Origin of the sequence: Parabacteroides distasonis, from assembly GCF_004793765.1 — a bacterium.
GTDB lineage: Bacteria > Bacteroidota > Bacteroidia > Bacteroidales > Tannerellaceae > Parabacteroides > Parabacteroides distasonis_A.
In genome coordinates, this window is record NZ_SRYM01000021.1 from 1 (window position 1) to 57671 (window position 57671).

40 protein-coding genes and 1 pseudogene (1 of these 41 running past the window's edge) are annotated in these 57671 nt (G+C 43.3%); 15 read left to right on the forward strand and 26 right to left on the reverse strand.

Features of this window, described 5'->3' with window-relative positions; translation table 11 throughout:
* The first annotated feature begins 177 nt into the window (after positions 1–177).
* The 9 genes from E5342_RS09165 (at position 178) to E5342_RS09205 (ending at position 17140) form a co-directional block, all read left to right on the forward strand.
* The gene (locus E5342_RS09165) at positions 178–3327 is read left to right on the forward strand and encodes a hybrid sensor histidine kinase/response regulator transcription factor (RefSeq protein ID WP_246867084.1); all 3150 of its coding nucleotides are present in this window, start codon (positions 178–180) and stop codon (positions 3325–3327) included.
* 200 nt (positions 3328–3527) lie between these two features.
* Entirely contained in the window at positions 3528–6563 is a 3036-nt protein-coding gene (locus E5342_RS09170; protein WP_121735178.1) for a SusC/RagA family TonB-linked outer membrane protein, read from the forward strand.
* 31 nt (positions 6564–6594) lie between these two features.
* Positions 6595–8190, forward strand: coding sequence for a RagB/SusD family nutrient uptake outer membrane protein (locus tag E5342_RS09175; RefSeq protein ID WP_121735120.1), 1596 nt, complete (start codon positions 6595–6597; stop codon positions 8188–8190).
* Between the two features lie 181 nt (positions 8191–8371).
* Entirely contained in the window at positions 8372–10708 is a 2337-nt protein-coding gene (locus E5342_RS09180; protein WP_121735119.1) for a GH92 family glycosyl hydrolase, read from the forward strand.
* Positions 10709–10739: 31 nt separating this feature from the next.
* Positions 10740–11537, forward strand: a complete 798-nt coding sequence (locus E5342_RS09185) for a basic secretory protein-like protein (protein WP_135959251.1) — start codon at positions 10740–10742, stop codon at positions 11535–11537.
* Positions 11538–11982: 445 nt separating this feature from the next.
* Positions 11983–12969 (forward strand): GSCFA domain-containing protein, encoded by a 987-nt coding sequence (locus tag E5342_RS09190; protein WP_135959252.1) that lies wholly within the window; start codon positions 11983–11985, stop codon positions 12967–12969.
* Positions 12970–12973: 4 nt separating this feature from the next.
* Positions 12974–15439, forward strand: coding sequence for a bifunctional UDP-N-acetylmuramoyl-tripeptide:D-alanyl-D-alanine ligase/alanine racemase (locus tag E5342_RS09195; RefSeq protein WP_135959253.1), 2466 nt, complete (start codon positions 12974–12976; stop codon positions 15437–15439).
* 239 nt (positions 15440–15678) lie between these two features.
* Complete coding sequence (locus E5342_RS09200; protein WP_005859732.1) at positions 15679–16536, forward strand: enoyl-ACP reductase FabI; 858 nt, start codon at positions 15679–15681, stop codon at positions 16534–16536.
* A gap of 1 nt (position 16537) precedes the next feature.
* Positions 16538–17140: an L-threonylcarbamoyladenylate synthase gene (locus E5342_RS09205; RefSeq protein WP_121735115.1), complete on the forward strand. Its 603-nt coding sequence runs from the start codon at positions 16538–16540 to the stop codon at positions 17138–17140.
* Here E5342_RS09205 and E5342_RS20325 read toward each other — a convergent pair.
* The 4 genes from E5342_RS20325 to E5342_RS09220 all read right to left on the reverse strand — a co-directional run bounded on the left by E5342_RS20325 (position 17082) and on the right by E5342_RS09220 (position 22386).
* Positions 17082–17348 carry a hypothetical protein gene (locus E5342_RS20325; RefSeq protein WP_409072529.1) on the reverse strand — a complete coding sequence of 89 codons (267 nt, stop codon included), beginning with the start codon at positions 17346–17348 and terminating at the stop codon, positions 17082–17084. The genes E5342_RS09205 and E5342_RS20325 overlap by 59 nt on opposite strands.
* Positions 17349–17368: 20 nt before the next feature.
* Positions 17369–17566: a hypothetical protein gene (locus E5342_RS19645; RefSeq protein WP_236651501.1), complete on the reverse strand. Its 198-nt coding sequence runs from the start codon at positions 17564–17566 to the stop codon at positions 17369–17371.
* A gap of 113 nt (positions 17567–17679) precedes the next feature.
* Entirely contained in the window at positions 17680–19332 is a 1653-nt protein-coding gene (locus E5342_RS09215) for a SusD/RagB family nutrient-binding outer membrane lipoprotein (protein WP_121735114.1), read from the reverse strand.
* An 18-nt stretch (positions 19333–19350) separates the two neighbouring features.
* The gene (locus tag E5342_RS09220; protein WP_135959254.1) at positions 19351–22386 is read right to left on the reverse strand and encodes a SusC/RagA family TonB-linked outer membrane protein; all 3036 of its coding nucleotides are present in this window, start codon (positions 22384–22386) and stop codon (positions 19351–19353) included.
* 623 nt (positions 22387–23009) lie between these two features.
* Here E5342_RS09220 and dgt point away from each other — a divergent pair.
* Positions 23010–24335, forward strand: a complete 1326-nt coding sequence (dgt, locus tag E5342_RS09225) for a dGTP triphosphohydrolase (RefSeq protein WP_121735112.1) — start codon at positions 23010–23012, stop codon at positions 24333–24335.
* Between the two features lie 15 nt (positions 24336–24350).
* Here dgt and rsgA read toward each other — a convergent pair whose 3' ends face one another.
* The 13 genes from rsgA to folP form a co-directional block, all read right to left on the reverse strand.
* Positions 24351–25283 (reverse strand): ribosome small subunit-dependent GTPase A, encoded by a 933-nt coding sequence (gene rsgA, locus E5342_RS09230; RefSeq protein ID WP_121735177.1) that lies wholly within the window; start codon positions 25281–25283, stop codon positions 24351–24353.
* An 81-nt stretch (positions 25284–25364) separates the two neighbouring features.
* On the reverse strand, positions 25365–25928 hold the full coding sequence (frr, locus tag E5342_RS09235) for a ribosome recycling factor (RefSeq protein ID WP_121735111.1): 564 nt from the start codon (positions 25926–25928) through the stop codon (positions 25365–25367).
* Between the two features lie 265 nt (positions 25929–26193).
* Positions 26194–27360, reverse strand: coding sequence for an MFS transporter (locus tag E5342_RS09240; protein WP_135959255.1), 1167 nt, complete (start codon positions 27358–27360; stop codon positions 26194–26196).
* Positions 27361–27363: 3 nt separating this feature from the next.
* Positions 27364–28236, reverse strand: a complete 873-nt coding sequence (locus E5342_RS09245) for a carbohydrate kinase family protein (RefSeq protein ID WP_121735109.1) — start codon at positions 28234–28236, stop codon at positions 27364–27366.
* An 18-nt stretch (positions 28237–28254) separates the two neighbouring features.
* Complete coding sequence (locus tag E5342_RS09250; protein WP_121735108.1) at positions 28255–30063, reverse strand: DUF4980 domain-containing protein; 1809 nt, start codon at positions 30061–30063, stop codon at positions 28255–28257.
* Positions 30064–30191: 128 nt separating this feature from the next.
* A complete protein-coding gene (locus tag E5342_RS09255) occupies positions 30192–32855 on the reverse strand; it encodes a hybrid sensor histidine kinase/response regulator transcription factor (protein WP_121735107.1) in 2664 nt (887 codons plus the stop codon).
* A gap of 136 nt (positions 32856–32991) precedes the next feature.
* Positions 32992–33702 (reverse strand): UMP kinase, encoded by a 711-nt coding sequence (gene pyrH, locus E5342_RS09260; RefSeq protein WP_005867363.1) that lies wholly within the window; start codon positions 33700–33702, stop codon positions 32992–32994.
* Positions 33703–33744: 42 nt separating this feature from the next.
* Positions 33745–34116, reverse strand: a complete 372-nt coding sequence (locus E5342_RS09265) for a HepT-like ribonuclease domain-containing protein (RefSeq protein WP_005867361.1) — start codon at positions 34114–34116, stop codon at positions 33745–33747.
* Positions 34109–34402 (reverse strand): nucleotidyltransferase family protein, encoded by a 294-nt coding sequence (locus E5342_RS09270; RefSeq protein ID WP_005867359.1) that lies wholly within the window; start codon positions 34400–34402, stop codon positions 34109–34111. The genes E5342_RS09265 and E5342_RS09270 overlap by 8 nt, the downstream gene beginning before the upstream one ends.
* Before the next feature lie 152 nt (positions 34403–34554).
* A complete protein-coding gene (locus E5342_RS09275) occupies positions 34555–35757 on the reverse strand; it encodes an acetate/propionate family kinase (protein WP_121735105.1) in 1203 nt (400 codons plus the stop codon).
* A gap of 25 nt (positions 35758–35782) precedes the next feature.
* Positions 35783–36796 carry a phosphate acetyltransferase gene (pta, locus tag E5342_RS09280; protein ID WP_121735104.1) on the reverse strand — a complete coding sequence of 338 codons (1014 nt, stop codon included), beginning with the start codon at positions 36794–36796 and terminating at the stop codon, positions 35783–35785.
* Between the two features lie 127 nt (positions 36797–36923).
* The gene (gene cdaA / locus E5342_RS09285) at positions 36924–37709 is read right to left on the reverse strand and encodes a diadenylate cyclase CdaA (RefSeq protein ID WP_121735103.1); all 786 of its coding nucleotides are present in this window, start codon (positions 37707–37709) and stop codon (positions 36924–36926) included.
* A gap of 34 nt (positions 37710–37743) precedes the next feature.
* Positions 37744–38583 (reverse strand): dihydropteroate synthase, encoded by an 840-nt coding sequence (folP, locus tag E5342_RS09290; RefSeq protein ID WP_121735102.1) that lies wholly within the window; start codon positions 38581–38583, stop codon positions 37744–37746.
* Positions 38584–38712: 129 nt separating this feature from the next.
* On the opposite strand from folP, the gene E5342_RS09295 reads away from it, so the two are divergent.
* A complete protein-coding gene (locus E5342_RS09295) occupies positions 38713–39996 on the forward strand; it encodes a UDP-N-acetylmuramoyl-tripeptide--D-alanyl-D-alanine ligase (RefSeq protein ID WP_121735101.1) in 1284 nt (427 codons plus the stop codon).
* Here the strand turns inward: E5342_RS09295 and E5342_RS09300 are convergent.
* Positions 39991–40362, reverse strand: a complete 372-nt coding sequence (locus E5342_RS09300; RefSeq protein ID WP_432707217.1) for a DUF2339 domain-containing protein — start codon at positions 40360–40362, stop codon at positions 39991–39993. The two genes, E5342_RS09295 and E5342_RS09300, sit on opposite strands and share 6 nt — an antisense overlap.
* Here E5342_RS09300 and E5342_RS09305 point away from each other — a divergent pair.
* Positions 40353–41249 carry a PfkB family carbohydrate kinase gene (locus E5342_RS09305; RefSeq protein WP_135959256.1) on the forward strand — a complete coding sequence of 299 codons (897 nt, stop codon included), beginning with the start codon at positions 40353–40355 and terminating at the stop codon, positions 41247–41249. The genes E5342_RS09300 and E5342_RS09305 overlap by 10 nt on opposite strands.
* Positions 41250–41317: 68 nt before the next feature.
* Here E5342_RS09305 and E5342_RS09310 read toward each other — a convergent pair whose 3' ends face one another.
* Entirely contained in the window at positions 41318–42556 is a 1239-nt protein-coding gene (locus E5342_RS09310; RefSeq protein WP_121735176.1) for an MFS transporter, read from the reverse strand.
* 179 nt (positions 42557–42735) lie between these two features.
* Between E5342_RS09310 and E5342_RS09315 the strand changes: the two genes are divergently transcribed.
* The 3 genes and pseudogenes from E5342_RS09315 (at position 42736) to istB (ending at position 46849) form a co-directional block, all read left to right on the forward strand.
* A complete protein-coding gene (locus tag E5342_RS09315; RefSeq protein ID WP_135959257.1) occupies positions 42736–45024 on the forward strand; it encodes an outer membrane beta-barrel protein in 2289 nt (762 codons plus the stop codon).
* Positions 45025–45448: 424 nt separating this feature from the next.
* Positions 45449–46015, forward strand: coding sequence for a hypothetical protein (locus E5342_RS09320; RefSeq protein ID WP_135959258.1), 567 nt, complete (start codon positions 45449–45451; stop codon positions 46013–46015).
* Between the two features lie 37 nt (positions 46016–46052).
* A pseudogene (istB, locus tag E5342_RS09325) lies at positions 46053–46849 on the forward strand (IS21-like element helper ATPase IstB).
* A gap of 318 nt (positions 46850–47167) precedes the next feature.
* Here the strand turns inward: istB and E5342_RS09330 are convergent.
* The 7 genes in view from E5342_RS09330 to E5342_RS09360 are tightly spaced (at most 12 nt apart) and all read right to left on the reverse strand, a layout consistent with a single transcriptional unit that may run on beyond the window.
* Complete coding sequence (locus E5342_RS09330; protein WP_135959259.1) at positions 47168–48166, reverse strand: virulence RhuM family protein; 999 nt, start codon at positions 48164–48166, stop codon at positions 47168–47170.
* A gap of 5 nt (positions 48167–48171) precedes the next feature.
* On the reverse strand, positions 48172–50220 hold the full coding sequence (locus E5342_RS09335) for a DUF3732 domain-containing protein (protein WP_135959260.1): 2049 nt from the start codon (positions 50218–50220) through the stop codon (positions 48172–48174).
* Positions 50217–50678: a three component ABC system middle component gene (locus tag E5342_RS09340; RefSeq protein ID WP_135959261.1), complete on the reverse strand. Its 462-nt coding sequence runs from the start codon at positions 50676–50678 to the stop codon at positions 50217–50219. The genes E5342_RS09335 and E5342_RS09340 overlap by 4 nt, the downstream gene beginning before the upstream one ends.
* Entirely contained in the window at positions 50671–51801 is a 1131-nt protein-coding gene (locus E5342_RS09345; RefSeq protein ID WP_135959262.1) for a hypothetical protein, read from the reverse strand. Before E5342_RS09345 ends, E5342_RS09340 begins: the two co-directional genes overlap by 8 nt.
* A gap of 12 nt (positions 51802–51813) precedes the next feature.
* Positions 51814–53688: an AAA family ATPase gene (locus E5342_RS09350; RefSeq protein WP_135959263.1), complete on the reverse strand. Its 1875-nt coding sequence runs from the start codon at positions 53686–53688 to the stop codon at positions 51814–51816.
* A complete protein-coding gene (locus tag E5342_RS09355; RefSeq protein WP_135959264.1) occupies positions 53685–57251 on the reverse strand; it encodes an Eco57I restriction-modification methylase domain-containing protein in 3567 nt (1188 codons plus the stop codon). Before E5342_RS09355 ends, E5342_RS09350 begins: the two co-directional genes overlap by 4 nt.
* A 12-nt stretch (positions 57252–57263) precedes the next feature.
* Positions 57264–57671: the final stretch of a helicase-related protein gene (locus tag E5342_RS09360; RefSeq protein WP_135959265.1), read on the reverse strand. It continues 2853 nt past the right edge of the window; 408 of the gene's 3261 nt are visible here — the last part of the coding sequence; its start codon lies beyond the right edge, outside the window — the gene reads right to left on this strand; the stop codon is at positions 57264–57266.

Sequence of the window (57671 nt, forward strand, 5' to 3'; positions counted from 1 at the left end):
ACACTCTGATGTTGAAACTTTATGCAAAAATATAACGATTAAATAATATACAATGGAAACATCATCAAGATCTGTACCTTCCAATCCAATGTATATATCGTTTTCCGTAACGGAAGTATTTTAGACCTAAGCCGACCGAAAAGCGTGATAGATACAGGCATCGGTATCTTTTGTCTGATGAACGATAAAAGACAGGAGATTCTTTGGGTAGGGACCGATGGACAAGGCATACGGATGTTTTACGATAAACCCGATCTTTTCGGCTCTATCTTACTCAAGGATTTACCGATTAATATACAGAATCCCATACGTTCTTTATATACAGACAATGATCAATCCCTTTGGTTCGGAACAAAAGGAGACGGAATTGTCCGGATACAAGCTTATGACACTTACCTTAACAAAAAGGCAATTCCACAAAGTGCTATCACGCATTTCACCACCGCCGACGGATTATCCAGCAACCGGGTATATAGCTTCCAAAAAAGTGAATTCCATCCTTGTATCTGGATCGGCACGGAAGGCCCGGGGCTCTGTTATTATTCTTATAAAGAAAATCGAATGAAGACGATTCCGCAGCAAGAGGACACTCCCCCTATCCGTTATATCCATTCTATCTGTGAGGTAAACGACTCGACATTATGGTTGGCGACAACCGGCAACGGATTACTGAAAGTTACTTTACGTATAGATAAAGTCACGCCTACAATCAGTAAGATACAGAGCTTCCCGCTAAAAAACAGGGAGAATACCTGCAAAGAGATCCAATCCATGATATATGACAACGACTCGACCTTATTTCTCGGGAGTCGTGGCGGTTACGGGGTTATTAGTTTTAACATATTCAACCAGAAATATGAGTTCCTGCAAACCAACAATTTAAGGAATCCGGCCATTGGAGACGTGTTATCTGTATGCCAGACCGAGGATTCTACTTTCTATGCAGGCGCCAGTTCTGGACTTACCCGGATTAAATTTAAAAGAGGAAAGATACATTTACGCCAATTCGATAAAAGCAACGGGATCGCAAACGACATGATCCATGGCATCCATGAGGGGAATGATAGCTGTATCTGGTTAAGCACCAACAAAGGCCTCACCAAATATAATCCCCGGAATAATTTTTTCCATAATTATCATCAACCTTATTTTAGTGTCACGGAATTCTCTGATGACGCTTATTGGAAATGCCCATACTCCGAACGTTTATTCTTTGGAGGTATCAACGGATTGGTCTGGGTAAATAAACAAGCGGAGCCGGAGTATACCTATCAACCCGAATTAAGTTTCTTCGAGTTGCAAATGGATAAACGAATCTTTCCATTATACAAGGACATCAGCCGGAACGGTGTAACGGTTCCGGCTGATGTGCAATCGTTAACGATTGCGTTCGTCGCTCCTGATTACATCAACGGGGAGAATTACGAGTATTCGTATCAGTTACTCAACTATAATTCTTCTTGGGAAAAATTGCAAAAGACAAACAAGGTTACTTTCATGAACCTCCCGTACGGGGAATACTTGCTGAAAGTCCGTTATCGCAACGATGTCATTGATTCGTCGGCAAAAGAATACACCCTACCTATCAAGGTATTACCTCCTATTTATCTAAGTTCATTAGCTATTTTCACGTATCTTTTTATCGGTACGGTTTTAATCATCATCGCCATCTATCGCATCCATCAGCAAATACTAAAGAAACAGAAGCAAATAGCAGACAAGATCAAGGAGGAGCAAAAAGAGAAGCTATACGAGTCTAAGCTGAATTTCTTTACCCATATCACGCATGAGTTATGTACCCCGCTTACCTTGATTAATGGCGTGGAGAATTATATCCAAGCCTATGCCGCCACTTCAAAAGACAAGACATTAGACAAATACACTTCAGTCCTCCGGGAAAATGTAGAGGAACTGAACGGGCTTATCCAAGAAATCCTTGATTTCCGGAAAGCGGAAGACGCAGGATTCAGTCATACGCATATCCGGAGAGTATCCGTATCTTCTCTTTTGCGAACCCAATTCGAATGGTTTTACCCACTATCCGAGCAACACCAAATCCAATTCAAGATCAATGCTCCCAAAGAGCTTTATTGGAATACGGATCCCGTCTATTTCAAGAAGATCCTAGCGAATCTAATTTCCAACGCCTTTAAATATACGGAAGACGGGGGTACGGTTCGTATCTCCTTACATGAGGAGGAAGACTTCCTCATCCTTAAAGTTTACAATACCGGCAAAGGGATCAAGGAAGCAGACAAGCAAAATATTTTCGACCGATATCGTATCCTTGGCACGATGGATAACGATGATAACAGGCAAAATACGGCACAAAACGGCCTCGGCCTATTCATCTGTCACAGCCTTGTACAATCCTTAGATGGTAAAATAGACCTAGAGAGCAAGGTCGGCCAATATGCTGAATTTACAGTTACCTTGCCTTTTGGAATCGTAGAAGAGAGCTCAGACGACACGATAGACGAAGAGATTCCCGTATCGCTTCCTTCCCCAAACACGGATATACAAGAGCCGCAAATCCCACAGACGGTACAAGAACAGACAGAAAATAAACCGATGATCCTCGTTATCGACGACCATAAAGATATCGTCTGGCTAATCACGGAAACCCTCTCTTCCGAATATCAGGTTCAGGAAGCTTATAATGCGGAGGAGGCTTTGGAATTCCTCAAGCAATACACTCCCTCCCTTATCATCACCGATATCATGATGCCTAATATCGATGGATTGGAATTGATCTCTCTTATCAAGGAAAATAGATATACCCGTCATATCCCGCTTATTATCGTATCTGCCAAAATATCAGACCAAGAGCAAGCGGCAGGACTTAATATAGGAGCGGATGCCTATCTAACCAAGCCTTTCTCGCCAACAGTTCTCCTATCCGTCGTGAACCGATTGATGACAAATCAAAGAGAATTAAAAGAGTATTTCTATTCTCCGGAAAGCGCCTATCAATATACGGAAGGGCAATTATTACATCAAGAAGACAAGGAATTCCTTGACACCGTAACCGCTATCATCAAAGAAAATGTAAGCAAGGAAGGACTCGGTCCCGAGCTGGTAGCGGACGCATTGAATATAAACACCCGCATCTTATATCGCCGTTTCAAGAAAATATCTACCATGACGCCGAGTGATTTTATAAAGGATTATAGGTTAAACTATGCGGCGCAATTACTCGTAAATACTAACATGAGCGTTCAGGAAATTATTTATAATGTAGGAATTTCTAACAAATCATACTTCTATAGGGAGTTTGCCCGTAAATATAACATGACTCCTAAAGAATACCGCACAAAAGAGGCATAAATCATTGATTCCTAAATAGTGTCATAATCTACCAAAATAGTGTCATAATCTGCCATACGTATTTCATGACACTTCTTTGGCATTTCTAAGCACTCTTCAATTCGTTAAGACCTATTAATATTGCTGTCGAATAACAAAGCAAACCGCTTGTGTGTATTCTTCCTTCGGGAAGCACATTATTAACTTTTAATTTAATGTTTATGGAAAAAAAGAGTGAAGGTAAGACGAGGAAATGCCTGACTTTATTAGGTGGACGAACCTCTTTGTTACTTTGTTTATCTTTAATGTTTCAGTCTTCTTATGCGGCCGGAGATTATTCTACTGTTCCTGAAATGGGAAACATGGAGATTCATCAGATCGCACAGCAAAGTTCAACCATTAAAGGTGTAGTAAAAGACCAAAAGGGTGAACCTCTGATTGGTGTTAGTATTGTTGTGAAAGGAACCACGAACGGAACAGCTTCGGACTTCGACGGAAATTTCACCTTGGATGTGCCGGATAACAGCACATTGGTATTTTCTTTCATCGGATTCAAATCCCAAGAAGTTCGTTATACCGGGCAAAAAACATTGAACATAGTCTTAGCTGAAGACTCTGAGACACTAGACGAGGTAGTAATCGTAGGTTACGGTTCCCAAAAGAAAGGTGAGATCACCTCATCCGTTACCAGCGTGAAAGCATCCGACTTTAACAAGGCACCGGTAGTAAACCCGATGCAATTGGTGGAAGGACGTGTGGCAGGTCTGACCGTATCACGTAGTAGCACCGACCCGAATGGCGAGGTAAAAGTACAGATGCGTGGTGCCTCATCTCTGAAAGGCAGCAATGAGCCTCTCGTTATTATTGACGGCATGCCGGGTAACATGACTTCTTTGAACGCTATCGCACCCGAGGATATCGAGGCGATCGACGTATTGAAAGACGGTTCCGCAGCCGCTATCTACGGTACTCGAGGTAATAATGGTGTGATTATCGTAACAACCAAACGTCCACTCGTTGGTACAACCCAAGTGGATTATTCTGGCTATATCATGCACGAAGCCGTGTATAAACGTCCGGATATCTTAAATGGAGACGAGTTCGTCGCTTATGGTAAAGAGACGAACAATAGCAACCTGAAAGACTTCGGCGGAAGAGACGACCACTACGACATGTTGCTAAACAAAAACAATTTCACACATGTGCACAATTTGACAGCAACGGGTGGAAACGACAAAATGAACTACCGTGCCTCTTTGAACTACAAGAAAAACCAAGGCATCGCCCAAATGACAGACAGAGAAACGATCAATGGTTCTTTGGCTGTCAACCATAAGGCATTCGACAACAAGTTGCAATTATCATTCAATCTAGCCAACTCTTATATAGACGCAGATTTCATGCCAGATCACGGTGCTTTCTACCAAGCAACCCGTATCAACCCAACCATGCCTGTATATAAGGAAGATGGTTCTTTTTGGGAAACCTATAGCGGCTATGAGGATTACAACCCGGTAGCTCGTACCTACCAGCGAACCAAACACAAAGAATACAAGAACTTATTGAGTAGCTTCAAGGCACAATACGAGATCATTCCGGGATTGAATGTAGCAGGCTTCTTCGCCATGGAAAAAAATGACGAACAAACCAACGAGTACAGTCAACGTATCGAATACAGCCAAATAAAAGACGGAACGAACGGAAACGCCTACAAGCAATACAAAAAGGACACAAACAAAACCATGGAGTGGACGGCCAACTACGTGACTTCCATCAATGGCGTACATAATATTACCGGTTTATTAGGTTATAGCTATCAAGATTTCAACTATGAGATGATGGAGATGCGTAACAAAGACTTCTTGACAGACGTGTTCGAAACTAACAACATTGGATCCGGAGGTTATCTCCAAGACGGTAAGGCCGAGATGAAGAGCGAAAAAGAGACCAGTAAGCTAATCGCTTTCTTCGCCCGTGCCAACTATAATTACGATGGCAAATATATGGCCAGCGCTTCTATTCGCCGTGAAGGTTCCACGAAATTCGGAGCGAACAACAAATGGGCTTGGTTCCCCTCTGTCAGCGCAGGCTGGATGATCTCTCGCGAGGAATTCATGGAGAGCCAAGAGGTATTTGATATATTGAAGCTACGTGCCGGTTTCGGTATCACGGGCAGCTTACCTACCGATCCATATATGTCGCTTGCCACTTACGGAACAGGAGCCGGCGCATGGAACGCTTACACAGGGTCATGGTTGGCTGCCACTTACGGTCCCAACATCAACCCGAACCCGGATTTGAAGTGGGAGAAGAATGAGTCCTTGAACATTGGTTTCGACTTTGGCTTACTAGGCGGGCGCTTAAACGGAACGATTGATTGGTATCGCCGTACAACTCGCGACCTAATCAGCAGCTACAATGCCCAGCAGCCTTCCTTGATCTATAACACGATCACCACCAATGTAGGTACAATGCGTAACCAAGGTGTGGAATTAGCGTTGAACGCAGAGGTAGTAAAGACGAAAGACTTCTCTTATACTGCCAACTTCACATTCTCATACGAGAATAACAAATTGACTTCCTTGTCCAACGATGTATATAAATCTTCTTATGAGGATCAATACGACCTGCCCTCACCGGGTAACCCAGGTAAAGCCTACCGATTGCAGGAAGGACAACCGGTAGCCTCTTTCTTCGGTTACATTTGTGATGGTATCAACCCGGACGGTACTTGGAACTTACGTGATATCGATGGTAAAGAAGGTTTGTCCGATGCCGACCGTACCTTTATCGGTAATGGTTTGCCTAAGTTCAAGGCTGGTCTGCAAAATACCTTTACATACAAGAACTTTGACTTCGGTTTCTTCTTACGCGGCATGTTCGACTACGACGTATTGAACGAGGGAGCGATCTATTTTGGCACGACCGTGAATATCGACCAATCCGGTACGAACGTGTACAAGGATGCCTTGAAGAACAAAGTGACGGAGCAACCGTTGTTCTCGTCTTACTATCTGGAGAAAGGAAATTTCTTGAAGATCGATAACGTAACGTTAGGATACACTTTCAACTTCAAAAACAATAAGTATGTACGCAACTTACGTATCTATGGAAACGTAACGAATCTAGCCACAATCACCGGATACTCCGGCTTGACTCCCGATGTAAACGTTACAGGCTTGGAGGCTGGTATAGAGAAACGCGGATCTTACCCCGTTACCCGCACCTTCACTTTCGGTGTTAATTTTGGATTCTAAATTTAAATAACGATAGATTTAAGACAATACAATGAAAGCTTTAAAAAACATATGCGCAATTTCATTATTGCTAGGAGCTACCGCATTTACATCCTGTACGGATCTGACAGAGGAAATACATAGCTCGGTAATCGCTGAGAATTATTACAATAACTCAGGTGAAGTAATGGCGGCTATGATGCGTCCATGGGGGCACTTTTGTGGAACTATGACAGTAGCCAAATCTCCATGGTCTTGTAACGAATTATCCGCCGACGCCGCCGCTTGGCCTCAAAAAGGTCGCCATGGCTATGACAACGGCGACTGGATTCGCCTACACCGCCACCAATGGATCCCTACAGATGGTCAAGTGGTGGAAGCCTGGAGATTACTTTTTATGGGTATCGGGCTAGCCAACAATTTCCTAACAGACATTGAGAGACTTGATTTCGAGGCACTTCAAGTTCCCATGTCTAAAGCGCAGGCGCAAGCAGAGATGCGTATATATCGCGCTTATTGCTATTGGTACGTGATAGATATGTTTGGCACAGCTCCTATTTGTGAGAAAATCGGCGAGATCAATCCTTCCTCCAAATCCCGCGAAGAGATCTTCGCCTGGATTGAGAAAGAACTGAAGGAAAGTATCCCCTCCTTATCCGAAAGCAAAACAGAGACCTACGGACGCGTATCCAAATGGGGTGCCTATGCGTTATTGGCTCGTCTTTACTTGAATGCGGAAGTCTATACCGGGCAAGCTCGCTGGGATGACTGTATCGCCGCTTGCGACGAGTTAGCGAAAGGCGGTTTCGCTTTAGACAAGAAGTGGAACGACACTTTCCGTGCGGATAACGACAAACGATCTACTGAAATCATTTGGTCGATCGTATTTGACGAGGTATATGCCAAAGGCATGGGTTGGTATCAACGTTGGTTGCATTACGCACACCAAACAGGCTGGAACCTGCAATCAGGTCCCTGGAACGGTCTGGTGACACAACCTACCTTTTACGACTCATTCGCCGATAACGACTTGAGAAAGGTGGAGGGCTTCTTGATCGGTAAGCAATATCCTCGCAAAGTGGATGAAAACGGCAATTACTATTACGACACGACCGCAGAGCCTTTGAAAGGTTCTGAAGAGTACAATGGACAGGATTTGGTTTTCGTAAACCACATCAAGTCCATGACCGAGGGCGAAGAAAACAGCGGCGCTCGCTCCATCAAGTATGAGACCCAACCGGGTACTACCGGAGATATGAACAACGACTGGGTAATGTTCCGTTATTCCGAAGTTATTTATAATAAAGCGGAGGCTTTGATGCGTAAGAACGGCGGTAAGGCGACTCAAGAGGTAGTAGACTTGATCAACAGCGTCCGCCAAAGATCGTTCAAGACAGAAGATTGGGAAAAAGCGAAATACACGACCGCAACATTGACCTTGGATGAATTCTTGGTGGAAAAAGGCCGTGAGTTCGCATTCGAAGGTATCCGTCGTACGGACTTAGTACGCTTTAACAAGTTCGTAACCACCTCTTGGTGGGATAAGGAAGCATCCAACGAGCCGAAACGTAATCTCTTCCCAATACCACAAAAGCAATTGGACGCTAACGCAAACTTATCTCCTAACGAGGCAAACTCATTATTCTAAATATCAACTAAGTATAGTAGAAATCCATTATTAACAAATTAGCACTTGACAATGATAGAGGACTACTATACTTATTGATCTGAAAATATAAAAGGTTACCTTTGATAAGATCAAAGGTGATCCTTGATCTTATCAAAGGTGGCCTTTTATGTTTCATCCTTTTCTAACTAATTGATACGACATGATAAATCTCAAGAAATCGATGTGTTGCCTCTTTCTGGCAGCCAGCTCAACAGTAGCGATCGCACAGACCAGTGTAGTTGATCTTGTAAACCCGATCATCGGGACGAACGGAATGGGACATACGTTCCCGGGCGCTTGCGTGCCCTTCGGGCTCGTGCAACTCAGTCCGGATACGGATACCATACCACACAATGTAGACGGTAAATACCAACCTCGCTCCTACGAGTATTGCGCAGGTTATCAACATAAAGACAGTAGCATCGTAGGTTTCAGCCACACCCACTTCAGCGGTACCGGCCACTCCGACCTCGGGGATATCTTGATTATGCCTACCACCGGAACATTGAAGCTAAACCCCGGAACGGCCACGAATCCCGATGGCGGTTACCGTTCTCGTTTCTCGCATGACACCGAGATATCCCATCCCGGATACTACGAGGTGATGCTCGCCGATTATGGCGTAAAGGCGCAACTGACCACCACCCAACGGGTCGGCATCCACAAATACACATACCCCACGAACAGTGAGAACCAGCGCATTATCCTGGATATGATCCACGGGATCTATAACTATGACGGCAAAGTTCTCTGGACCAATATTCGCGTAGAGAACGATACGCTGGTAACCGGCTATCGTATCACAAACGGTTGGGCACGTACCAACTATACGTATTTCGCCATGTCTTTCTCCAAACCGATCACGCATTACGGATGCGAGGAGAAAGCGAAAGTTAATTACAGGGGCGGCTATGGCAAGTTCAACATGAGGGAGAATTTCCCGGACATAGGCGGACGCAAGATCGTGGCCTATTTCGATTTCGACCCGAAAGCTTCCGACGAGCTGGAAGTGAAAGTGGCCCTTTCCGGAGTCAGCACCGAGGGAGCCTTAAAGAACCTACGTGCCGAAGCTTCCGGCACGGACTTCGACCAATTAGCCGCCAAAGCCTCCGATACCTGGAACAAGGCGCTCTCCGTCATCGACGCAAAAGGAAGCGACGACCAATTGGCCATGCTTTACACTTCCTTGTATCACACGATGATCAATCCGTGCGTATATACGGACGTGGACGGGCAGTACTGCGGACTCGACCATAATATCCATCAAGCGGACGGCTTCACGAACTATACGGTATTTTCCGTCTGGGATACCTATCGCGCCCTACATCCCCTGTTCAATATCATCAACCGGCAAGTGAACACGGATATCGCCAAATCCATGTTGAGGCATTGCGAGCAAAGCGTTCATCATGCCTTGCCGATCTGGAGCCATATGGCAAACGAGAACTGGTGCATGATCGGTTATCATTCCGTCTCTGTCCTGGCGGACGCTATCGCCAAAGGATTACCGATCGATAAGGAAGCCGCGTTAAAAGCGATGATCAGCAGCTCCACGATCCCTTATTATGAGGGAACCAAAGAGTTTATGGAACTAGGCTACGTTCCTTTAGATCACAACGGTAGCGCAGGTTCCCTGACTTTAGAGTATGCTTATGATGATTGGACCATCTATAATACGGCTTTATTAACGGGAAACCGGTCCGTGGCCGATACTTATAAAAAGCGTGCGTCCAACTACGCAAATGTATTCGATACCTCGATCGGCTATGCCCGCCCTCGTCATACGAATGGAAAGTTCAAGGAAGACTTCAGCCTGCTGAGTACGCACGGAGAAGGGTTTATAGAGGGAAATGCCTTGAATTATTCTTTCTATGTACCGCAAGACGTGAACGGCATGATCAAGCTGATGGGAGGCGACCGCTCATTTACGCAAAAACTGGACTCCTTGTTCGACATGCACCTGCCCGATGAGTTCTTCGCCCATACCGAAGACGTGACTAAGGAAGGACTACTAGGCGGCTATGTACACGGCAACGAGCCCAGCCATCACATCCCATTCTTATACGCATGGACCAGCCAGCCTTGGAAAACCCAATACTGGCAACGCGAGATCATGAATAAGATGTATCGCAACAATATCGACGGACTTTGCGGTAACGACGACTGCGGCCAGATGTCCGCTTGGTATATCCTTTCCGCCATGGGATTCTATCCGGTTTGCCCGGGTACGGACCAATACGTATTAGGCGCTCCTTACCTTCCCTATATGAAGGTCCGCTTGGAGAATGGCAAGACCTTCGAGGTAAAAGCCGATAAAGTCAGCGACAAGAACCGTTACGTAAAAGCGGTAAAGCTAAACGGGAAACCCCATACCAAAGGATACATCACGCAGGATGACATCATGAACGGTGGAACGCTCACTTTCGAGATGACTTCCAGCCCGAACAAAAAGCGATTGTTCAACGGAGAGGATCGCCCTTATTCACTGACAGATTAACCTATTTCTCATCTAAAAACAGACAAGACTCATGAAGTATAAACAACTAATCAGCGGCGCTTTCCTGTTGTGGACTTGCATCGCTTGCTCCGGCAAAAAGGAACAGCCGGCCACGGTAGCGGAAGCCACCTCAAACCCTTGGGATAATTATCACATCGGAAAGATCGATTTCAAGAATCTTTCCCCCGAGGCTAAGGGCTCGGCGATCTATGCCTCCGTCATCCCGGACCCGGAAGCCTATATTACCAAGCATGCTCGCAAGGTCGTAGAGACGCTTTATTTCACTCCGGAAGATAGTATCCCGGGCATCGAGGAGATCCACTATACATTAAAGGAATACGACGGGGTATCTGCGAAAGACGGAGCGCCCCCTTCCATCAGTATCGTATACAGCACGAAATGGATCGAGAAAAGTTTTGCCAATAACGACACCGCGAAAGTGGATTACGAGACCCGCGGCGTATTATACCATGAGCTGACGCATGGTTTCCAATTAGAGCCTCAGGGCATAGGTAGCTATGGGACTAATAAAACTTTCTGGGCCATGATAGAAGGCGTGGCGGATGCCGTAAGATACCTAAACGGCGGTTTCACCTTGGAAGATCGTCCCAAAGGCGGCCATTATATGGATGGTTACCGCACGACGGGCTTCTTCCTCGCATGGCTTACGCAAACCAAGAGCCCGGATTTCTTGCGGAAGTTCAACCGAAGCACATTGGAGGTTGTCCCCTGGTCGTTCGACGGTGCCGTGAAATATGCGCTCGGCGATGATTACGACATAGACTCCTTATGGAAAGAATATATGGCAGCGATGGGAGACGAAGCTTAGAAGCGGCCTTCCGTGGGCTCAGGCCTACGGGAGGCCGTGCCAAATCAAACAAACCGGGCGCAGGAAGAGAAGAACGACACTATAACAGGGCCGGAAAAGATTGCGTTAAAATGCTTTTAACATCTCGGGCCATTCCGGAGCCGATCTGTTAAAAATACGACGCCACTTTAACGCCACTCGCTGGAACTGGCCCTACACTGGAGCTACACTGGAGCTACACCGGCCCCTCCATGGCCCATTTCCGCGTTAAAACCGACAAGAATCCTTACGAATTTTTAACCGGTTTGGCGTGAACCCATTTCCCGGCGCGGCCCCGGGCTGAACCTTTCCCGCCGCTCCCTTGTTACCCGCCTGTCTGATCCGGCATCGGGAACCCGTAGATTTATATCATAGTTTTTTATTTGCATTTCCGTAAACATATATCTACTTTTGCGAAAAAGTAAATATGGAACTTTATACCCAAATCCTGTTGCCGAAAGCGCAATTCTCTTTCTCGTATGAGGACCAGGTCGTGATGATGGGTTCCTGCTTCGCCGAGAATATCGGGCGGAAGCTGGAAGAGAATAAGTTCCGCGTGGATATAAACCCATTCGGTACCCTGTATAACCCGGCTTCCGTAGCGGAAGGATTGCGGATGCTGCTACGCCCGGAGCGTTTTACCTCCGGGGATTTATTCCGGCATGAGGGCGTATACCATAGTTTTACCCATCATAGCCGTTTCTCCGCTCCCTCGGAAGAAGAATGCCTAAGGCAGATAAACAGCCGCTTATCCGAATCTTCCGATTTCCTGCGAAAAGCGACCCGGTTGGTAATCACGTTGGGAACCGCTTTCGTGTACCGCCTCAAGAGCGACGGGCGAATCGTGTCGAATTGCCACAAGCTACCGGAAAAGATGTTCGACCGGCAACGATTATCGGCGCGAGAGATCGTCGAGGACTGGAAACCTCTGTTACTAGCCCTTTGGGAACAAAACCCCGCCTTGAAAATCTTATTCACCGTAAGTCCGATCCGCCACTGGAAAGACGGGGCGCACGAGAACCAACTCAGCAAGGCCACCCTATTGCTCGCCACGGACGCCTTACAGAAAGATTATCCCGGCCGGATCGCCTACTTCCCCGCCTATGAGATCCTTATGGACGAGCTCCGGGATTATCGTTTCTATGCGGACGATATGCTCCATCCCTCCCCATTGGCCATTGATTATATTTGGGGGCGTTTTACCGAGAACTTCTTATCCACAGGCACTTCGGCAATCCTTAAAGAATGGGGTGATATCCAAAAAGCTATCAACCATAAGCCCTTTCAGCCGGATAGCGAGGCCTATAAGCGGTTTATACTTCAAACTTTGTTAAAGATGGAACGAATTAGCGAGAAAATTCCTTCCTTTGATATCAGAAAAGAGATCGAAATAGTAAAGTCTAAACTAAAATAAAAGAATGGAATACGCAATTAAAGAAATAGCAAGAGTTATCGGTGCTAAAACAAACCAATTGCTTGACGATACGGTCAGTTTGTTGTTGACAGATAGCCGTCGTCTCTCCTTCCCGGAACAAAGCCTCTTCTTCGCCTTGAAAACCAAGACGAACGACGGACATAGATATATACAGGAACTCTATAAGCTTCGTGTTCGCAACTTCGTGGTAAGCGATATGCTGCCGGAGTTCGAGAGCATGAAGGACGCGAACTTCCTGGTCGTAAAAGATACGTTACGAGCCTTACAAAAGCTGGCCACCCACCACAGGAAGCAATTCAACATCCCCGTGATCGGCATCACCGGTAGCAATGGAAAGACGATCGTAAAGGAATTCCTCTACCAACTGCTGCATAACGAGTTCAATATCGTACGCTCGCCCCGGAGCTACAACTCCCAGTTGGGGGTTCCTCTCTCGGTATGGCAGATGAGCGAGAAAAATACACTGGGCATCTTCGAGGCCGGTATCTCACAGCCGGACGAGATGGAACGCCTGCAGCCCATCATCGCCCCCACGATCGGTATCATCACGAATATCGGGGAGGCTCATCAAGAGAATTTCCTCTCTTCCAATCAGAAATGTATGGAGAAGCTAACGCTTTTCAATGATTGCGAAGCCATTATTTATGATGGGGATGATTTATTTATCGCCAATTGTATCGAATCGGCCTGCCTCTCCCATAAAGCGATCGCGTGGAGCCGTACGGATTCCGAGGCTCCTTTGTTTATCGAGTCTATCGAGAAGAGAGAGCTGGAGACGATCATTCATTGTACTTTGCTGGGTTTCAGCCGTGTCGTTACCATCCCGTTCACGGATGACGCTTCTATCGAGAATGTGATCCATTGTATGGCGGTTATGCTTTACCTGAAACCCACCTGCGTAAATGACGTGGAGAAATTCTCGCACCTTGAGCCGGTGGCTATGCGATTGGACGTAAAGCAAGGTATCAACAATTGCCTGTTGATAAACGATACCTATAACTCGGATATCAATTCTTTGGATATCGCGCTCGACTTCCAACAAAGTCGTCGGGTAGGTAAACCATTAAAGAGTACTTTAATTCTCTCCGACATCCTTCAATCGGGCACCTTGCCTAAATCTCTATACAAGAAGGTCGCGGACCTGGTTCGCCGCAAGAAGATCGATCGTATCATCGGTATCGGTCGCGACTTAAAGGAATACGCTTCCGTCTTCGAGATCGAGAAGGAGTTTTACACGACCACCGAGGAATTTATCAAGTCTCCTTCCTTCAAGAAATTCAAGGATGAGTTGATCTTGATTAAAGGTTCCCGCCATTTCCATTTCGAGCAGATCTCCGAGCTGTTGGAGAAGAAAGTGCATGAGACGATCCTAGAGGTAAATCTGGACGCGATCGTACACAACTTCAATCAGTATCGTTCCAAGCTAAAGCCGGAGACCAAGATGGTTTGTATGGTAAAAGCTTTCGGTTATGGAGCCGGTTCCTACGAGTTGGCGAAGACCCTTCAAGAGCATCGTTGCGACTATCTGGCCGTGGCGGTAACCGACGAGGGAGCCGAATTGCGCAAAGAAGGCATCTCGATCCCCATTATCGTCATGAATCCGGAATTCAGCAGTTTCAATGTCTTGTTCGAGAACCACCTGGAACCGGAAGTCTATAGCTTCCGCCTATTGGATGCCATGATCCGGGAGACCGAGCGCAGAGGTATCACCTCTTACCCTATCCATATCAAGATCGATACGGGCATGCATCGCCTAGGGTTCCAGCCGGAGGATGTCTCGGCGATCTGTGAACGCTTGAGGGCGCAATCCGGCGTTATCGCCCGTTCGGTCTTCTCTCATTTAGCCGGAAGCGATTCATACGTCTTCGATGATTTCACCCATCAACAATTGGATAAATTCACCAAAGCCGCAGGAGAACTAGAAAACGGGTTAGAGTATAAGGTAATCAAACATATCCTGAACTCCGCGGGAATCGAGCGTTTCGCAGCTTATCAAATGGATATGGTACGTCTAGGTATCGGTTTATACGGGGTAAGCGCATCCGGACAAAAAGGTTTACGGAACGTCAGCACCTTAAAGACGACGATCCTGCAAATACAAAACGTACCCGCAGGGGATTCGATCGGCTATAGCCGTATGAGTTATGTGAAACGTGACTCCCGGATCGCTATCATCCCGATCGGATACGCCGATGGGTTGGATCGTCACTTCAGCAACGGAGGCGGGGAGGTCTTGATCAATGGACAACGCTGCCCGATTATCGGCAACATCTGTATGGACGCTTGCATGATCGACGTCACCGACATCCATGCGCAAGAAGGCGATGCCGTAATTATTTTCGGCGACGAACTACCGGTGAGCGAACTTTCGGATAAACTGAGAACAATCCCTTATGAGGTATTGACCTCTATCTCGCCCCGGGTAAAGCGGGTATATTACAGGGAATGAAAAGTGTTTAACCTTTTACGTTTACATTAATATATCCCGGAGGACGTTTTAGCACTTCCATCGCGACCGTGTTTTTCTAGGCGAAGAAGTAGTCGGGAAGTTTTTCAAGCTGATGGAGACGTTCATCATATAGCACCCGTCCCCTCATGCATCTTCACATGAGGGGACGGTTTTTTTCAGCCATTTGCGTATGTTGCACATTTTGTGTATGTTTGTGCCGTAATTAATAAACAAGAGGTATGAGTCATAATTTATTGAAAGGCAAGAGAGGCATTATCTTCGGTGCGCTGAACGATATGTCTATCGCCTGGAAAGTGGCAGAAAGAGCCGTAGAGGAAGGTGCGACTATCACGTTAAGCAATACGCCTATCGCTGTTCGTATGGGTCAGGTAGATGCTTTGGCGGAGAAGTTGAATGCGCAGGTAATCCCGGCGGACGCAACCAGCGTAGAGGATCTGGAGACCGTATTCGCAAAGTCAGTGGAAATATTAGGTGGTAAAATAGATTTCGTTTTACATTCTATCGGTATGAGCCCGAACGTACGCAAGAAACGTACGTACGATGATCTAGACTATGGAATGTTGGAAAAGACGTTGGATATCTCCGCTATCTCTTTCCATAAGATGCTACAGGTTGCCAAGAAACAAGACGCTATCGCCGAGAATGGTTCCGTAGTGGCATTAAGTTATGTGGCCGCTCAACGTACATTCTTCGGATACAACGATATGGCGGACGCTAAGAGCCTGTTGGAATCTATCGCCCGTAGCTTCGGTTACATCTATGGCCGTGAGAAAGGCGTACGTGTGAACACGATCTCCCAATCCCCGACAATGACAACCGCGGGTAGCGGCGTGAAGGGAATGGAACACTTGATGGACTTTTCTAACAAGATGAGTCCACTGGGTAACGCCAACGCCGACGAGTGTGCGGATTATTGCGTAATGATGTTCTCCGACTTTACCCGCAAGGTAACGATGCAGAACCTATACCACGACGGTGGTTTCTCAAGCATGGGTATGAGCCTCCGGGCCATGAACCAATATAGTAAAGGATTAGAGGAATATACAGACGAGAACGGACACATTATCTACGGCTAATATGTTAGTGAGAATCTATCCGGAAAATCCGAATCAAAAAGAAATAGACAAGGTCGTCAAAGTCCTGCAGGACGGCGGCCTTGTCGTTTATCCTACCGATACGGTATATGCGATCGGTTGCGATGCGCTGAACGTGCGTGCGGTAGAGAAAATATGCCAGATGAAAGGGGTTAATCCACAGAAAAGCAACCTGTCTATCATCTGCTACGACCTGTCTAATCTTAGTGAATACGCCAAGGTAAGCAACGCCGCTTTCAAGCTCATGAAGAAACATCTGCCCGGTCCTTTCACCTTTATCTTACCCACCAGCAGCGAGCTTCCAAAGATTTACAAGAACCGGAAAGAAGTCGGAATCCGTGTACCGGACAATAACATCATCCGTACACTGGTACAATCCTTGGGGAATCCAATCCTAACCATGTCCATCCGTGATGAAGATGAGGTGATCGAATATACGACAGATCCGGAATTGATACACGAGAAATACGAGCATCAAGTGGATATCGTAATCGACGGCGGTTTCGGAGGATTGGAAGCCTCTACGGTTATAGATTGCACGACGGATAATTTCGAGATCGTACGTCAAGGCAAAGGAGAATTGTAGCTATCCACCACGATTTGTATTGCTTACCATCAAAAAAGACTTCCACCTTATAATTAATTCCCTGGAAATTTAACCAGACATTACGACCCTTTGGTAAATTATTGATATTAACCTGACGAGCAAACCAATCGGCATAGAAATCATTACCGGCCTCATGTATATCGGGTATAAAATTATTATTTAAGCCAAACTCGGAAACCGGAAACATATGGTTCTCCAAAAGTGTCGTTAATACCGTACCCGGTACACGGGCGGGTAACCCTCCGTTTTCACTTCATTCGCTTTCCGGGCATACCAATCTGAGTGGATCAAGGTCCTCTCCCCCGGCTCCGGGATCGCCAACAAGGCTTGTCTCTCTGCTGATACAGGCTTTAACCAGCAAGCCAAACAAAGCCAACAAAACAAATAAATACATCTGTTCATCATATAATCTTAGATTTACCTTTTAAGGTACTACAAAATTCAGAAGGGCCTCTTCGCAAATTCGAAGAAGCCCTTTCATTACATATTATTTTCCAATAAGATCTAATTAATGCCGATTAGAAATTACCTATACCAGCTTTGTCCCACCATACATGAGTGCCACCTTTATCACCGGAGATCGAACCCGTATTCTCTTGATTCAATAGCTCTATACCTTTTTGATATTCTACGGTATTCGTATTATCCTCATTATCGGAATACAATAAACGGCGAACCTGTTCATTCGTATCGATATCCCCATTACTCTTATTCACGCGGTTCGGAAATAATTTCGGATAACCTGTACGACGAAATTCCGCCCAAGCCTCGCAAGACAACGGGAAGTTCGCAATCCATTTCTGTGTGATGATACGTTGTAATTTCTTCTCATTAGTCGCACTCTCATCCCACTTAACCGTAATATCATTCTGAGCCTTGATGCTGTTTTGACCATTAACCGGGTCGACGAAGTCCTTTTGTGTTGTCGTGCCACTGATATAAGCATCGATCTCAGTTTCTGAAATTGAGATCACTCCGGCCAAACTTCCCTTATAAGCCAATTGATTCTTAATAGAAACACGGATACCTTGCTCATACAGTTCCTTCGCCGTACCTCCCATATTACTCCAACCACGCAACGCACCTTCCGCACGCAAGAAATAACCTTCGGCTGCCATCATTACCGGTAAAGCTGTTGTATAAGAACAAACGATCTTCGAGAAGTTGCCCCACTGATTCGGTTTAGCAGGCAGGTCGCAACCGCCACGAATACCTAAATACTGAGTACCGGATGCAATCGTCTTCCCATCCTCACATTCAACATCCGCTTGGTTCTTTGTCATAAACAGAGGTAAGCGAGGATCTTGGAATCCTTCCAAGATTGTTGTCAAGTTCGCATTCATACCACTATCTCCCCATTCGAACATACGAGTTTGCTCATTACTCAAACTCTTGTTGATCAATACATCCTGTTTTAACATAGCGCCCTTGGCAGCCTCTTCAGCTTTTCGTTTAGCTAAAGTAGGATCAGCCTTCACGATACGCAAGGCGGCACGTAGCTTTAATTGATTGGCTACTTGAATCCACATATCCAAATCGCCATTACACCAATAGTCGAATGACTGTCTCTCCTCCAATGTGGATTTCGGGCTTTGGAAATCTTGAAGCGCTTTATCTAACAATTCGAAAATAGAGTTATAAATGCTCTGCTGCGTATCATAAGAGAACGAAGCACCATTTGTCGGATCTTCGATACAAGACGTATAAGCAACCGGGCCGTAAACATCCGTCAACATCTGGACCGCATAAGCCTGAACAACACGCATCATTCCCGCATAGTCTGTCAATCCTTGCTCGTCACAAGAAGCGATCAAACGACGTGTATTATTGAAAATGTGTAAATAAACATTCTCGTACATACCACCACAAAAACTACGATTCAACGCATAATCCACGTTACCGGAACCATTGAAATTATGTGGTGTCATGAAATAACCGCTAAACAAGTCTACGTTCAAACTAAAGCAGTACTGGAACAAGTTCTGTTGCGGAGCGTATACATAAGACAGCGGTTCTTTAAACTGCGCGGAGAAAGGAAGCGTGTTCGGGTCTACCTCATACTGATCGGTATTCAATGTCTCAAAATCATCTGTACAGCTCACGGTTGTTAATCCTGTGCTAAAAGCTAAAGCTGATACAGCCGCATATTTTAGAATTCTATTTAGTTTCATAAGTAATACCTGTAAGATTTAGAAATTAAGTTTTAAGTTCAAACCAAAGCTACGGGTTGTCGGCAACGCAAACATATCGATACCCTGCCAGCCATTACCTGTTCCTGCAGCCACATCCGGATCCATCGGAGCATCCTTATAGAAGAAGAATAAGTTACGTCCAATGATAGAAGCGGTCAAGTTTTTACCTGCGCCAAACAAGTTGCGGAAGGTATAGCCAAATGATAACTCACGCAAACGAACATTAGTTGCGTCATATACGTACTGGGAAGTCAAGATATTAGAATTGTAGCTTGTACCACCGGTAGTTGAATAATACAATTGCGGATCAAATTGCGCTCCATCAACCTCTACAAAGCCTGCATCACGAGCCAAGCCAGAACGTTCGGAAACGCCCCAACCATCCATGGTAGCCTCAGTCATCGACAGAACCTTACCACCAACCTTCGCATCGATTAAGAATGACAACGTGAAATCTTTATAGTGGAAGGTATTCGTCCAGCCCATGTTCACTTTCGCATTCATATCGCCCGCATAAACAAGATCTTTATTATCGGATCCAGCCAATACAGGAGCACCAGTATCAGAGACAATAGGTTTTCCGTTATCATCACGTTGTAAGTCGCGGACATAAAGGTCTCCGAAATGCCCACCTTCTTTCAAGAGCACTTTGGCACCTGTACAATAACTTGTCAGGTTCCACTCGGAAAGCTCGTCGGCCAACTCTATAATCTTGTTATTATTGTAAGAGAAGTTAAAGTTCGTGCTCCAGCTGAAATTATCCGTAAATTGGTTATACCAACCTAGACTAACCTCGAAACCTTGGTTCTGTACGTTACCAGCATTAATATAACGGCTCTTCAAACCAGTTTCCCATGGAGCGGAGATGTCAAAATATTGATTCTTGGTATTTGTTTTATAATAGGTCAAATTTACGTTGAAACGATTCTGGAAGAATGTACCATCAAAACCGACTTCCAATGAATTTGTCTTTTCTGGTTTCAACGTACGGAAAGATGATTTTTCCGGCGGATTCAACGCACCTTGATCTCCCAATGTATAACGCTCGTTGGTTACACCGATAGGCACATCATTACCTACAATAGAATAAGAAGTGCGTAACTTGAATAAATCCACATTCTTGCCGAAATCAACAAATCTATCCAACAAGACACTTGCTCCAACAGACGGATAGAAGAATGAAACACCATCTGTAAACGCCAATGTTGAGGACCAGTCGTTACGGGCACTAACATCGATAAACAGACCTTCCTTATAACCAAATTGAGCCGTAGCAAACACAGAATTCAAACGTTTCTCGGCCAAGGTCTTTGTTGTCTGTAATTTATAATAGTTAGCCGGAGAGAAAATATTAGGATAGTAAGCACCACTTGTAATCACGCCCGCATCGTTAACAGAAAACTGAGAATCACCCCAGCCAATCAATTCTAAAGAAGAACTTTTTGTCTTTTGATAGCTTCCACCTGCGGTTACAGACAAAGAATAAGTATCCTCCCAAGTCTTATTATATTGAGCCAACAAGTCACCATAAGTCTGCTCGCTATTCACACGTGTATCTTTCATCGTACCCAGCAAGTTACGGCCTGCCGTACTAGATGCGTACTCATTCAAGTTCCAAGTCTCATCACCTCGTTCATAACGCAGACGACCTGTAACAGAAAGACCTTCCATTATGTCATACTTGACACTACCGCCAAACTCATAGCGATTACGATAAGAAACCGGTTTCTGGCGATTCAGCATCCAGTAAGGATTGGAGAACTGCTCTTGAGCGGTATTTGTCCAATTGTGCACATTTATATTTCTTGTACCATCGTACACCTCATAGCTACTCTTATAATAATCCCAGTCCTCTCCTCTTGGAAACAAGTAAGCACCCAAAGTAGGATTACCTACATAACCAGCAGTCGGCTGGTTCTCGATATGCTGATTATTATAACGGGCAGACACGTCTACATGAAGTTTTGTCCACAAGTTAAAACCAACCTTCGCTAACAAGTTATGGCTCATATATGTATTCTCCGGAACGATACCATTAGAAGACACATTCGCATAAGAAAAATAAGATGAGATATTATCATTGCCACCAGCCAACGAGATAGAGTTGTTGGTCGTATAGCCAAGATTATAATAATCCTTCGCATAGTTTGGAGAAGCAGATGCGAGCTTATCGCCCCAGCTAAACGTTCCTTGATTACTTACGCCATAAGAATTCTGGAACTTCGGCAATACCATCGGAGTTTCAACCGTCGTATTACTAGAAACATTTATAGCGACTTTACCAGATTGTGCCGATTTAGTCGTAACCATAATGGCACCGTTAGCAGCGACCGCACCATATAAAGCTGCGGCAGAAGCACCTTTCAACAAGGTAATCTGAGCGATATCGTCCGGGTTGATTGTAGACATGGCATCACCGCCATCACGACTACCACCATACGAACCATCAATCTGTGAATCTGAGACATTCATCATCATTGGAACACCATCCACGACAATCAACGGCTGATTACTACCGCTAATAGACTTATTACCACGGAACAAGATCTTGGAAGAACCACCCGCACCCGTAGAGTTCGGGGTAATCTGCAAACCAGCGCTCTTTCCTTGTAAAGAGTTGATCATATTTACATTCTTAATCTCGTTCAAATCCTTACCGCCTACTGTTTGTGCGGAATAGGTCAAAGTCTTTGATTCACGTTTGATACCCATCGCCGTTACGACAACCTCATCCAAAGCCTCTGCGTCTGAAACCATCGTAACATCGATTTTCGTACGGCCATTCACTGGCTCCTCAATCGTTTTCATACTTAAATAAGAGAATACCAAAATAGAGTTTGCGTCAGCCTCCAAGGTATATTTTCCATCAAAATCAGTAATGGTACCCGTTGTCGTACCTTTTACTAACACGTTCACTCCTGTTAGTGGCTCATTTAGATCCTTGTCAATGACGACACCACTAATCGTTAGTTTCTGTGCATATCCTGTAACACACAGAAAAAACGCCAATAATAAAATAAATGACTTTCTCATGAAAAATCGTTTTTGAATTAAGTGATTCTACATTTGTGTTTTCTTAATTTTCATGCTTTTTAGAGAGAGCGAACTCTCTGTTCTTTCTTTTTTAGTGCATAGGCATTTATTCTTTTTGTTTAAAGTTATTATTATGTTCACACAGAAATCTCTTTCTGTTTAAAATCAAACGGCTCTATTTTAAATAATAACAACAACATAGTTTCATTAGAACTAAATCAAATTAACATATTTAATTTATTAAGACATGATGAAAATTTGACTAAGTGTTATCGCAAACACCTGAAAAAGTGAGGAACATACTGATTTTTGTTATGTTTTAACTTGTATGTATAATTATTATATATATATTTGTTTGTCAAAACATAAAAAACGATTTAGTTCTAATGAAACTAACGGCAAATTTCAATTAACATAATATTCCTTCATTATCTTCTTCCTCCTATAACATCAAATCGCTATCTGGCTATTATCTTGGAATAAGATTACAGCTTTATTTACAAGCTTCGAAAACAATTCAGCCAGGAAATTAACTATTAACTCTAATTTCTTCCACAAATATTCAATGATTTGCATAGATTATCTCTACATTTGCGGTATATATATATATTAATGTATTGACTATGAACTGGACCCAGCTATTATCCGGCAAGCGTTTCGGAATGGAAGAGTATCACGAGAGGAAACATGAGAGGACTGATTTCCAACGAGATTATGATCGTTTGATTTTCTCATCCCCTTTCCGAAGATTACAAAACAAGACACAGGTGTTCCCATTGCCGGGAAGTATTTTTGTGCATAACCGACTTACACATAGCCTGGAAGTATCATGCGTAGGACGTTCGTTGGGAAATAACGTAGCGAAAGGACTTACACAAAAATATCCGGACGGCAGTATCAACTTCCCGGAGATCGGTTCCATCGTTTCAGCCGCTTGTCTTGCCCATGATATGGGGAACCCTCCATTCGGGCATTCCGGAGAGAGGGCGATATCCGCTTATTTCTCCGAAGGGAATGGGCGGAAACTAGAAGAGAAAGTACGGAAGGAAGGAGGACGCTGGGAAGACTTCGTTCATTTTGAAGGAAACGCAAACGCCATGCGTTTGCTGACCCACCAGTTCATCGGACGCAGGAAAGGAGGTTTTGCTTTAACGTATAGCACATTAGCCTCTATCATCAAATATCCTTACGCATCCATCTACTCCGGGAAGAAAGGCAAATTCGGCTTTTTCCAATCGGAAGAGGGAAGCTATCTGCAAATCGCCCAAGAGCTAGGGATCGGACATAGCCCGGAAGCCCCGGACAAATTTCTTCGTTACCCGTTAGTTTACTTAGTAGAGGCGGCAGACGATATCTGTTATCAAATAATGGATATAGAAGATGCTTGCAAACTGCATATCCTGACCACCGAAGAGGCTATACAACTATTATTGGGATTTTTCGAAGGAGAACGGTTGGAGCATATCCGCAAGGTCATGCATATGGTAGACGACACCAATGAGCAAATCGCCTATCTGCGCTCTTGTATTATCGGGCTATTAGTGGATGAATGTTCCCGTGTCTTTCTAGAGAACGAGGAAAGCATCCTCAACGGCACCTACAGCACTCCGTTAATCAGTAACATATGCGATCAGGCCAAACAGGCTTACGCCAATTGCTCGGCTACGGCATACAAGAAAATATATAAGGCAAAGGAAGTGCTCGACATTGAATTAGCCGGTTATCACATTTTCAGCCATCTGATCGACAGCCTGACCGAGGCCGTGATGAACCAAGAGCATGCCTACAGCAAACTGCTCTTACAACGGATACCGGAGCAATATGACACGAACGCTCCTACTACATATGGCAAGATACAATGCGTACTCGATTACATCTCTGGCATGACCGATGTATATGCGCTCGATCTATACCGGAAAATCACCGGTATGAGCCTGCCGGCCGTTTGATGCTGTAATAATCTGCTAGAATTCTTCCCGGTACTTGCTTTCCATGCGATCATCCAAGATGCTTAGATAGCTTTTATAGCGGGACTCGCTGATTAGCCCATCGTTAACAGCCTGAATGACGGCGCATCCCGGTTCATGACGGTGCGTGCAGTTATTGAAACGACATTCCTCCGAGTATTCAAACAACTCCCGGAAATAATGGGAGATCTCAGCGTCTGCCATCTCGATCGTTCCAAATCCTTTAATACCCGGAGTATCGATTAAATAGCCGCCTTCGGGAAGAGGAATCATCTCGGAAAAGGTGGTCGTATGCATTCCTTTGTTATGATATTCGGAGATATCACCGGTACGGAGATTCACACCCGGCACCAGCTTATTGATAATCGTGGATTTTCCGACACCCGAATGGCCGGACAAAAGCGTAATCTTATCTTTTAGATCCGTTTTCAAGGCATCCAAACCTTCCTCGGTCCGGGCACATAGCGTCGAACAGGGATAGCCAATCGAGGTATACAACTCGATTAAATACTCCAACGCCCTTTGATCCTCATTATTATAACGATCAATCTTATTGAAAACCAATTTAACAGGGACACGATAAGCCTCGGCGGTCGCCAAGAAGCGATCGATAAATATCGTTGTTGTTATAGGATAATTCACCGTAACGATCAGCATCGCCTGATCCAAATTCGCGGCGATAATATGCGCTTGCTTCGATAAGTTAGAGGCACGACGGATGATATAATTCTTACGCTCCTCGATCTCTGTGATAAAAGCGGTTCCTTCTTTATTTATATCGATTACGACACGGTCTCCTACCGCAACCGGATTGGTACTCTTTATGTCTTTCAGACGAAAGTTCCCCTTGATCTTACTCTCTATATCTCGCCCGTCCTCCGTACGGACCGTATACCAACTACCTGTGTTTTTTATTACCAGTCCCCTCATGAGAATTGAGAATTGAGAATTGAGAATTGGAATAAGGGCCCAATCGAGTTCCTTCATTTCCAATTCTCAATTCTCAATTATTTAAACGGTCATTACTTCTTTTTCTTTAGCGGCGTAAAGGTCATCGATCTTTTTGATGAACTTATCATGGATTTTCTGAACCTCTGCCTCGGCGTCTTTCTCTACGTCCTCGGGAACCCCATCAGACTTGATACTTTTCTTCAAAGCGTCGATCGCGTCACGGCGAGCGTTACGAACGCTGATCTTCGCGTTCTCAGCCTCCTGTTTACATTGTTTCACCAATTGGCGGCGACGTTCCTCGGTCAACGGAGGAATACCTAAACGGATCACCTCACCGTTATTCTCCGGCGTGATACCTAGCTCGGAATCCAGAATACCTTTCTCGATATCGCGGATGATCTTCTTTTCCCACGGAGTGATCATGATCGTTCGCGCGTCCGGAACCGTCACCGTTGCCACGTTCGTAAGAGGAACAGGCGCCCCATAATACATTACCTTCACACAATCGAGGATTTTCGGATTAGCCTTACCAGCCCGAATGTGAGACAATTGCTCGTCCAGATACTCAATGGCGAACGTCATCTTCTCTTCCCCTGCTTTGATCAATTGTTTCGTATCTATCATAAATATACGTTTTTTGTTTGCGAATCTTTTAATTAACAAAAGTAATAAAGATTTCTAACTCCGCAAGCATATAATTAAAATACTACCGAAGAAAAGATTCACAAGACTCCATAAATAGATCCGCACATACGGATCTATTCTCAATTCGCCACTGCCGAATGATCGTTCGGCGGTGGCGAATATATATTCAGTGGCAACGAACGATCATTCGGCGGCGGCGAACGAAGAAATCATATAGATCCGACAAAAAATATATCCGTATCTATTATCGTTTACTTAACTTAGGCGTAAAGAATAGTAAGTAGGCTACGCCCACGCACAACACCAGTATTGCCCCTGCTTGAGAAGCCAACATATCGGATGCCACTCCCATAAAGATCGGGAAGATCGTGCCACCGAACAATCCCATGATCATCAAACCGGACACCTCATTCTGTTTGTTCGGCATAGAAAGCAGGGCTTGGGCGAAAATAATGGAAAAGACATTCGAGTTTCCAAAGCCGATCAAGGCGATACAAGCATAGATGATCTCTTTCGAATGGAAGAACAGCAGACCGGTCATCGCCAATAACATCAAGAAAACACTAAAGGCAAAGAATCCTTTCGGAGAGACCTTCCGCAAGATGAAAGCCCCGGAGAAGCACCCCGCCGTACGGAAGATGAAATAGAGGCTCGTGGCGAAACCGGCATCAGCCAAAGTCATACCCAGACGTTCCATCAAGATCTTCGGGGCGGTCGTATTCGTCCCCACATCGATCCCCACATGGCACATGATACCGATAAAGCAAAGCAGGATAAAAGGCTTGCCCAGCAAAGCCAGACATTCGCCAAAGGTAGAGGGCCGCCCCTCCTCTTTGGTCTCACGGATAGAGGTAGTTCCCAATAGCAGGATAGCGATCACGGCGATCACCATATAGACCGGGAAAAGGACACGCCAACCGAGTCCCATCGACGGTATCGCTTGGGTAGCGCCCCACATGGCGATATAAGGAGCCAAGAAAGAGGCGATCGCCTTCACGAACTGGCCAAACGTCAAGGAACTAGCTAGCTTATCCCCGCTTACGATATTCGACAATAACGGGTTCAAGGAGGTCTGCATCAAAGCGTTACCGATACCCAGCAGGGAGAAGGATATCAACATGACCATATAGGCGTCGTCGAAGATCGGGATCACCAGCGAAAGGAAGGTCACGATCAAGCTCAATAGCACGGTCTTCTTCCGCCCGATACGGTTCATCAACATCCCCGTCGGGACGGAGAAGATCAAGAACCAGAAGAACACGAGCGACGGGAAGATATTCGCCTCCGAATCACTCAGGCCTAAATCCGCTTTCAGGTAATTAGAGGCGATACCCACTAAGTCCACGAATCCCATGGCGAAGAACGCCAACATCACGGGAATCAAATTCAAGGATGAAGTCTTCTCGCTCATGGCTTATAAATCTTTAGGGTAAGCAGGCCATGCGCCACTCTGCGTACAAACATAAGCGGCTACTTTTACCGCTTTCTCATGCGCCTCACGTAAAGGTTTTCCGGTTAAGATCGAAGAGATAAACGCCCCGGAGAAAGAATCGCCGGCGCCTACCGTATCTACCACCTGCACCTTCGGGGTAGGAATCGTAGAGACCTCCTCCTCGGAAAAGATCGTACTATACTCCGCCCCGGCCGTAAGTACCAAATAGCGCAAACCATATTTCTGCATGAACCAGCGACACATATCCTCTATCGTACCTTCCAGGCCAAACATCGGGCGAAGCATTTCCAATTCCTCATCATTGATCTTGAATACGTTCGCCAATTCGAGCAACGATTCGATCAGCTCCTTCGAATAGAAATGCTGACGGATATTGATATCGAAAAAGCGCAAGGCATGACTAGGCATATAAGAAAGCAAGGTACGAAGCGTCTCACGAGATTCCGTAGCACGTTGCGCCAACGTTCCGAAGCATACGGCGTCCGCACGTTTCATCAGGTCGATAGACGCTTGGGTAAGCGGGATATGATCCCATGCCACACCTTCGATGATCGTATAGGCAGGGATGCCATTCTTTAGCTCTACCATCACGCTTCCGGTCGGATATTCCACCGTACTGATATAATTACTATCGATACCGTTCTTATCTAATTCCTGAATAATCTCGGTTCCGAACACGTCGTTGCCCACGGCACTGATCGCATAACCTTCCGCTCCCAATTGGGTAGCGTGATACACAAAGTTAATCGGAGCTCCACCGGCTTTCTTCACATCCGGGAAAACATCCCACAATAATTCACCAATGCCTACTACTACAGGTTTACTCTTTTCCACGATATATTTTGTTTTTAATTATTTGAAGGGATAAATGGTTAATGACGTAACCGTGAACGCTCCTCCCTTCGCATTGAAGCTAATGCGATTATACGGCTCTTCCGGGAAGACTAGGTTGGTCATGACAAACTCTCCATTCCCGTCGAAGGCCTCTATGCTACAATTGTCTACCAACAAACGTAAGGTATATTCCTTAGCGGCGGAGATCGGGGCCGAGGTAGCCGTGGCGAATGTCTTGCTAAAATCCGTAGCCCCGCTGTTACGGCGATCCATCGTGAACGTATTATCCAGAAGATTATAATGCATCTCCACTTCCTCGCCTTTCGAGTTAAACAACTGGAAGCTCATGATATCGGCTCCGTTATTCTTAAACTTGATCTCGATCTCATAGGTTCCCGTATGATCGGAAAGTATCGGATTGACCTCATGGGAACGGTCTACCTTGAAGGTTCCTTTCTTCTGGGCTTTACCTCTCAATTTCAACATTTCGGGAGACGGGGTACTGCTCAAATACGTCTGTCCGTTTTTCGTATAAAGAGCCAAGTCGCGAGGAACCGAGTTCGCGCTCCGGTATTGCAAGGTCGGCACGTTATTCGCATATTCCCAATTGCTCATCCAAGCCAAGGCGATCTTCCGGTCCTCCGGAGCGTTACTCCAAGTTACCGTAGCGTAATGATCCTTGCCGTAATCCATCCATTTGGTCAAGGCAGGGGATTCATTCACGAACTGTTTCCCATCGAACGTACCTACGAAATATTGGGTAGCGGAGCCGCCAAACGGACCGCCGGGATTGATATTACAGATCAAGACCCACTTCTTCAATTCCGTACCCTTCACCGGAAGCTCGATCAAGTCCGGGCATTCCCAAACGCCCGCATGCGCTCCTTGCCCTTCCCCGAAACTGCTCTCATACGTCCAGTCCTTCAAATTGGGAGAAGAATAGAGTTGCATCTCCTGCCCTACGGCGAGCACCATGATCCATTTATTGGATTCCTTATGCCAGAAGACTTTCGGGTCACGGAAATCACGTTGCGTAGAAGTAAGGATCGGATTCCTGCCATATTTCCTGAACGTCCGGCCGTTGTCCAAGCTATAGGCCATACTCTGCACTTGCCGGTCGCTGGCCGAGGTATAGAAAGCCACGATAGCGCCAGCGCCAAAACCGGCGGTATTATCCTTATCCACCACACAGCTACCGCTGAAGATCGTACCCAAAGCATCCGGAGCGATCGCCACCGGTTGATGCTCCCAATGAATCAAGTCCTTGCTGATCGCATGCCCCCAATGCATATTCCCCCACATCGAGCCATACGGATTGTATTGATAGAACAAATGATACTCACCATCCTTGTATACCATGCCGTTCGGATCATTCATCCATCCCCAAGCCGGCGAGAAATGATAGGCCGGACGGAATTTCTCCCGGTTAGACGAATCAAACTGATCGGATAGCTTCATCTCTTTCCAGCAAAGAGCCGATTCTGGGGCAAGCTGGAAGTTGAAGGAGATATGCTTATCCGCATACCCTGATAGATCTATCGGAACGAAATAATCCACCTTATTCACCGCCAAACGAACATTAAAAGTCCGTACCACGTCATTATCGACAATCATATATAACTTGGATTCCGGCGAGGACTCCTCGACCGGAAGCAACAAATACTTGGCTCGCGCATCCACACAGACAATGCTTTGTCCTTCGCCCAGATGCTTTATATCTATAGTACGTTCTGCCGCATATCCGGCCAACGGATCGACAGCACTTAATAGAACGACACCGACAGCCATGCATAAACTCTTAAGAAGTCTCTTTGTTTGTTGTTTCATAAACGAACGGATTAAAGGATAATACTGTTTGATTTTCCGCCAAAATTAATAGGATTCTTCCGGATAGAAAAACACTTATGCCCTAAAGATGAGGAGATATGACATTTGTGATAAAGATCGTACAAATGTTATTGATACTCGGTAGGCGTAACCCCGTAGACCGCCTTGAAACATTTAGAGAAGTAAGCGGGCGAGGAGAAACCGGTTCGGTAAGCGACCTCACTCACCGTATACGCGTTCTGCCTCAACAACTGGGTCGCCTTATTCAAGCGATAGCTACGCAAGAACTCGACGGGGGCAGTTCCGGTAAGCTCCTTGATCTTCCGGTGAAGGTGTCCCCGGGATAATCCCAAGGTCTCGCTTAGTTTCTCCACATTATATTCGGGGTCCGCATAAACCGCCTCGATCTGTTCCGCAAACTTACGCAAGAAGGCATCATCGATGCTCTCCACCTTTTCCGGCTCGGACAAAAGGAGCTTATTATCCCGCAGCTTCTCCAACAAACGTTCCCGTAATTTCCGGCGCTCTTGCAATAGGTGGATAATCTTGATCTTCACGTAATCCGTATGGAAAGGCTTCTGTATATAATCGTCCGCCCCGCCGGTAATCCCGAAAATCCGTTGACGCTCATCGGTCAAGGCGGTCAATAAGATCACCGGGATATGGCTAAAGGGAAGTTGCGACTTGATCGTCCGGCAAAGTTCGAAACCATTCATCTCCGGCATCATCACATCGCTTACTACCAATGATATCTCCTCCTCTTCCAATACCCGCAAGGCATCTTTCCCGTTCGCGGCCGTCCGGATCTTGAAATGAAGGCTAAGCTCACGTTCCAAAAAGCCGCAGACCTCATCGTCATCCTCGGTGATCAGTATCGTATAAGGATAGGTCTTGGAAAGCATCTCCTTGGTTTCCGAGTCGTCCAACCGGGAGGCTTCGTAGGCTTGATGGGATACGGGCGTTTCCATCAGGTCGCTATCCTCGAAATGCGCCTTTCCTTTCCGTAGGCAGACCGTAAAGGTAGTCCTTTGTCCCGGCTCGCTCTCCACACGGATCTCCCCTCCGTGCATATGTATATACTCCTTTACCAAATGTAATCCGATCCCGGTTCCCATCGACCGATCCTCCGTATAGAAACGGTCAAACAGATGCGGAAGGTTAGCGGGACGGATGCCACTTCCCGTATCGATAACCCGTATAAAGACCCGGCCTCCCTCTTCCGTCAGCTCTATCCGCACGCTACCTCCCTCCGGCGTAAACTTAAAAGCGTTCGAGAGAAGATTGAAAAATACCCTCTCCAATAAGTCCGGATCGATCCATAGCGTACATTGTTTTATCGAAGAAGTACACGTATAGGAGATCGCACGTACCGAGGCCATACTGTCAAAATAAGATTTGATCTCGCCGACGAAAGGAACCAAATCGATTTCCCGTACCGCTAGTTTCTCTTGTTTGCCTTCCACCTTCCGGAAATCCAATATCTGATTGATCACACGCAACAAACGGTTGGCGTTCTTCTGGATCAACCGCAGATCCGAGGCGTAAGGAGATTCCCGCAACGAGACAATCAAGCGATCCAAAGGGGCGAGAATCAAGGTCAAAGGCGTACGTACCTCGTGGGAGACATTCGTAAAGAATTGGAGTTTCTGCGCTGTCACCTCTTTCATCTCCGCGTTCAAGGAGATTAGCTTACGATTCGCCTGCCTCATCTTCCGGTTTATGTAAAAGGCGTAAATGGAAAGGGCGATAAAACCGATCATCAATAAGGAGATCACCCCTAAAGAGTTTCGCAGGAAATAAAACCGGCCGGACAAACCGTCGATACGGGAACGTTGCGCCTCGATACGCTGCTTGTAATGCTGGAGTTGGTCCGCTTGTAGCAATAAGGTGCGGGCAGACTGATGATCTACCGGAGCCGTACGAAGAGGGATAAACTTATCCACCGGCTCCCCTTGTATGATACGCATAGCCGTGCGAACCACTTGCTCCCCTCCCGTCGGATAGAGGAAAGAGGCGTTGATCCGTCCATCTTCCACGGCTTCCAGACCAGCACCCGCCACGGCATCCACACCGATAATCCGCAGATCCCGCCCTTTGACGGAATCCCATGCCATGAAGTATTCCCGGGCAGCTATGGCCATCATGTCGTTATGGGCGTAAACGAAATCGATCTGCCCGGGATGCTCTAACTTCCGAAGCTCCATCCGGGCGGTATCGACCAGCCATTGTCCTTCTATCTTACGGAAAGAAAGATCCTCCCTTTCTCGCAAGGCATCGACAAAACCTTTATGTCGCTCTTGCGCCGGGGAGGTTTGCGTCAGTCCCCATATCTCCAGGATAATAGCGTCCGGGGGCAGATAATGGGCGGCGTAATTGCCTGCGGCCAATCCGATCTCATAATTGTTCGCCCCGACAAAAGAGGTGTATTGATCGGTATTTACCTTGCGATCTGTAATGATCGTCGGTATTCCGGCACGGTACGCTTCCTCGGCAACTGCCGCAATCGGCTCGGATTGGTAAGGGGAGATGATCAAGACATCCACCTTTTGGCGGATCAAGTCTCGTATTTGTTGTATTTGTGTCTCGTTATTGTTTTGCGCGTCCTTTATAACAATTTCCACATCATCATAGTTAGAGGCTTCGATACGCATATCGTTAATCATGGCTTGCCGCCAAGCATCGTCCAGCATACATTGGGAGAGGCCGATAACGTGCTTCTTCTGTTTTCCCGAGCTTGTGCAGCCACACAAGACGATCAAGGTTAACCCTAAGAATAAAAGGAGATACTTCATAGACAAAGTGCATAGTGCAGCTGTACTGCAACCCGCCTTGCAGTACTACTGCAACCCATGTGCAGTGGCACTGCAACCGGCGTGCAGCTGTACTGCAACGCTGGTTGCAGTAATTAAGACGCTACGAAAAATAAGATTAATTATGTACCAACGTCCCGATATTCTCTCCGCTCATCACTTTCTTCAAGTTGCCGTTGGTATCCATATCGAATACGATGATCGGGAGGTTGTTCTCTTTACACATCGTGGTAGCGGTCAAGTCCATCACCTTCAGGCCCCGGGTATAGATCTCATCATACGTAATATCGGAGAACTTGGTAGCCGTAGGATCTTTCTCCGGATCAGCGGTGTAAATACCATCCACACGGGTACCTTTCAGCATGACATCCGCCTCGATCTCGATACCTCTCAAGGAAGATCCGGTATCCGTAGTAAAGAACGGATTACCCGTACCGCCGGACATGATTACCACGTTGCCTTGTTCCAGCAACTCGATCGCACGCCATTTATTATAGAACTCGCCGATCGGTTCCATACGGATAGCCGTCAGTACCTTCGCCTTCACGCCTTGAGCGACCAAAGCGGAGCTAAGCGCCAAGCTATTGATCACCGTCGCCAGCATACCCATCTGGTCTCCTTTTACACGATCGAAACCTTTGGATGCGCCGCTCAACCCACGGAAAATATTACCGCCACCGATCACGATACCGATCTGTACGCCCATCTCGGCGATCTCCTTGATCTGTGCCGCATATTCATTCAAGCGAACCTCATCGATCCCATATTGTTTACCACCCATCAGCGACTCCCCGCTTAATTTTAATAAGATACGTTTGTATTGAGCCATGTTTTGTATATATTTAATATGTAATTCCGCAAAAGTAATGATTTATTGAAGGCTTGTGATAATTCGCAAGACATTCGATTTCAAAGGAAGAAGACTTTGTTTGATAATCGCAAATATAATAGCCTCATCAATACTAGAATATTCATGTGAAATAATATTCCTTAGTCCTATAATCTTTCGCCAAGGAACATCTGGAAAACTCAACAATAGTTCACCATTTGTTTGATCATCTATCTTTTTAATGCTCTCCCCTATAATTTGAAGACGCATGACACATCCGTCAAATACCAAAACACTATCAGGAGACAATAAAAACTCTTCCGGAGTATTGATAGCCTCACTCCAATGAAGTATCAAATCTATTGACTCGACAACTTGTTCGCAACGGTCTATAATTCGATTCTTATCAAACATAGATTCCGTCTTTAAGAATATTATTTTTTAGTGCAGGCCGTAAAGAGTCTCTTAATCGGACTAAATCCACCTTACATTTACACAACGATTCCAAAAGCTCTTTTAGATCGAAGATAATAAAAGGCTCGACTTTCTCTAATGACACAAATACGTCTAAGTCACTATCCTCCCTATGTTCACCTCTAGCCACTGAACCAAATATCCCTAGTTCCTTAATCCCGAACTGAGCACCAAACTCTTTCTTGAATCTAGCCAATATCTCTTTATATTCTGCCGCAGACCTCATAATGAATCATTTTTACAAAATTAGGAATTAATCTTATAGTATACAACAATAAATAAAAAAGATCGCCCCAACCGGTGTCGGGGCGATCTAAACACTAATCCCGTGTTTTGTAAGCTGCGAGGATTAGCTAAAATTATATGAAACTTTACTGGTTACTTTCTATCTAAGATCTCCAAGGTATCGGCAGCGATCATGAATTCCTCATCCGTAGGAACGACGATGATAGTCACCTTACTGTCCGGAGTGCTGATTACCATCTCCTCGCCGCGCATACCCTCGTTCTTCTCAACATCGATCTTCATGCCCATGTATTCCATGTTCTCACAAACCGCACGACGAGTCGCCCATTGGTTCTCGCCAACACCACCGGTCCAAACCAAGATATCGCAACCACCCATAGCGGCGGCATAAGCACCTATATATTTCTTGATGCGGTAGTTATATACGTTCATGGTCATGATCGCACGCGGATTTCCGGCAGCTACGGCAGCCTCGATCTCACGCATATCGGAAGAGATTCCGGAAAGACCGGCAACACCACTTCTCTTATTGATCAAGTCGGAAAGACCGGCACCATCCATGCCTTCCTTATCCATGATGAAAGACAAAGCACCCGCATCCACGTCGCCGCAACGAGTACCCATCAACAGACCCTCAACCGGAGTCAGACCCATGGAAGTATCCACGCTCTTACCATTCTTGATAGCGGTAATAGAACCACCGTTACCTACGTGAGCCGTGATAATCTTCTGATCCTCATAAGGAACACCTAAAATCTCGCAAGCACGACGGGAAACATAACGATGACTGGTTCCGTGGAAGCCATAACGACGTACGCCATATTTCTTGTACATCTCGTAAGGCAAACCATACATATACGCATAATCCGGCATGGTCTGGTGGAAAGCCGTATCAAACACCGCTACTTGAGGAATACCCGGGATCAAAGCCTCCATCGCCCGAACACCCTTTAAGTTAGCCGGGTTATGAAGCGGAGCCAAATCAGAGCACTCGATTACCTTATTGATTACATCCTGATTGATCAATACGCTAGAAGCGAACTCCTCGCCACCATGTACCAAACGATGGCCAACGGCGTCGATCTCCTTATAGTCCTTGATACAGCCATAAGTAGCGTCGGTCAATACGCTTAGGATAAACTCGATGCCTTGTTGATGACCGGGGATCTCTCTCTCGATAACCACCTTCTTGCCCTCCTTATCCGTCAATTTCAGGAACGCGCCCGGCAAACCGATTTTCTCGATACCACCTTGAGCCATAACCTCACCGGAGGTCATATCGAATAACTTATATTTGATAGAACTACTACCGCAGTTCAATACTAGAATCTTCATATTATTAAGTCGTTAGGATTATCTATTATTTTGCGGATTTCAAACCGATGGATTGATTACAAGCGATCGCTACCATCTTATAAATATCGTCTACGGAACAACCGCGAGACAAGTCATTCACCGGAGCGGCCATACCTTGAAGGATAGGACCGACAGCCTCAGCGCCACCCAAACGTTGAACCAGCTTATAAGCGATATTACCCACCTCCAAAGTCGGGAATACCAAAACATTCGCTTTACCAGCGATCTCGCTACCCGGAGCTTTCTTGCTACCTACAGCCTCAACCAAAGCGGCGTCGGCCTGCAACTCTCCGTCGATCTTCAAATCCGGAGCCATTTCCTTAGCCAAGCGAGTAGCCTCCACTACCTTGTCCACCATCTCGTGAGAAGCGCTACCCTTCGTAGAGAAGCTCAACATAGCCACACGAGGCTCAACGCCTACGATATTACGAGCCGTAGCAGCGGTAGCTACAGCGATGCTGGCCAACTCTTCCGCGTTCGGGTTTGGCATAACCGCACAATCAGCAAATACCAAAATACCATTATCCCCATATTGAGGAGTCTGCGTAAACATAAGGAACGCACCGGAAACACACTTCATGCCCGGAGCCGTCTTGATAATTTGCAAAGCAGGACGCAATACATTACCCGTCGTATTCTCAGCGCCAGCGATCTCACCGTCAGCGTCACCCGCCTTGATCATCAAACAAGCCAAGAACAAAGGATCTTCAACTAGAACCGCAGCCTTCTCGGGAGTCATACCCTTCTTTTGGCGAAGTTGGAAAAGTAAGTCTGCGTATGCGGCTTTCTTCTCATGATTTTTCGGATCGATAAGGGTTGCCTCACCGATGTGGTTCAACCCAAAACCAGCCGCCAACTCCTTGATCTCAGCGGGGTTTCCAATTAAGATAATGTCTGCTACACCGTCGGCCAGTAATCGGTCGGCAGCTTTAAGAGTTCTTTCCTCGGTACCTTCGGGAAGAACGATACGCTGCTTGTTTGCTTTAGCGCGCGCAATAATGTCTTGCATTAAATCCATAACGGAAGATATTTTATATTATTTAATAATTGTACTCGTAATCTGGCTACAAAAGTAGGCATAATGCAATATAGAGTTTACAAAATAGACAAAAGAATTACTGGTGGAGATACCCGTTTCAGATCTTTTAACAATAATTCGTCACTTCCCGCTCCCCGGAGAGTATTTGTTGCAGTTCTTCCGCTGTCACATTCACACTTAACTTGCCTTTATGGGCCACAGAGATCTTTCCTCTCTCCTCCGAGACAATAATAACCAGCGCATCTGTCTCCAATGCCATCCCTAACCCGGAACGATGGCGCAATCCCATATCCTTGGGAAGGGTAGCGTTCTGGGCGACCGGCAAGATACAACCGGCGGCCTTGATCCGGTTATCGGCTATGATCATCGCACCATCATGCAACGGGCTGTTCTTAAAGAATATATTCTCGATCAAGCGGGCATTTACATCGGCGTTGAACATCTCACCCGTATGCTCATAGATAGCCAGGTCCATATCTTGCTGGATCACGATCAAGGCACCCGTCTTTTTCCGGGCCATATTCATACAGGCCAAGACAACAGGGGCGACAAACTTTCCTTCTTTCTCCGGATCGCCTCCTCGCTTGGAAAAAAGTTTCCCTAGGAATTTCCAGCCCCGGTGCGAACCTAACGCCAACAGGAAACGACGGATCTCATCTTGGAAGAGGATTACCAAAACTACGAAACCTACGCTAATGAACTTATCCAAGATGGCTCCCATCAACCGCATTTCCAATACCTGCGAGATCAAGATCCATACGACGATGAATGATACGACTCCACTGAATATAGCCAATGTGCCCGAGCTTTTCATCAACTTATAGGTCTGATACAGGAAGAAAGCCACCAGCAATACGTCAATCAAGTCTTTTATACCGAAATGCATCCACATAGTTAATTGAGAATTGAAAGTTGAAACTTGAAAATTATTTGTTGGTCATTTGACCTATGACGCGAATGGCTTCCACTGCTTCCCGCACGTCATGCACACGGAGGATATTAGCACCGTTCAAGAGAGCGAACGTATTCAATACGGTCGTTCCGTTCAGGCTATCCGCAGGGGTTCCACCCAGTAATTTATAAATCATGCTTTTACGAGAGACTCCAATTAATAAAGGCAACTCAAAAATAGAAAACTCCTTTAAATGGCTCATCAATTGGTAATTCTGCTCCAATGTCTTGCTAAAGCCAAAGCCGGGATCGAGGATGATATCATTCACCCCTAAAAGCCGAAGCTGACGTACCTTCCGGGAAAAGTACAACATGATCTCCTCCATCATATCCGGGTAATCGGTATGCCGCTGCATAGTCTGAGGAGTCCCACGCATATGCATCATGATATAAGGAACCTTCAAATCCGCTACGGTTTGGAACATATCCGCATCCAACTCACCGCCGGAGATATCGTTAATGACAGCCACTCCGTACTCCTCTACGCAACGACGGGCAATCCCCGCACGAAACGTATCTACGGATACCGGGATATCCGGGTAATGCTTATTTAATATATGTAAGGCAAACTCCAAACGGCGCATCTCTTCTTCCGGAGTAACCTCCGCGGCATCCGGACGGGATGAATAACCACCGATATCGATCCAATCCCCTCCCTCCGATAAGATTTCCCGGATACGGTCCTCGATAGCGGTCTCGGTCTGTTTACGGCTGCCCGCATAAAAAGAATCAGGGGTAATATTCAAGATTCCCATCACCAACGGTGTCGCTAAAGAAGTAAGTGTCCCTCTAATATTGAGCGTTTTATCTAACATGATCTTTCCTTATTTCCGGCAAAGATACAGGTTTCTCTCTTAAAATCTCCTTCTAGATTCTTCATTCTTTATTTAATTGCTACATTTGCCCCGAATTAGACAGGAATAAATATTTAACGCGATACAGTCATGAGTATTATCGACCTCTATGATTTATTTATACATAACCCTCAAATAACGACAGATAGCCGGAACTGTCCGAAGGGTTCTATCTTCTTCGCCTTAAAAGGTGATAAATTCGACGGAAATCAATATGCGGGAAAAGCCTTGGCATCCGGCTGTGTCTATGCCGTCATAGACAATCCCGATTATTATACAGATGAACGTACGATCCTTGTTGACAACGTGCTGAAGACCTTGCAACAATTAGCGCACCATCACCGCAAGGTACTGGGGTTGCCGATCATCGGGATTACCGGAACGAATGGCAAGACCACGACCAAAGAGTTATTGGCTGCCGTACTCTCAACGAAATTCAATTTACTATATACCGAAGGAAATTTCAATAATCATATTGGCGTTCCCTTGACCTTGCTCCGGTTGACGCATGACCATGAGATGGCGGTTATCGAGATGGGCGCCAGCCATCCGGGAGACATCAAGGAATTAGTGGATATCGTCCATCCCAACTATGGCATCATCACAAACGTAGGCCGTGCCCATCTGGAAGGCTTCGGTTCTTTCGAGGGTGTGATCCGGACAAAAGGGGAGTTATATGATTATATCCGTCGCTCCAAAGGCAAGATATTTATCAAGAAAGAGAACGAGCACCTTCAGTCTATCGCCAAAGACATTGAGCAAATCACATATGGAAACGGGGATGACGCTTTCGCATCCGGACAGATAGTCAGTTGCGATCCTTTCTTAGTGTTCAATTGGAAGCAACAAGGAAAGTGGCATACCGTCGAAACACATATGATCGGTAGTTATAACCTAGATAATGTATTGGTCGCCGTCGCCGTAGGCCGCTTCTTCAAAATTCCGGCAGAGCGTATCAGCCGTGCTATCGCCGCTTACGAGCCAACCAATAACCGTTCCCAGTTCAAGAAAACCGAGAATAACGCATTGATTATCGATGCTTACAATGCAAACCCGAGCAGCATGAAAGTGGCTCTGGATAACTTCATCGCCATGCCCGTGCAGCCTAAAGCGATTATCCTTGGGGATATGCGCGAGCTTGGGCCTACTAGCGACGAATTACATGCGGAAGTTATCGAACAGATCAAGAAAGGCCAGTTCGACAAGGTGTTCCTTTGCGGCGAGCATTTCTCTAAGGTAGGCAAAGAGTTCTCTCCCTTCGCTACCACAGAGGCTATGATGGAGGAGCTTCGGAGGCAGCCATTAAAGGGCTATCATATCTTGATCAAAGGTTCTCATAGCATGGGGCTGGAGAAACTAGCGGATATCCTATAAGTTATCATCGAACAAGGCGGTTTTCAACTTCTGATACAAGAAGAAGAGCCCCAATAAGATAACTCCCAAGATTATAAAGACGACCACTTTCCCGATCGTAGGCAAGAGACACAGATCCACCATCACCAACTTTAGCAATACGATCGAGAAGGTGGCCAAACTAATCATCCAGACAACTTTCAGATGCAATCGCATTCCCACCGCCATTTGCATAAAGCCGGCAAGACTCAACGAGATAGAAATACTATCGGAAAAACTTTCCTTGTTTACGCTTTTATTGGTCAAAATAACGACTATCCTATGTACTTGAACTCTTTTTTCATAAATTTGTCGCTTTATAATAAACTGAGTAAAAAATGAATACACACGAACTTTGCTGCGTAGGACACATCACCTTAGATAAGGTAGTGACACCTAAGAATACCGTCCATATGCCGGGAGGAACATCTTTTTATTTCTCACATGCGATAAAACATTTCGATGATATTGACTATACTCTAGTGACAGCCTTGGCTGAATCTGAGATGAAAACGGTGGAGGAACTACGAGCCGAAGGTATCGACGTTGCCGTGATGCCAAGTAAGCACACCGTTTATTTCGAAAATATTTATGGAGAGAACCAAGATAACCGTACACAACGTGTATTGGCGAAAGCCGATCCTTTCACCGTGGAGTATCTGGAGAACATCGACTCCAAGATCTTCCACCTAGGTAGTTTGCTTGCCGATGATTTCTCTTTGGAAGTGGTAAGATATTTAGCGAGAAAAGGCTTAGTGTCCATTGACTCGCAAGGGTATCTACGGGAAGTGAGAGACAAGGATGTATTCGCCGTGGACTGGCCAGAGAAAAAAGAAGTACTTAAACACGTGCACTTCCTCAAGGCTAACGAACATGAGATGGAAGTATTAACCGGATATACCGATGCCGTGAACGCAGGAAAAGTTATTTATGATTGGGGCGTGAAAGAGGTATTGCTGACTTTTGGAAGCATGGGATCTATGATTTACGACGGTTCCACTTTCCATAAAATCCCCGCCTACATACCGAAGGAAGTAGTGAACGCTACCGGAGCGGGTGATACTTATATGACCGGATATCTCTATAAACGTGCAAAGGGCGCAAGCATAGAGGAAGCCGGACGTTTCGCGGCAGCTATGACAACATTAAAAATCGAAGGAATAGGCCCATTCAACGGCACCAAGGAAGATGTGTTGCGATGCTTAGAGACAGCGGAACAACGAATGCCTGAGTAATTGAAAATTGAGAATTGAGAATTGAAAATCAAGGGGGCAACTAACTTTCAATTCTCAATTCTCAATTTTCAATTCCCCCTAAATGCTTTGCAGAATGTAGTCATTAGCAAGATACAAAGCCCTAACAGGCCGACCACCATATAAGCGTATTTCATATTGAAAGCCTGCGAGATCGCCCCGATCAACAAAGGCGCGATCAACGAGCCGATAAAGCTGATACTGGAAAGGATCGTCAAGGCGATTCCCACCGGAGTTTTCGATTTAGCGCCCACCAAGCTATAAATAGTAGGCACCATACACGAGATACCCAAGCCTACCAACATAAAGCCTAAGGAATTCACGATCACCTTTACCGTCATCGATTCGAAAATCCCCCCCAACAAAGCTGAGATAAAGAAACCTGCAAAAATAAAGAAACCCGCCAATTGCAACACCTTCCGCTTTCCTAAAACACTATAGGCAGAGTTCGTGAGAAAACGGCCTACCGTCATCATTATCATGAAGACCAAGAAACCAATCTGCAAGGACTTAGGAACCTGCAATACCGATTCGAAGTAAAGTCCACTCCAATCAAACATCGCACTTTCCACCACCAAGGCAAACAGCCCGACGATACCCAACTGGATCAACAGCATTTCCGGCTTACGGATAAAACTCAACAAAGCCGGGGCTTCTTTCTTCTCCGCTTCCTTCTCTTCCTCCGGTGACTCAACCGCCACGTCTTCCTGCAAATACTTCCGGCTTACCAAAACTGTCACTCCAATCAATAATGCGATCAACGAAAAATGCCAGAACGGAGTGACGCCGGATACAATCATGATAAACCCGATCAAAGCTCCTAAACAAGCCGCTAAACTCCAGCCTCCATGAAATGAGGCCATGATGGTACGTCCATAGAGTCGCTCGATACCAATTCCTTGCGTATTCAAGGATATATCGCATAGATTCCAGAACACGCCAAAACAGAACAAATAAACACCCAGCAGATAAATATTATGTGCCGTACCGATCGCAAATAAGGCCAAGGCATATCCTAACACACTGGCTTGCGCCATAATACGACTCCCCAACTTCGATACCAAATAACCCGCTAACGGGATCGCCACAAACTTACCCACTGGGATCAGGAATAAGACCAAGCCCCAATAGAAAGCATAATTCACCTCAAAAATATCCTTCACGTCCGGAATACGGCTAGCCCAACTAGAGAAGCAAAGACCTTGCGCTAAAAAGAAAGAAAGCATCGCATAACGAATCCGTTCCTTGGGAAAAGCGCTACCCAATGGAGTACTCATTTTTTCATTCATTATCATTTACTTTTATTGTTATCATCTATTTGAGAAAGGGGCACGTCCCCATTTATCCGCAAAGCTATCAAATATATCCTAATCCCTAAGTCCTAAAAGTAGAATTTATTAGGTAGATTCCCTAATGAAAAGTATATTTGCGAAATATACACAGGAATGTTGACTAAATCGAGGATGATATGAGAAGTTGGATTATCTTTTTAGGGTTATTATTTACCACACTCGCACAGGCACAAGTTATCGCGGGAAGGGTTACGGACTTAAATAACCATCCTATCGAACTGGCGGTCGTGATTATACAAACGAACGATTCCGTATATGTAAACTCCACCTATACGGACTCTTTAGGTTCTTTTAGTGTCAAAGCGGATATATCACCTTTCCTCTTAACCGTCCAGCACTTGCTGTATGAGACGTATCAAAGCACTTATGATTCACTTACGATAGGCAATATACAACTGAACGAGAAAAATCAGATGCTTTCGGAAGTATCTGTTACCGGAGAGCGTCCTTTAGCCAAGGTTGTCGATGGGAAAATAACCTACAGCATGCCACACTTGTTAAAAGACAAGATGGCCACTAGCGCTTACGAGGCAATCCTAGAACTACCGGGAGTGCGGGAACAAAGCGGAAAAATACAACTTGCCGGAACAAATGGAGTCACGGTTATCATCAATGGCAAGACCACCAATATGGGTGAGAGCCAATTGGAGAATCTGCTTAAGAATATGCCCAAAGAACGTATTCAAGAAGCAGAGATCATGTATAGCGCTCCACCCCAATATCATGTACGTGGGGCCGTGATTAATCTGGTCCTTAAAAGTGATACTTTCGAGACACCCAAACTACAAGGGCAAGTCAACGCCCTCTATAACCAAGGGTATTACGCCAATTTCCAAGGCGGTACTACCCTTGTTTATAACACCCCTAAACACGCTACTGATTTCATGTACTCCTTCGGCTACCACCGGGAACGGACAGGTGAGGATATCTTGTCACATCACTTATATGATGGCAAGACCTACAAGATCGAGCAATTCGACAGGGGACATACCCGGCTTCCGATTCATACCATACGCCTTGGTAATGATTGGCGCTTGAACGATAAGAACAAACTAAGCTTCGCCTATACCTCAGAGATCCAGCAATGGACCCATCCTTTTACCTCTTCCGTAGGAACCTATTCGGATTCCGAAAACAGAAAGAAATCCGATAAACCGATCCAAATGCATAATCTGTCACTCGACTATACCTCCGGGTTCGGCCTTAATGCGGGGATTGATTTTACCACTTACATCAATCATACGACACAATATTACCAAGAGAAGAAACCCGGGAAAGAAGATGCTTTCAACGCTAAATCACAACAAGACATCCGTAGGCTCTCCGTCTACGCAGACCAAAGCCATAAATCAGGAAAAGGCTGGATACTCAACTATGGGACAAAATTCAGCTTCGCCTCAGACAAAAGTTCTCAGGTATACCATTCACTGCACGAACACGATTGGTCTGCCTCTAATAGTTACAGCAAACTGGATGAATATGTATACGATTTATATACCGGCTTTTCCAAAAGCTTCTCTGATAACCTATCCGTAAACGCCTCTTTGACCGGAGAGTATTACAAACATAAGGAGATTGATTATTGGAGCTTATTCCCAATGATGGAAATCACGTACCGAGTCCATCCCAGCCATATCCTGCAATTATCCGTTTCTTCAGACAAGACCTATCCCAGCTATTGGGAGATGCAGAACACGGTATCTTATCTGAATGGATATACCGAGATACAAGGCAACCCGGATTTAAGGCCGTCCAGACTCTACTCTGCCCAATTGAACTACATCCTAAAAAACAAATACATTTTCACGCTATACGCAAACTATATAGACAATAATTTCAACCAGCTTCCCTATCAATCCTCCGAGAGACTAGTTCTTATCTATAAGACTCTGAATTTCAACTATTCCAGCAAGCTGGGTCTAAATGTAATAATACCGTTCAAAACCAGTTCCGTGCTCGATTCCAGATTAACGTTAAATGGTTATTATGACAAAATGAAATGTGATAACTACCATGGTATAAGCTTTAATAAAGATAATCTGGCATTCTATGCCGAACTGAATAATACGTTCAACCTCTCATCAAAGCCTACTATCAAAGCGGAAGTATCCGGCTCCTATATCACCCGCAACATTCAAGGTCCAATGACGATCAGCAGTATGTATAACGTAGATGCTGGCTTGAAATGGATCTCACCCAACGGTAAAGCGGAGGTCTCTTTGAAAGTGAACGACATGTTTAATTCATGGGTTCCAAAGGATCTTAATCTTCAATACAAAACACAAGACTTACATATGTGTATGATCCCGGATTCCAGACGAGTCTCCTTATCCTTTATCTATAAATTCGGAGATTTTAAAGCAAAAGAACATAAAGAGGTGGATAGTTCCCGATTCGGGAAATAAAAGTCGATAGTCTATACTACGCTTTCAACCTAATATTCAACGGGGTGACATTAAATTTCCGTTTAAAGGGCGTACGATGAGGATTTGTTACGGTTGAGCCTTCCTTTTAGATAAAAGTATTATCGGCAGTAGTTTGCCCATCTACATGTAAAGATCTTTTCACATCTGTGATACGATCTTTTCACAAGCATGAAACGACTGTATCACATAGGTGAAAAGATCACTTCACGGATGTGAAAAGATCAGATCATGTGGTGCTTGGTTATACTATCCTTTGGTGAAGGATACTTTACGGCACAGATTTTACGACTAATTGTTATAATACTACAAGTTCACTCTTATCACATCCGTGAGATAAAAGAGTTGCAAGCATCTCCACGCTCCACTTCATATCCGTTGACATACAACAAAACGAGTGCATGAAATGCTCACATTGCTCGGTTCCCGATACATTGGTTGGCAAGACCGTTACCGTCAAGATAACTCCGAGAAACTTGTCATCCTCTATAATAACGACAAAGTGGCCGTACATGAGCGCATATGTTCCGGGGCCAAAAGATGGTCTGTCAAACTGGAACATTACCTGACCACACTGGGACGTAAACCGGGAGCCTTGAATGCTTCGTTGGCCCTGAAACAAATGTCGGTCAAGATACAGGCATTGTTCCATAAGCATTTTACAGACAAAGCCAGGGATTTTGTATTCTTGTTGCAGTATGCCAAAGATCATAATTTTACCCACACTGATATTGTAGAAGCATATGATGTATTGGCCGAGCGCGGTTTAAAGAGTGTATCTGCCGATCAGATCAAAACGAGGATGCATGCCGCCGGTCTGGATGAAAGCATAGGCGACGAATCAATCTGCCCGGGCGGGCATCTTCAGAACGAATCTTCACAGATAGAGGATGGCTCCATGAGGATACTGATGGATCTGTCCCGCATAATGGATACAGGGAATAGTATGAATGAAGTCCCGACAATTAATTAAAATCAATCATATGGAACTTGATTTAAATGATTTACAGATGGAAAATCTAAATGAGGAAAGAGCCTTTAACTACGCCAAGGAACTTAAACAGCCTGTTCTCAGGGATGAACTGGAGGATTTTATCTCTTTGGCCACGGAAGAGGGCTGGAGTTATCGCACGTTTATATGCAGGCTGCTCAGCAAGGAAATGGACGTGCACCTGGAGAATCGTCGAAAACAGCGGGTCAGGACGGCCGGATTCCCGGAGCTTAAATACCTTCAGGAACTGCAGAGGGAAGAACTGCCTAAAGATGCACAAACGGCATTACCCTGCCTGGAAACATTGGAATTTATAAACGAGGGACGTAATATTGTATTTTGTGGAAATCCCGGAACAGGCAAGACACATCTGTCTATAGCACTAGGTATCAAAGCCTGTTTGGAAGGATATACCGTCTTTTTTACTTCCGTATCCCATTTGCTTACACAAATAAGGGAATGCCGCTCACAGAAAAGTCTCAGGCAACTCGAGTTGCGCTTCCAAAGGTATGATATGGTTATTTGTGACAAGTTTGGATACGTCAGCTGTGACAAGGAAGGAGAAGAAATGCTGTTTAACCATTTATCACTCAAGGCAGGAAAAAAACAATCATTGTCACTACAAACCTAGCCTTTAGCAGGTGGGGAGAGATTGTCAAAGACAAGGTGCTGGTGGCTGCAATCGTGGATAGGCTTACTCATAAAGCGTATCTGATAAACATGAATGAACAATCGTATCGCATGAAAGAAACACAAAAAATGTTGAAATCCAATGAAAAACAACTATATTTGAACACTCTAATCAGAGGCACTTAGTGGTATACTTTTCAATTACTAAGTGGAGTACTTTTCAGTTATTATCTACAAATAAGGACGTATAGTTTGCTTCAATCCCACTAATTTTGCTTACTCTTGGAAAAGAAAAATCCCTGAACCTCTTTAAAATTCAGGGATTTACATCGTTTTGCTTTCTTAAAAAGTGGTGCCACCAGGAATCGTTATTTAATTCCAAGTGGTTTAATATCATTCTTTTCCAAAAGCTACTCAACTGTAATCTCCTCCGATTGCTCCACCAATGACTTGCGTTGTTTTGCGCATGGTTGCGTGAAGGTTTCCAAAGGCAAAGGTAATGAATTACTTTGAACTTTTACCATTGTTATCTTTCAATTTTTTGATTTCCTTATCAAAATCGCTTTCAAGCAGTTCCATTTCGCGTTTGCGATAGATGGCAAACTCTTTTTCTGCCTTTTCAATCGCTTGTTTGTGCGAAATATTTCCTTTGCCAATTAAAACCTTTCGCTTGTGTGCTATAATTTGGTTATCCAGTGCTTCTATCCAATCTTTCATCGTCATAGGATTCATTTCCAATGCCTGGAACTCAGCAAAGTCCAAGAAACCGGACACAAGCAGATTCAAACGTTGAAGTTCAATCTCAGACAAATAGTTCTTGGCAATCTTTACATCATCCTTAGTCACATAGTTTCCCTTGAAGTTAGTCATGCCTACAAACGGTTTTTCATTATCCACACGATTGTATATGATTTCAGCAGCCGTATTTTCGTGGACAGCGTAATGCAACTTGTTTTGCACGGTGGCGAAGAACATCTTTGTCATTTCATCGCGAGGATCATAGTCTGTGGCTGTAGCATAAATATCTGTGACTTGTTGGTAGAAGTTGCGCTCACTACTACGAATATCCCTGATGCGTTGCAACAACTCTCGAAAATAACGGTTTCCACCTTGCTTCAATCGCTCATCATCCATTGTAAAGCCCTTTTGGATATATTCGTGAAGCCGTTGGGTAGCCCAACGACGGAAGCGTGTTGCAACCTGAGACTGGATACGATACCCCAATGCTATGATCATATCAAGATTATAGTGGTCAATGTTACGTTTTACCTGACGATTACCCTCTTGTCGAACTAACAAGAATTTCTTGTTAGTTGCTTCTATGGCAAGTTCTCCGTCCTTATATATATTGTCCACATGTTGGCTAATGTTTTGTTGGGTAGTGCAATAAATTTCTGCCAATTGATTTTGTGTTAGCCACAAATCCGCATCAGCAAAGCGCACCGACACACGAGTTATTTCGTTGTCGTCTTGATAGAGTATTATTTTGTTTTCATCATCCATATTGATTAATCATTTTCTTGTGTATTACTACTGTCGATTTCTTTTGATTGTTGTATTTTAAGCATATCTACAAAACCTTGATTTTTCCCTCGCCATCTGCGTACAACATAATCGTTAAAATCATATTCTCCTAAATCCAAATAATCGGCATGGTCAGATATTATAATCTGAGGCATAAACCCAAATTCTTCATTTATAGAGTTTATCACATTGATGATTTGTAAAAAAAGATTAGTCACGGCTTTAAGATCCTCATCTGCAGATTTGTTTTCTAATTGCTTTAGTTTCTCTGCATCAAACTTTTCCTCATTAATGTCAATAGTCGCAGGGAAATAAACTTGGCTAGGTTGGTCCAAGAATAAAATAGATGGAACCTTCGCTTTATCCCCCAATGACGCAAAATACTTGAGTATGGATAAAAATAAACAGATATGAGAGTATAGCCAATTAGCCCCACTTCCCATAGATCTGAGGTATACTTTTGTCCTATTATCCTTTAAATGATATAATTCAAAAGTATGTATGTCAAAACAAAGGTTGATAGGCTTATATGATGCTTCAAAATCTAATTTACTACCAATCTCATTCATTGTACGATTTATAAAAGTTTCTGCCTCTCTCAATTTATGTTCAACATTATATTTTTGTTGCAATACTCTTTCTAAATCTTCTATTCGTTTCTTTATATCATCAGTATTGTTTTTGTCGAAACCGATAGCCTTATTTCGAGACCAGTCTAATTCATTTTCAACCTGAAGCCTTATCTTTAAGGCTTGTTCTTCCAGAGACCTATTATTCTCTAGATTTCTATTGATTTCAGTTATTTTTGCTATTTCACTATTTAAAAGTTGAATTTGCTGATTAACTTCCTGCAGTTCATTTTCATACTCGCGTTTTTGTGGTAGGAAAGAATCTATCCTCATCGGAGACTTCCGTAACTCGGAATTTAACCAATTTATCGCCTCTGTCAATTTATTTGCCTCCACCATAGTTCCACCATTTATATTATGACAAAAAGGGCAGACAGAGTTGCTTTTTATAGCCTCTTTTATAGGATTATATCTGTCAATAGCTTTCGCATAAGATTTTGCATATTCAATAGAAGATATTACTTTTTCCAATTTAAGTGTAATATTCCTTTTTTGAGCTAGTAATGAATTTTTCTTTCTCGTTATTTCTGTATATTGAAATTTGTACTGTTCGGAACTTTCATTTACGACAGCTATGTATTCTTTTAATTTATCAAGATATATTTGAGGTGCATTAAGCAAATGCATACTATCTATTCCTGCGAATAATTCATTTCCACTAATGGAATGATACTCTTTTCTTAACGCATCCAAATATGAACACTTGTCTTTTTTAGTCGCTTCAAAACGACTTTGTTCATTTTGACATTTTTCTAATTTTATCCGATATTCATCTAACTCTTGAGATAAGGTGTAATATTGTTGGTCGACAAGTCCCGCAAATATTTTAAACTCGTCTATAACCCTTTCTCGTTTTTCTTTTTCGTCAAATCTATAGAATAAGGAATGTTTATTAGCAACTAGGTTTTGATGCTGTAGCATAAATGAAATCATATTTCGAAAAGAGGGATGTCCTTTTTTTGTTACTTTTCGATTTATGCCGCTATCAGTATCATCCATATTTGATATTTCAAGTCCGAAAAAATGCCCCAATTCTTCTTTGAACGTATTTATATCAAAAAAATACTCATCGCCAAAGTAAGAACTATTCAAATTTTCTATTTCCAAATTTTGAGGTTCAATTTTGAAAAATAATTTTCTTGGTTTTTCGGCTTGCTCACGGGCAATTACTAATTGAGTGTCGTTTTTGTATAATACGACAAAATATAAACGTGCATTCTCTGTAATGACACCAGAAGGGATAGTATTATCTGCACTTCCCGTACAGTAATCAAACAATTCTATTATAGCACTTTTCCCTGTAGAAGATCTACCAGTTATAATGTTCAGACCTTCGTGCATATCAATATGATGACAATTATCATATTGATCAATAATACCCATATATTTAATATAACTTCTCATATCGCTTTTATTCCAAATGCATAGTAGGTATTAATAACATTCTTTGAAAAAATCTTATATAGCTGTGAGGCAAGAATTAGATTCTTATTCAAGCGAGCATCCGTCAGCATGTTATCATCATTGATTACGGTTACTGTAAGATTCTTATCAATATCAATATATTTACAATCAATAGCATATTGCAAACACTTATTTGTTTGCTCTTTATAATAATAGAAACGTTCTTCAAATCCGGCCATAATATCTTTATCTTTTGTTATTCTACTCAGATTAGATGCGGTAGTTATTCGCTGAATCTTTTCTACGAACTCATTGTTAAGAACTAAAGGAAATACAAAATAAGCTAATAACATATTCTTTTCCGTTGGTTTTATGTTTCTATAAAAAGAAACAAGCAACGGAGTTAGAATAAAGGTATTATTTTGTAGTGTTGATATATTTTCAACAAACTTACTCATTGGCTTTGCCTTTTAATAACCATACTAATTCATCTTTTTCGTTTGCTATCATATGAAGCATACCATTATGGAAATATAAATCCACATTATTATATGTGTGAAAAGTTATATCGCTACTTCCCGTCATCTCATCATAAAAGTCTTGAGATCTGGCTATTTGCTCACCATCTTTGTAATTTCTTGATGCTTTTCTATATTTCGCCGTATAACTCCCAATCAAGTTCTCTTCATATTGTAATAGTGAATTTTTCTTTGTCTCAGACTTTTCTAATTCCTGCTGAATCACATTTGCTGTATGTACATAATCATCAATAGCTTCAGGAATAATATCTTCATATTTAATATCCTTAATTTTTTCGACAAAGGCATAACCATCGTAGTCATTTCTCTTGATATCTGCTAACTTTATTTTTGCAGGGAACACTGCTGTATTTTCCACTAATGTTTTTGTTATATCTTCTGCTTCTCTCGTGAAATCAGCGTATGTAATCTTCCAGTTTCTACTAACGGTCTCTGGATTAAGTATATATCCAAACATATGATTTATATATTTCCCTTTTTGTATATTGGGGATGTTCTTACAATACTTTTCTTGAATGTATTTATAGTATTGGCTTCCATCCATATTTACACTATCAATGTATAACATTTTTGTTATTTGTGATAGTCTCGTTGCATTCTTGTCATCAAAAATGGTATCCATGTATGTTGCTAAATCCTTATTTCTTCTCTTTCGTGAGTCAAAATTCTTTTTGATATTCCTAAGAGCTTTTATCCTTTCTGATGGAGTTTCTTTATTCCAATTTAACCATGCAGATTCTATAGAAACTTTTTGGGTAGTTAATAATACAAGCGAACTAAAGGTGTCAATAGGAAAATCTTCACTCGTCCAGTTATAAATACTCTTCCATACATTCTTGTCGGAATCAGTTAATGATTTTTTATAAAGTTTTGATTCTATCTGTTTGCTATCAGGCAGATTTCCTAGTACAGATACATCACCATAAGTTTCTATATAAACCGTTTGTCCTTCTTGCATTTCAAAACATCGTTCTAATGCAATAAGGAATTGGAATAAAACACCTTTAATAGATGACGTTGAATCAAACTTTAGCTTTTGCATATTAAACTATAATTAAGATAATGCGTCTTTTAATGTTCCTTTATCAAGCTTAGTGTTCTGTAAGAACATATCTTTCGTTATTCCTAAATTAGGAATATTCATAAGATTTTCAATCATCTTATTAAGCCTTGTTTCTTTTACCACTGGAAGTGTTCCATGATTCCCATTAATAAAATCATATAACATAATCCCGTCATATTGCCATGTATCAATAATACAAAGAGGATTCTCTTCTTTACCTCTAATCATATCCTGTTTTAATTTAAACTCAAAAGAATAATTGTGTAGAGGATGGACAAATTTAAGGTGGCAATCTTTGTCAACAAGCAATATTTTTACTTTTATAGATATCGTTTTGAGATCCTCAATTAATTTTATTGCATCGTATAATTCACGTTTATAAATGGGATATGATAATTTCTGATAATGTGCAGATGGATTTAGTATGGTTAGTCTTGAGCGAGAAAAACGTTTTTTGATATCCTCTGGAATTGAATTTGTATATTGTAATAATCTCTTCCACAAAACATTTAATTCTACAAAACGTCCTTCTGCATTTTTACAATATTCATCGGGTAAATATTCTGTTACAATTTCCTCCAACGCTTTTCTAATATATAATGCACATGTAGTGTAATCGTTTGCTGCATAATATTTCTTTGACTTGGATAATGAATCGTTTTCGCCATCTATAATTATAGGAAATTCGTACTTGGTAGTTTCGTCTTCTCCAACGTACATTTCTTTCTTCAGCCATTGAGAGCTCATTTTATGCTCTCTAATCTTACAATCTACAAAATTATATAGGTTTAGGTCATGGGTAAAGAATAAGATTTGATATCTATTAGCAAAATCGCCCAGCAACAAGTCCATAAGTTTATCCCTATTACTCATATCAAGGCTTATCATTAAATCATCTAATACCAATACTTTTAATGCGTCTGGAACGGCTGTACCTATTCGTTGGTCTATGATTGCCAATCTAATGGCAACAGCTATTGCTGACATCTTTGCCTCATTAAGAAACGATTGTGGCTTCTTTATTTGAACGGCTTGATTGTTGTAACTTGTTATCGCCAAATCTATATGGAAAGATGTCCATTCATAATTTTTATCTTTCTTAATATGAGTGGGTGGGGTATATTTCAGTTCAAATTCTATGTTGTAGCCAAGTTTTTTAACATAATCAGACGCATGGCTATTTATAAAATCTATCAGCTTTACAAATTGGTCATTAAAATGTTTTTCAAAATCCAAAAAGTCAGAGTATTCAGGACTGTTTTTATATACTTGTATTGTATCACCGTTATGGTTTATTGTCGTTCCCGGTCCTTTTTTGTACTCTTCCCACATTGAGCCAGCATTCGTTAAGGTTTTGCCTTTTATCGGAAACGAGGGGAAAGTTACATAAGGTAATACAGAATAGTTAAAAACCTCATACAAATCAGGTGTCTCACTATTCTTAAAATCCTGAAACTTAAAGATTGACTGATAATTAATAAAGTCAGTTGCCTTACGTGATTCTTGAACATCAGTATTTCCACAAATAGCACTATCCAATAAAGACAATACATATTCTGCATTGTTGTCTGTTTCTATCTTTATACAAGAATCACAATGTTCCTTGTTTGTAATAGGACAAGTTCGCTTTGTTGCATAGATATTAACCAATGATTCCTCATTGATTCCGAAGGGCTGAAAATATTTATCTGTTTCAACCGATCTCTTGAAAGATGCTTCCAATAGGGTATAGACTCCCCAAAACAATGAACTTTTACCGCTTCCATTCTCTCCATACAAAAGCAAGTGGTTGCCACTGATATTTATTACTTTTTCTTTACCGAAAAACTTAAAGTTGGACAATGTTAATGTATTAATCTTGCTCATATTGTGGCTGTTCTATGAATTTGATAAATAAAATTATGGCTTCTGGTATCTAATAACATTATCTTTTGCCGAACCATATTTTCTGATTGCTGATACCATTTGTAGAATGATTCTATTGTTGTATCAACATTAGATATACCACTCCAGTCATAGTTGTTCAAATCCGAGATTACATCTATCAGATTGTCTTTCATGTGTTGCTCGAAATATAGTTCATAGAAAATCATGTCAACAATCTCCTCAATATGCGTTGCCAACCTCTTATTACTTGTATGAGTAAGAATGTCAGCGTTGTCTTTGTCATAAAGGTAAAGCAAGAAATCTGCTAGTTTTTCAATGATTATTTCACCTTTACTCGTTTGTTGAGGTTCAGGTACAGGAAACGGTTTTATATAATCGGGTTTAAATCTAAAGAATCCATTTGCTAAAACTGTTCCTGTGTTTGACAAAAACCACCAACAAAGACGAGAATTTAGCAGAGCCATCCAGAACTTATAGTTTTCTTGAATGTCGCTTTTTTTTATGTATCCGTATATTGTTGTCGTTTGATAAAATTCGCCTTTTGTATCTAATGCGAAATTTCCCCCCATTGAGATATCTGGCGCAACAAGTTTTTCATTGTCAAACAGAACAAGGTTCTTTGGATAAATATATCTGAACCAGTAGTCATCATTACGCAATCGTCCCTTTTCGCGGTTTCGCAGTTCTTCTTTACATTCCTTCAAATAGGCATATCCATAGGGATATAGGACGGACAATTCATTTTCCGTATATAGTACTGCTTTCCCATTCTCTATCTTATATGGGAAAATTACATAACGATTAGTCTTAATACTGTCATAACGATGAACATCTTCTCCTTTAAGCAAAGGTTTTACCAAACCACGTTCAATCTTAACACAGCATTTAAGATGCTTTGATTCGCCAATTATCAAACCATTTTGTTCTGCGCATTCATACAAGAAATACACATCATCCTTACTCGTTTGTAGTCCACAAAATATCCTGTCAAAGATATCACCAATACACCGAGAATGCTTTTCTATTTCTTTTAGAATCTTTGTTGTCTGTCCTACTGTCAGCACCCAAGTGTTTTTATCAAATTTCTTTGCAGGGATTTCTGATGCTGATTCTTTGTCTATGGATTTCAAGTATTGTCCTAGTTCTTGATTTGTCTCCAAATTATGATCAAGTTCATAATAATGCAATGCTTCACTGTTTGGGACAAACCATTGCAATGCCGTGTAAGTTGAAGCGTTAAATACTTGATATGCTCCAAAATTGATGATTTTATTTGCTGCATTGTGTTCTGCCACCAAACCTCTCAGTCCCTTCCCGAAAGCCGCATTAGTCCATTTCATAGGCATTATGAAATTTACTATTCCACGGCTGTTGATTAACTGCAAGCCTCGCTCTACGAATATTGCATATAAATCAAACGAGCCGGTGGCAACCTTGTATTTGTTTACCAGTTCATCTGCATACAAAGGATTGACATCCCTTATTCCTTGTATTCTTAAATAAGGTGGATTGCCAATAATCAGGTCAAATCCCATAAAGTTTCCATTATCGTCAAGAAGTGAAGGGAATTCGAATCTCCATTCAAATGCATCGTCATAAAGTTTGTTGCATTCAATCTCATCAAATTCTGTTTCTAAGTCTTTTAGCTGTTTCTTTAGTTTTTTCAGCAAAGCTATTTCTTCTTGAATACGTTCAAACAATGTTGGAGCTTCAAGATTATTGATTTTCTTTTTAAGCCTTGTTAGCTTATTTCTTTCCTTATCAGTCAATTCTGAACGGAACACACTTTTAATATCGTTAATGGTACTTTTGAATTGCTCTTTCGTGTTATGATCGGAAGTATTTGTGTATTCTGCAACCATTTGTTTGTATTTTTCAAGCGACATCCGCTCATCTTCTTCGCAGCCAACGTTATACTCTTTGAAAACATCATCCAAAGGTTCGTTTATGTCATAACAATTCAATAGGGAGTTGCCACAAACTATTTTATAATCTAAATTGGGAAGTGGCTGCGGCTTTTCTGCATCAACAACCAATGCCAACCAGAAACGTAAACGTGCAATGTCAACAGCACCCTGTTCGATATCAACGCCAAAGATATTATTTTGGATTATATCACGTTTCGTGTTAGTAGAATCAAAGTTCCCATGAGGCTCTGCGTGTGAATGTAAATGATGTATTGCGTGATACAATACATAAAGGATACCCATAGGGAATGCTCCCGATCCAATGGCAGGATCACATACTTTAATCTCTTTAAGTAACCGGGTAAATCGTATCGCAATGTCCTTGCTTTGGAGTATAGGATTCACCACTCCATCATTGATAAGTTGCTCAATAGGTCCGGCATATTGCTCTGATGGCTCGTGAGTTTTGAGGTATTGTATCACACTTTGGCGACACATATATTGCACAATCTCCTTTGGGGTGTAGAATGCTCCTTTGTCTTTGTTATCCTCCAATAGATTTTCGAAAATATGTCCCAACATTTCAGGATCGATACCTACCTCGCTATCATCGGGGTCGTTCTCATCAATGGTGAAGTTGTATTGAGAGAAAAAATCCATCAATTCCTTGAAGTAGGTATATGAAAAATCAATGCTTAGATTATCTGTATCATCGGGGTCAAAGAGTCCACCATTGAGATATGGAATACCCTCAAACTCTGTTAAAAGAGATAAATCCCATCTTTTCTTTGTAAACAATGCAACACGTTCTTCCGACTTAGTATTTAAAACTCCAAAGAATAATGGCTCTAAAATATCGCTTAACAACCTATTATTATTAAGATATTTATCAATGAGATTACTAAGGAATTTTTTATCTCCACCTTCCCATTTAGTGTTAGATGCAGGTACACCCATCCATCCTTTCTTTTGCAAGAACTGCAAGAATACCAAACGGCCTAATAGCTTCTTGACATAATCACGATGTGGTTTTGTATTGCCAATCTCTTTCAAGAATGCATAGTATTGCTCCTTGTATTCTCTAAAAAAGTCTTTGTTGAGTCGCTCGACAGAGAATGCATCAATAACATCTGTCAAATAGATAGATTCAGATGTCTTCTTATTAGCCAATTCTATAAGTCGGCTTGCAGCCGTAGTGCAAGGCTCGTTCTTGCCTAACAAGAATGTATATCGCTTAGGGGCAGTTTCCTTCTTGACCAGTTCTCCACTTTCATTGAAATAGGTCTGCTTCGCAATAAAGGTTAAACGATAGTCATCTTTGTCTTGTGAATGGTAGAATGCTAATGCTCCATGAAACTTATCTTGGTCTATAAAATTAGCCGCAATATTACGCAAATCTTTACGGTTGCGTGGAATAAGTACATTGTCTGCAACTTCAAAATCGAATATAGCCAATGAACGTCCATCATCTAAACGGATGTTTCCCGCATGGCCACCATCCTTAACATGTGAATCCGTAATCTTAGTAACACTTGTGAAGATTTCAACTTTGGGGAAAATCTTTTCCAACAAATCTTTCCAAATTTTGAAATCAAATCTTGTAGATAGTATATTTTTCAAATATGCTTGATTCATAACGATACTTTATTACATATTAAAACTCTCTGAAATAATAATTTCAGGTATAAAATCTTTCGATACTTTAAGCATATCTACTTGTTTATCGACATTTCCATTTTGGACATGTTCCAATGGATATGCTGATATAATCTTTATTAATTGATCAAGTAAAATAACTGGCTTGACAGGAGCTTTTTTTGTTACTGTTTTCAGTTTATTTATATCTCGCTGCAACTGTTGGAATTTACCAGTTGTGATAGCTCGTTTTGCTTTATTAATCAATTCAAGTTCTTGTTCCGTAATGTTTGGAATACTTGCAAAACCATCAAGATAAGCTATAGCCTTTTTTTCGTTAGGACCTTGCGCAGGATTAACTTTTTGTCTTGTTGCCTTGGTCGCTTCTTCTTGTGTGGCAAATGCGTCAAGTGCAGTTTT

Coding starts and splice junctions, on each gene's coding strand:
- E5342_RS09240 (WP_135959255.1), bottom strand. CDS start 27,360: ATGAGCGAGAAGACTTCATCCTTGAATTTGATTCCCGTGATGTTGGCG.
- E5342_RS09340 (WP_135959261.1), bottom strand. CDS start 50,678: ATGAGTAAGTTTGTTGAAAATATATCAACACTACAAAATAATACCTTT.
- E5342_RS09350 (WP_135959263.1), bottom strand. CDS start 53,688: ATGAGCAAGATTAATACATTAACATTGTCCAACTTTAAGTTTTTCGGT.
- pta (WP_121735104.1), bottom strand. CDS start 36,796: ATGGATTTAATGCAAGACATTATTGCGCGCGCTAAAGCAAACAAGCAG.
- E5342_RS09305 (WP_135959256.1), top strand. CDS start 40,353: ATGAATACACACGAACTTTGCTGCGTAGGACACATCACCTTAGATAAG.
- E5342_RS09310 (WP_121735176.1), bottom strand. CDS start 42,556: ATGAATGAAAAAATGAGTACTCCATTGGGTAGCGCTTTTCCCAAGGAA.
- frr (WP_121735111.1), bottom strand. CDS start 25,928: ATGATAGATACGAAACAATTGATCAAAGCAGGGGAAGAGAAGATGACG.
- E5342_RS09335 (WP_135959260.1), bottom strand. CDS start 50,220: ATGAGAAGTTATATTAAATATATGGGTATTATTGATCAATATGATAAT.
- E5342_RS09255 (WP_121735107.1), bottom strand. CDS start 32,855: ATGAAGTATCTCCTTTTATTCTTAGGGTTAACCTTGATCGTCTTGTGT.
- cdaA (WP_121735103.1), bottom strand. CDS start 37,709: ATGTGGATGCATTTCGGTATAAAAGACTTGATTGACGTATTGCTGGTG.
- rsgA (WP_121735177.1), bottom strand. CDS start 25,283: ATGAGGGGACTGGTAATAAAAAACACAGGTAGTTGGTATACGGTCCGT.
- E5342_RS19645 (WP_236651501.1), bottom strand. CDS start 17,566: ATGATGAACAGATGTATTTATTTGTTTTGTTGGCTTTGTTTGGCTTGC.
- E5342_RS09295 (WP_121735101.1), top strand. CDS start 38,713: ATGAGTATTATCGACCTCTATGATTTATTTATACATAACCCTCAAATA.
- E5342_RS09320 (WP_135959258.1), top strand. CDS start 45,449: ATGCTCACATTGCTCGGTTCCCGATACATTGGTTGGCAAGACCGTTAC.
- E5342_RS09275 (WP_121735105.1), bottom strand. CDS start 35,757: ATGAAGATTCTAGTATTGAACTGCGGTAGTAGTTCTATCAAATATAAG.
- E5342_RS09195 (WP_135959253.1), top strand. CDS start 12,974: ATGGAATACGCAATTAAAGAAATAGCAAGAGTTATCGGTGCTAAAACA.
- E5342_RS20325 (WP_409072529.1), bottom strand. CDS start 17,348: ATGTTTCCGGTTTCCGAGTTTGGCTTAAATAATAATTTTATACCCGAT.
- E5342_RS09355 (WP_135959264.1), bottom strand. CDS start 57,251: ATGAATCAAGCATATTTGAAAAATATACTATCTACAAGATTTGATTTC.
- E5342_RS09170 (WP_121735178.1), top strand. CDS start 3,528: ATGGAAAAAAAGAGTGAAGGTAAGACGAGGAAATGCCTGACTTTATTA.
- dgt (WP_121735112.1), top strand. CDS start 23,010: ATGAACTGGACCCAGCTATTATCCGGCAAGCGTTTCGGAATGGAAGAG.
- folP (WP_121735102.1), bottom strand. CDS start 38,583: ATGTTAGATAAAACGCTCAATATTAGAGGGACACTTACTTCTTTAGCG.
- E5342_RS09190 (WP_135959252.1), top strand. CDS start 11,983: ATGGAACTTTATACCCAAATCCTGTTGCCGAAAGCGCAATTCTCTTTC.
- E5342_RS09205 (WP_121735115.1), top strand. CDS start 16,538: ATGTTAGTGAGAATCTATCCGGAAAATCCGAATCAAAAAGAAATAGAC.
- E5342_RS09200 (WP_005859732.1), top strand. CDS start 15,679: ATGAGTCATAATTTATTGAAAGGCAAGAGAGGCATTATCTTCGGTGCG.
- E5342_RS09175 (WP_121735120.1), top strand. CDS start 6,595: ATGAAAGCTTTAAAAAACATATGCGCAATTTCATTATTGCTAGGAGCT.
- E5342_RS09345 (WP_135959262.1), bottom strand. CDS start 51,801: ATGCAAAAGCTAAAGTTTGATTCAACGTCATCTATTAAAGGTGTTTTA.
- E5342_RS09315 (WP_135959257.1), top strand. CDS start 42,736: ATGAGAAGTTGGATTATCTTTTTAGGGTTATTATTTACCACACTCGCA.
- E5342_RS09185 (WP_135959251.1), top strand. CDS start 10,740: ATGAAGTATAAACAACTAATCAGCGGCGCTTTCCTGTTGTGGACTTGC.
- E5342_RS09165 (WP_246867084.1), top strand. CDS start 178: ATGAACGATAAAAGACAGGAGATTCTTTGGGTAGGGACCGATGGACAA.
- E5342_RS09330 (WP_135959259.1), bottom strand. CDS start 48,166: ATGGATGATGAAAACAAAATAATACTCTATCAAGACGACAACGAAATA.
- E5342_RS09180 (WP_121735119.1), top strand. CDS start 8,372: ATGATAAATCTCAAGAAATCGATGTGTTGCCTCTTTCTGGCAGCCAGC.
- E5342_RS09265 (WP_005867361.1), bottom strand. CDS start 34,116: ATGTTTGATAAGAATCGAATTATAGACCGTTGCGAACAAGTTGTCGAG.
- pyrH (WP_005867363.1), bottom strand. CDS start 33,702: ATGGCTCAATACAAACGTATCTTATTAAAATTAAGCGGGGAGTCGCTG.
- E5342_RS09270 (WP_005867359.1), bottom strand. CDS start 34,402: ATGAGGTCTGCGGCAGAATATAAAGAGATATTGGCTAGATTCAAGAAA.
- E5342_RS09215 (WP_121735114.1), bottom strand. CDS start 19,332: ATGAAACTAAATAGAATTCTAAAATATGCGGCTGTATCAGCTTTAGCT.
- E5342_RS09220 (WP_135959254.1), bottom strand. CDS start 22,386: ATGAGAAAGTCATTTATTTTATTATTGGCGTTTTTTCTGTGTGTTACA.
- E5342_RS09250 (WP_121735108.1), bottom strand. CDS start 30,063: ATGAAACAACAAACAAAGAGACTTCTTAAGAGTTTATGCATGGCTGTC.